The 57671-nt window shown below is 60.6% G+C and carries 51 protein-coding genes and 1 tRNA gene (2 of these 52 cut by a window edge); 31 read left to right on the top strand and 21 right to left on the bottom strand.

Features of this window, described 5'->3' with window-relative positions; genetic code table 11:
* Both FFS64_RS09285 and FFS64_RS09290 read left to right on the top strand, forming a co-directional pair.
* On the top strand, positions 1-30 hold the 3' portion of the coding sequence (locus tag FFS64_RS09285) for an amidohydrolase (protein WP_137805115.1). It extends 1713 nt beyond the left edge of the window; 30 of the gene's 1743 nt are visible here — the last part of the coding sequence; the start codon falls outside the window, past its left edge; the stop codon is at positions 28-30.
* Positions 31-149: 119 nt separating this feature from the next.
* On the top strand, positions 150-887 hold the full coding sequence (locus tag FFS64_RS09290) for a TorF family putative porin (protein ID WP_137805116.1): 738 nt from the start codon (positions 150-152) through the stop codon (positions 885-887).
* Between the two features lie 45 nt (positions 888-932).
* Here FFS64_RS09290 and FFS64_RS09295 read toward each other — a convergent pair whose 3' ends face one another.
* Both FFS64_RS09295 and FFS64_RS09300 read right to left on the bottom strand, forming a co-directional pair.
* Positions 933-1901: a Gfo/Idh/MocA family protein gene (locus FFS64_RS09295; RefSeq protein WP_137805117.1), complete on the bottom strand. Its 969-nt coding sequence runs from the start codon at positions 1899-1901 to the stop codon at positions 933-935.
* Positions 1902-1909: 8 nt separating this feature from the next.
* A complete protein-coding gene (locus tag FFS64_RS09300) occupies positions 1910-2797 on the bottom strand; it encodes a Dyp-type peroxidase (protein WP_137805118.1) in 888 nt (295 codons plus the stop codon).
* Between the two features lie 333 nt (positions 2798-3130).
* Here FFS64_RS09300 and FFS64_RS09305 point away from each other — a divergent pair, with 333 nt between their 5' ends.
* Positions 3131-4756 carry an NADP-dependent glyceraldehyde-3-phosphate dehydrogenase gene (locus FFS64_RS09305; protein WP_137805119.1) on the top strand — a complete coding sequence of 542 codons (1626 nt, stop codon included), beginning with the start codon at positions 3131-3133 and terminating at the stop codon, positions 4754-4756.
* A gap of 115 nt (positions 4757-4871) precedes the next feature.
* Here FFS64_RS09305 and FFS64_RS09310 read toward each other — a convergent pair whose 3' ends face one another.
* Positions 4872-5765, bottom strand: a complete 894-nt coding sequence (locus FFS64_RS09310) for a DMT family transporter (protein WP_137805120.1) — start codon at positions 5763-5765, stop codon at positions 4872-4874.
* Positions 5766-5901: 136 nt separating this feature from the next.
* Between FFS64_RS09310 and FFS64_RS09315 the strand changes: the two genes are divergently transcribed.
* Complete coding sequence (locus FFS64_RS09315; protein WP_095195338.1) at positions 5902-6339, top strand: Lrp/AsnC family transcriptional regulator; 438 nt, start codon at positions 5902-5904, stop codon at positions 6337-6339.
* A 65-nt stretch (positions 6340-6404) separates the two neighbouring features.
* On the opposite strand, the gene FFS64_RS09320 is transcribed toward FFS64_RS09315, so the two are convergent.
* Complete coding sequence (locus FFS64_RS09320; RefSeq protein ID WP_137805121.1) at positions 6405-7076, bottom strand: Bax inhibitor-1/YccA family protein; 672 nt, start codon at positions 7074-7076, stop codon at positions 6405-6407.
* Between the two features lie 123 nt (positions 7077-7199).
* Between FFS64_RS09320 and FFS64_RS09325 the strand changes: the two genes are divergently transcribed.
* Positions 7200-7287 (top strand) — tRNA-Ser (locus FFS64_RS09325).
* Between the two features lie 429 nt (positions 7288-7716).
* On the opposite strand, the gene FFS64_RS09330 is transcribed toward FFS64_RS09325, so the two are convergent.
* Both FFS64_RS09330 and FFS64_RS09335 read right to left on the bottom strand, forming a co-directional pair.
* Positions 7717-8451 (bottom strand): SDR family oxidoreductase, encoded by a 735-nt coding sequence (locus FFS64_RS09330; protein WP_137805122.1) that lies wholly within the window; start codon positions 8449-8451, stop codon positions 7717-7719.
* Between the two features lie 181 nt (positions 8452-8632).
* Entirely contained in the window at positions 8633-9577 is a 945-nt protein-coding gene (locus tag FFS64_RS09335; RefSeq protein WP_137805123.1) for an AraC family transcriptional regulator, read from the bottom strand.
* A 287-nt stretch (positions 9578-9864) separates the two neighbouring features.
* Between FFS64_RS09335 and FFS64_RS09340 the strand changes: the two genes are divergently transcribed.
* From FFS64_RS09340 to FFS64_RS09360, 5 genes are all read left to right on the top strand, one after another.
* Positions 9865-10629, top strand: a complete 765-nt coding sequence (locus FFS64_RS09340) for an SDR family NAD(P)-dependent oxidoreductase (RefSeq protein WP_137805124.1) — start codon at positions 9865-9867, stop codon at positions 10627-10629.
* A 175-nt stretch (positions 10630-10804) separates the two neighbouring features.
* Complete coding sequence (locus FFS64_RS09345) at positions 10805-11017, top strand: hypothetical protein (RefSeq protein WP_137805125.1); 213 nt, start codon at positions 10805-10807, stop codon at positions 11015-11017.
* Positions 11018-11041: 24 nt separating this feature from the next.
* The gene (locus FFS64_RS09350) at positions 11042-11299 is read left to right on the top strand and encodes an Atu4866 domain-containing protein (RefSeq protein WP_137805126.1); all 258 of its coding nucleotides are present in this window, start codon (positions 11042-11044) and stop codon (positions 11297-11299) included.
* Between the two features lie 81 nt (positions 11300-11380).
* On the top strand, positions 11381-12298 hold the full coding sequence (locus tag FFS64_RS09355; RefSeq protein WP_137805291.1) for an AraC family transcriptional regulator: 918 nt from the start codon (positions 11381-11383) through the stop codon (positions 12296-12298).
* Positions 12299-12688: 390 nt separating this feature from the next.
* Positions 12689-13822, top strand: coding sequence for an aminotransferase class V-fold PLP-dependent enzyme (locus FFS64_RS09360; RefSeq protein WP_137805127.1), 1134 nt, complete (start codon positions 12689-12691; stop codon positions 13820-13822).
* Between the two features lie 197 nt (positions 13823-14019).
* Here the strand turns inward: FFS64_RS09360 and FFS64_RS09365 are convergent, their stop codons facing one another.
* Positions 14020-14256 (bottom strand): hypothetical protein, encoded by a 237-nt coding sequence (locus FFS64_RS09365; protein ID WP_137805128.1) that lies wholly within the window; start codon positions 14254-14256, stop codon positions 14020-14022.
* A 973-nt stretch (positions 14257-15229) separates the two neighbouring features.
* On the opposite strand from FFS64_RS09365, the gene FFS64_RS09375 reads away from it, so the two are divergent.
* A complete protein-coding gene (locus tag FFS64_RS09375; protein WP_137805130.1) occupies positions 15230-17356 on the top strand; it encodes a TonB-dependent receptor domain-containing protein in 2127 nt (708 codons plus the stop codon).
* 22 nt (positions 17357-17378) lie between these two features.
* On the opposite strand, the gene FFS64_RS09380 is transcribed toward FFS64_RS09375, so the two are convergent.
* Positions 17379-18335, bottom strand: coding sequence for a threonine dehydratase (locus FFS64_RS09380; protein WP_137805131.1), 957 nt, complete (start codon positions 18333-18335; stop codon positions 17379-17381).
* 96 nt (positions 18336-18431) lie between these two features.
* On the opposite strand from FFS64_RS09380, the gene FFS64_RS09385 reads away from it, so the two are divergent.
* On the top strand, positions 18432-19241 hold the full coding sequence (locus FFS64_RS09385) for a helix-turn-helix transcriptional regulator (protein ID WP_137805292.1): 810 nt from the start codon (positions 18432-18434) through the stop codon (positions 19239-19241).
* Positions 19242-19255: 14 nt separating this feature from the next.
* On the opposite strand, the gene FFS64_RS09390 is transcribed toward FFS64_RS09385, so the two are convergent.
* Positions 19256-21277, bottom strand: a complete 2022-nt coding sequence (locus FFS64_RS09390; RefSeq protein WP_137805132.1) for an alkyl/aryl-sulfatase — start codon at positions 21275-21277, stop codon at positions 19256-19258.
* A 146-nt stretch (positions 21278-21423) separates the two neighbouring features.
* On the opposite strand from FFS64_RS09390, the gene FFS64_RS09395 reads away from it, so the two are divergent.
* Positions 21424-22395, top strand: a complete 972-nt coding sequence (locus tag FFS64_RS09395) for a LysR family transcriptional regulator (RefSeq protein ID WP_137805133.1) — start codon at positions 21424-21426, stop codon at positions 22393-22395.
* Positions 22396-22499: 104 nt separating this feature from the next.
* On the opposite strand, the gene FFS64_RS09400 is transcribed toward FFS64_RS09395, so the two are convergent.
* The 5 genes from FFS64_RS09400 to FFS64_RS09420 all read right to left on the bottom strand — a co-directional run bounded on the left by FFS64_RS09400 (position 22500) and on the right by FFS64_RS09420 (position 28452).
* On the bottom strand, positions 22500-23753 hold the full coding sequence (locus tag FFS64_RS09400; protein ID WP_137805134.1) for a dihydrolipoyllysine-residue acetyltransferase: 1254 nt from the start codon (positions 23751-23753) through the stop codon (positions 22500-22502).
* 40 nt (positions 23754-23793) lie between these two features.
* Positions 23794-26493, bottom strand: a complete 2700-nt coding sequence (gene mdeB, locus FFS64_RS09405; RefSeq protein ID WP_137805135.1) for an alpha-ketoglutarate dehydrogenase — start codon at positions 26491-26493, stop codon at positions 23794-23796.
* Positions 26490-26786 carry a hypothetical protein gene (locus FFS64_RS09410; protein WP_137805136.1) on the bottom strand — a complete coding sequence of 99 codons (297 nt, stop codon included), beginning with the start codon at positions 26784-26786 and terminating at the stop codon, positions 26490-26492. The genes mdeB and FFS64_RS09410 overlap by 4 nt, the downstream gene beginning before the upstream one ends.
* Before the next feature lie 59 nt (positions 26787-26845).
* A complete protein-coding gene (locus FFS64_RS09415) occupies positions 26846-27310 on the bottom strand; it encodes a transketolase (RefSeq protein ID WP_137805137.1) in 465 nt (154 codons plus the stop codon).
* A 125-nt stretch (positions 27311-27435) separates the two neighbouring features.
* Positions 27436-28452, bottom strand: a complete 1017-nt coding sequence (locus FFS64_RS09420; protein ID WP_095195256.1) for a 1-aminocyclopropane-1-carboxylate deaminase — start codon at positions 28450-28452, stop codon at positions 27436-27438.
* 165 nt (positions 28453-28617) lie between these two features.
* Here FFS64_RS09420 and FFS64_RS09425 point away from each other — a divergent pair, with 165 nt between their 5' ends.
* A complete protein-coding gene (locus FFS64_RS09425; RefSeq protein WP_137805138.1) occupies positions 28618-29127 on the top strand; it encodes an Lrp/AsnC family transcriptional regulator in 510 nt (169 codons plus the stop codon).
* 3 nt (positions 29128-29130) lie between these two features.
* On the opposite strand, the gene FFS64_RS09430 is transcribed toward FFS64_RS09425, so the two are convergent.
* On the bottom strand, positions 29131-30570 hold the full coding sequence (locus FFS64_RS09430) for an HD domain-containing phosphohydrolase (RefSeq protein WP_137805139.1): 1440 nt from the start codon (positions 30568-30570) through the stop codon (positions 29131-29133).
* A 113-nt stretch (positions 30571-30683) separates the two neighbouring features.
* On the opposite strand from FFS64_RS09430, the gene FFS64_RS09435 reads away from it, so the two are divergent.
* From FFS64_RS09435 to FFS64_RS09470, 8 genes are all read left to right on the top strand, one after another.
* Entirely contained in the window at positions 30684-31445 is a 762-nt protein-coding gene (locus FFS64_RS09435; protein ID WP_137805140.1) for an alpha/beta hydrolase, read from the top strand.
* A gap of 253 nt (positions 31446-31698) precedes the next feature.
* Complete coding sequence (locus tag FFS64_RS09440) at positions 31699-32118, top strand: organic hydroperoxide resistance protein (protein WP_137805141.1); 420 nt, start codon at positions 31699-31701, stop codon at positions 32116-32118.
* A gap of 650 nt (positions 32119-32768) precedes the next feature.
* Positions 32769-33899, top strand: a complete 1131-nt coding sequence (locus tag FFS64_RS09445) for a PAS domain-containing protein (protein WP_137805142.1) — start codon at positions 32769-32771, stop codon at positions 33897-33899.
* Entirely contained in the window at positions 33896-35323 is a 1428-nt protein-coding gene (locus tag FFS64_RS09450; RefSeq protein WP_137805143.1) for a sigma-54-dependent Fis family transcriptional regulator, read from the top strand. Before FFS64_RS09445 ends, FFS64_RS09450 begins: the two co-directional genes overlap by 4 nt.
* Positions 35324-35644: 321 nt before the next feature.
* A complete protein-coding gene (locus tag FFS64_RS09455) occupies positions 35645-36250 on the top strand; it encodes a dimethylamine monooxygenase subunit DmmA family protein (protein ID WP_137805144.1) in 606 nt (201 codons plus the stop codon).
* On the top strand, positions 36247-37215 hold the full coding sequence (locus tag FFS64_RS09460) for a PDR/VanB family oxidoreductase (protein WP_137805145.1): 969 nt from the start codon (positions 36247-36249) through the stop codon (positions 37213-37215). The genes FFS64_RS09455 and FFS64_RS09460 overlap by 4 nt, the downstream gene beginning before the upstream one ends.
* A 19-nt stretch (positions 37216-37234) precedes the next feature.
* Positions 37235-38275 (top strand): DUF3445 domain-containing protein, encoded by a 1041-nt coding sequence (locus FFS64_RS09465; protein ID WP_137805146.1) that lies wholly within the window; start codon positions 37235-37237, stop codon positions 38273-38275.
* 86 nt (positions 38276-38361) lie between these two features.
* Positions 38362-39900: an APC family permease gene (locus tag FFS64_RS09470; RefSeq protein ID WP_137805147.1), complete on the top strand. Its 1539-nt coding sequence runs from the start codon at positions 38362-38364 to the stop codon at positions 39898-39900.
* Between the two features lie 75 nt (positions 39901-39975).
* Here the strand turns inward: FFS64_RS09470 and FFS64_RS09475 are convergent, their stop codons facing one another.
* Positions 39976-40212: a hypothetical protein gene (locus FFS64_RS09475; protein WP_095195250.1), complete on the bottom strand. Its 237-nt coding sequence runs from the start codon at positions 40210-40212 to the stop codon at positions 39976-39978.
* A 177-nt stretch (positions 40213-40389) separates the two neighbouring features.
* On the opposite strand from FFS64_RS09475, the gene FFS64_RS09480 reads away from it, so the two are divergent.
* From FFS64_RS09480 to yghX, 6 genes are all read left to right on the top strand, one after another.
* The gene (locus FFS64_RS09480) at positions 40390-42153 is read left to right on the top strand and encodes an L-lactate permease (RefSeq protein WP_137805148.1); all 1764 of its coding nucleotides are present in this window, start codon (positions 40390-40392) and stop codon (positions 42151-42153) included.
* 299 nt (positions 42154-42452) lie between these two features.
* Positions 42453-43952 carry a glycolate oxidase subunit GlcD gene (gene glcD / locus FFS64_RS09485; protein ID WP_137805149.1) on the top strand — a complete coding sequence of 500 codons (1500 nt, stop codon included), beginning with the start codon at positions 42453-42455 and terminating at the stop codon, positions 43950-43952.
* On the top strand, positions 43952-45016 hold the full coding sequence (gene glcE, locus FFS64_RS09490; RefSeq protein WP_137805150.1) for a glycolate oxidase subunit GlcE: 1065 nt from the start codon (positions 43952-43954) through the stop codon (positions 45014-45016). The genes glcD and glcE overlap by 1 nt, the downstream gene beginning before the upstream one ends.
* 3 nt (positions 45017-45019) lie before the next feature.
* A complete protein-coding gene (gene glcF / locus FFS64_RS09495; protein WP_137805151.1) occupies positions 45020-46240 on the top strand; it encodes a glycolate oxidase subunit GlcF in 1221 nt (406 codons plus the stop codon).
* 19 nt (positions 46241-46259) lie between these two features.
* Complete coding sequence (locus FFS64_RS09500; RefSeq protein ID WP_137805152.1) at positions 46260-46661, top strand: heme-binding protein; 402 nt, start codon at positions 46260-46262, stop codon at positions 46659-46661.
* Positions 46662-46707: 46 nt separating this feature from the next.
* Positions 46708-47595: a YghX family hydrolase gene (gene yghX / locus FFS64_RS09505; protein ID WP_137805153.1), complete on the top strand. Its 888-nt coding sequence runs from the start codon at positions 46708-46710 to the stop codon at positions 47593-47595.
* 124 nt (positions 47596-47719) lie between these two features.
* Here the strand turns inward: yghX and FFS64_RS09510 are convergent, their stop codons facing one another.
* The 3 genes from FFS64_RS09510 to FFS64_RS09520 form a co-directional block, all read right to left on the bottom strand.
* Positions 47720-48373: a peroxiredoxin gene (locus FFS64_RS09510; RefSeq protein WP_137805154.1), complete on the bottom strand. Its 654-nt coding sequence runs from the start codon at positions 48371-48373 to the stop codon at positions 47720-47722.
* A gap of 155 nt (positions 48374-48528) precedes the next feature.
* Positions 48529-49473 (bottom strand): aldo/keto reductase, encoded by a 945-nt coding sequence (locus FFS64_RS09515; RefSeq protein WP_137805155.1) that lies wholly within the window; start codon positions 49471-49473, stop codon positions 48529-48531.
* Positions 49470-50747, bottom strand: coding sequence for an NTP/NDP exchange transporter (locus tag FFS64_RS09520; protein WP_137805156.1), 1278 nt, complete (start codon positions 50745-50747; stop codon positions 49470-49472). Before FFS64_RS09520 ends, FFS64_RS09515 begins: the two co-directional genes overlap by 4 nt.
* Positions 50748-50799: 52 nt before the next feature.
* On the opposite strand from FFS64_RS09520, the gene FFS64_RS09525 reads away from it, so the two are divergent.
* A complete protein-coding gene (locus FFS64_RS09525) occupies positions 50800-51588 on the top strand; it encodes an alpha/beta hydrolase (protein WP_137805157.1) in 789 nt (262 codons plus the stop codon).
* 214 nt (positions 51589-51802) lie between these two features.
* On the opposite strand, the gene FFS64_RS09530 is transcribed toward FFS64_RS09525, so the two are convergent.
* Together FFS64_RS09530 and FFS64_RS09535 are read right to left on the bottom strand one after the other, a co-directional pair.
* The gene (locus FFS64_RS09530) at positions 51803-53077 is read right to left on the bottom strand and encodes a glucarate dehydratase family protein (protein WP_137805158.1); all 1275 of its coding nucleotides are present in this window, start codon (positions 53075-53077) and stop codon (positions 51803-51805) included.
* Entirely contained in the window at positions 53074-54459 is a 1386-nt protein-coding gene (locus FFS64_RS09535; RefSeq protein ID WP_137805159.1) for an MFS transporter, read from the bottom strand. Before FFS64_RS09535 ends, FFS64_RS09530 begins: the two co-directional genes overlap by 4 nt.
* Positions 54460-54593: 134 nt before the next feature.
* On the opposite strand from FFS64_RS09535, the gene FFS64_RS09540 reads away from it, so the two are divergent.
* A complete protein-coding gene (locus FFS64_RS09540) occupies positions 54594-55496 on the top strand; it encodes a LysR substrate-binding domain-containing protein (protein ID WP_137805160.1) in 903 nt (300 codons plus the stop codon).
* A gap of 297 nt (positions 55497-55793) precedes the next feature.
* A protein-coding gene (locus FFS64_RS09545; protein ID WP_137805161.1) for a bifunctional nitrate reductase/sulfite reductase flavoprotein subunit alpha crosses the window boundary here: on the top strand, positions 55794-57671 show its 5' end (the start). It continues 2220 nt past the right edge of the window; only the first 1878 of its 4098 coding nucleotides appear in the window; its start codon is at positions 55794-55796; the stop codon falls past the right edge of the window.

Raw genomic sequence — 57671 nt, forward strand, 5'->3', positions numbered from 1 at the left:
GGTCGCCAGGTCTACGCCGCTACCCTCTAAGAAAAATCCACCCATCCGCAGCCCTGCCTCGCGTTTCGACACGAGGCCCGGCGCAGCTTTGCCTGCCGTACATCCACAACAGCCTTGCCCATAACAATCACAATAACGGGAAACACCCCATGAAAGCTTCCACCCTGCTCGCCCTCGGGACCTTGAGTTTGCTGCCCTTGAGCAGCCAGGCCGTGCCCTTGAACGATGACTTCGCCCTGCTGCTCGACGTGACCCTGGCCAGCGACTATCGCACCCGCGGTATCTCCCAGACCCAGAACGACCCGGCCCTGCAAGGCGCCATGACCCTCGCCCATACCAGCGGCCTGTACCTGGGCGCCTGGAGTTCCAACGTCGACTATGGCGGCGGCCTGAAAACCCGCCAGGAAATCGACTACTACGCCGGTTGGCTGTGGCAGGCCACCGACGCGGTCAGCCTTGATGTCGGCTATCTCAAATACACTTACCCGAGGGAGAGCCAGTTCAACCAGAGTGAGGTCTACGGCATTCTCAGCGTCCATGGCGTAAAACTCGCGGCCTACTACTCCGCCGATGCACCGGGCATCGACAGCAAGCAGAATTCGCTCTACAGCTATGTCGGTTACGAGACCGAATTGCCCCACGACGTTGGCTTGAAACTGCGCTACGGCATGATGGATTTCAAGGACCCGCACCTGTATTCGCGTTCGGGCAAGGCCGAGGATTCGTACCGCGAATGGGAAGTCAAGCTGACCCATGAACTGGCCGGCGTGATGCTGGGGCTGAGTTACATCGACACAGATCTGTCGAAGAGCCAGTGCACCAGCAACTGGGGGTTTGATGATGTGTGCAGTGCGACTGTGGTGGCGAGTGCCAGCAAGTCTTTCTGACCACCACTAACACCCTGTGGAACGAGCCTGCTCGCTCCCACAGGTTTAGTGGCGCTTGAGGATTTGGTCCATGACCCAATCTGTCTTCAGCGCCTCTGCGGCCAGCGCTGGATGCCGGGCTTCACCACGAATATGAGCATTCATGCTCAACACGTGATGCCACTGGATATGCTCATGATGCTCGATGGTCAGGCTGAGTCGCTCATCGGTCTCAAGCTCTACCGGCTGTTCGTCGAACACCGAAAAGCTGATCCGGCCTTTGCTGCCAATCACCTCGACCCGATCCTCACGCCGATCCGCCACGAAGTTCCAGCAGCCCATGCCCAGCGCTCCCCCGGCAAACCGCCAGCTGGCGCTGACGGCATCCTCGGCGGCATACAAACCCGCCTGCCGCGCGGTGAACCCGGCGACTTCGACGATATCGCCCAGCAGGTACTGGAACAGGTCGAAGCCATGGCTGGCGAGGTCAGCGAAATAACCGCCGCCGGCAATCGAAGGATCAGTGCGCCAGTTATCCGTACCGCCAAGATCGGCCGGCGACGGGGCTTTGGTCAACGTCCAGCTCAGGTGCCGAACCTCGCCGATCCGCCCGTCCTCCAGCCACTGCCGCACCTGCTGGAAGCGCGGCAACGAACGCCGGTAGTAAGAAACAAACAGGTGCAGCCCGGCATCGGCAAAAACCTTTTGCATCTCACGGCTTTGCCCGGCGTGCAGCGCCATCGGTTTTTCGACACAGCAATGCTTGCCTGCGGCGGCCACCTTCAGGGCGTAAGCGTGATGGCTGTCGGGGGGCGTGGCAATGTACACCGCGTCGACTTCGGGATCGTTGATCAACCCATCAACGTCGGTGTAGATCCGGGCGATGCCGTGACGCGCGGCGTAATCGCTGACCGCTTCCAGACGCCGCCCCATCACCGCCACTAGCGCCGAACCGGGTGCCTTGTAAAAGGCCGGCCCGCTCTTGCGCTCGGCAACGCTGCCGCAACCGATCATGCCCCAACGCACCACGTTCATCGTCATGCTCAGCCGATGCGCAAGGCGCGCAGATCCAGGCGACCGTCTTTCAGCGGCGGGCACCAGTAGTAGCCACCGGTGATCGGCCGGCTGATACGGTACAGACCGTCGGTGATGCCATCTTCCAGACCGCTCATGCGTCGCAGCTGGACTTCGAAGGCGTCGAGGGAGAATCCGAATGCCAGGAACATCAGGCCGGCGCGATCGTCTTCGATCCATGGCATCGAACGGCGGACCACGAATGCCTCAGGGGCGAAGCTTTCCTGGGCGGTACGTTTGACGTGGGCAGAGATCGGCGCGTCATCGAGTTCCTCGTTGTCGCTCAAGCGCCGGCCCATGATGTCGTCCGTTTCGTGGGACGGCATTGCGTGGAAACGCTTGAGATCATGCTGCCACTGCTGGATCGCGGCAAAGCTGCCGCCAACCGTGCCTTCAGCGCCCTCGCCCACCAACGCCGCAGCCGCGGCCGCTTCGTCGCGAGGGTTCTCGGTGCCATCTTCGTAGCCGGTCAGGTCATGGCCGTCGCGGTGGCGGAAACCTTCGGTCACCTGCACCAGGCGCAGGGCCGGTGCCAATGCAGCGGCAAAAACGTGGCTGCGATTGAGCAATTCGCCACGGTCGGTACCGTGCAACCAGCACCACAGCGCGTGTTGGGTCGACGGGTTATCCACGCCCACGCCGCTCATCGCCGGGAACGTCCGCAGCCCTTCGATATTGCCATCCAGGGCCTTGACCAGGGACTCACCAAAACCGACCACAGCCGACGTGCCGTCCACCAGTTGCACCAACTTGTCGAGCGCGGCCGGCAGATCGGCAGCGGATTCGAGGGCGAAGAACATATGGCGGGCGTGAGGCGGAACAGGGGTGGCGAGGATGCCCGGCTGGTAGTGACTCATGTGAACTCCTTTAGAAAGAACGCGAAGTTTAACCGCAGCACTGGCCGTTGTGTGGACTGAGGTCAAAAGTAGCGTTTCAAGAATCGCGCAAAGCAGTCTACGCTTGTGACACAAGATCCAGACCCTCAACCCCTCTATTCTGCCCATCGCCGCTCGATTGACTGAAAAAATCGGGTGATCCGTCATGGAAATTAACTGTAGGCGCGAGCTCGCTCGCAAAAAATCCAGAGGCGCCGCAGGGCATCTGATTTTTAAGCGTTATCGTTCACGACCTTCGCGAGCAGGCTCGCTCCCACAGAGGGCCTGGCTCGCCAACTCACACGGGGTAGCGACATGAGCACAGCAGATCTCCTTGGCAACCTGTTTCCCGAGGCCGGCAGCATCCCGGAAAAATACCGTCTGGACGGCCAGATCGAGCAGCGTGAATACCTGGTCGACGGCACCCTGAAAACCTGGCCGGGCGCCCTCGCCACAGTGCGCAGCCCGGTGTACCTGAGCACCGCATCAGGTGACGAACAAGTCATCCTCGGCAGCACGCCGCTGCTGGACGCCGACACCGCACTGACCGCCCTCGACGCTGCCGTCCGCGCCTACGATCGCGGCCAGGGTCTGTGGCCGACCATGCGCGTGGCCGAGCGCATCCAGCATGTCGAAACCTTCCTGGGGCGCATGCGCGAACAGCGCGAGGCCGTCGTCAAGCTGCTGATGTGGGAAATCGGCAAGAACCTCAAGGATTCGGAAAAAGAGTTCGACCGCACCTGCGATTACATCGTCGACACCATCAACGCCCTGAAAGAACTCGACCGCCGCTCCAGCCGCTTCGAACTGGAACAGGACACCCTCGGCCAGATCCGCCGCGTACCGATGGGCGTGGCGTTGTGCATGGGGCCTTACAACTATCCGTTGAACGAAACCTTCACCACGTTGATTCCGGCGCTGATCATGGGCAACACCGTGGTATTCAAACCGGCCAAGCTCGGCGTGCTGCTGATTCGCCCGCTGCTGGAAGCGTTCCGCGACAGCTTCCCGGCCGGGGTGATCAACGTGATCTACGGCAGTGGTCGCGAGACCGTGAGCGCGCTGATGGCCAGCGGCAAGATCGATATCTTTGCGTTCATCGGCACCAACAAGGCCGCCAGTGACTTGAAGAAACTGCATCCGCGCCCTCACCGCCTGCGCGCGGCGCTGGGGCTGGACGCGAAGAATCCCGGCATCGTCCTGCCGGAAGTGGATCTGGATAACGCCGTGAACGAAGCGGTCACCGGCTCCCTGTCGTTCAACGGCCAGCGCTGCACCGCGCTGAAAATCCTTTTCGTCCACGAAGACGTGGTCGATGCTTTTATCGAGAAATTCAACGCCAAACTGGCCTCGCTCAAACCCGGCATGCCGTGGGACAGCGGCGTGGCCCTGACGCCCCTGCCGGAGTCGAGCAAGGTCGATTACCTGCACGCGCTGGTGGCCGATGCCGTCGGCAAAGGCGCGAAAGTGGTGAACCCCCATGGCGGCGAGGCCCGCGCGTCGTTCTTCTACCCGGCGGTGCTGTACCCGGTGACGCCACAGATGCGCGTCTACCAGGAAGAACAGTTCGGCCCGGTGGTGCCGATCGTGCCGTACCGTCATCTGGACACGGTGATCGATTACGTTCTGGAGTCGGACTTCGGCCAGCAGTTGAGCATCTTCGGCACCAACCCGGTCGCTGTCGGCCGACTGGTGGACACCTTCGCCAACCAGGTCGGGCGCATCAACCTCAATGCCCAGTGCCAGCGCGGCCCGGACACCTACCCATTCAATGGACGCAAAAATTCCGCCGAGGGTACGTTGTCGGTGCATGACGCGTTGCGGGTGTTTTCGATCCGTACGTTGGTGGCGACCAAGTTTCAGGAGACTAACAAGGATCTGATCAGCGAGATCATCAGCGGGCGCAGTTCGAGCTTTTTGACCACTGATTACATTTTCTGAGGAGCGCGAATCTGAGTACCACCCTGCCACCGCTGCTGCGCCGGTACTGCGTCCGTTGCTGGACTCGTATCGGCGCTATCGTATGCACTGCGTCGCGCTGGAACATCCGAGCGGTTTACGGGGTAACCGTCCGCCGAAACTTCAAGCTCCAGCCCTGCTGCATGCCGGCGGCGGCCAGCAGAATCGCAGCTACCCCGATCCATTGCAGCGGTTCCAGGCGATGGCCGAAGGCAAACCAGTCGACGAAGATCGCCGCGATCGGATAGATGAACGACAGTGCGCCGGTCAATGCCGTCGGCAGTTTCTGGATCGCGCCGTATAGCAGCACGTACATCACGCCGGTGTGCACGATGCCCAGGGTGACCAGGCTGCCCCAGGCGCTTGCCTCCTGTGGCAGGGCCGAAAAGTGCGCGAATGGCGCGAGCAGCAACACGCCGGTGCTGACCTGAACCAACGCAATCAAGTGTGGCGGCGTGCCGGTCAGGCGCTTGATGATCAACGCGGCGATCGCGTAGAGGAACGCAGCACCCAAGGCCAGAACGATACCTATCAGATACTCGTTACCGCTCTCGCCCTCCCCGCCATGTGCACTGACGATCGCCAGCATTCCGAGAAACGAAACACCCAGCCATGCCAGCTTCTGCAGCGTAACTTTCTCGTTGAGGAAGACCGCGGCCAGGCCCACCAGCATGAACGGTTGCACGTTGTAGACTGCGGTGCCGATGGCAATCGAAGCGCGGGAATAGGAAGCGAACAACAATACCCAGTTGCCGACGATCGCCACACCACTGAATACGGCCAACAGGAACGTGGTGCGAGTCAGGATGCCGGGGCGCAGGAAGCCGAATGCCGCGCAAATCAACAGCAGCGCACCGGCCCCGAACAGGCAGCGCCAGAACACCACGTCCAGCACCGGTTGTCCCGACACCAGCACAAACCAGCCGATGGTCCCGGAGATCAGCATGGCGGCGGTCATTTCGAACGAGCCGCGACGTATTGTTTTGTCCATTTCCAGACTCCTCTGTTAGTGGGCAAAGTATGCCAATCAGCCGAGGCGCTTCTCCAGCGCAAAAATCAGGCTAAACTCGTAATCTGCCTTTTTTATAAAGGCAATTCTGAAAAAATGCCTAATAGAGGTTTTCGCCATGACCGATGACATCGACCAAGTGCTGATCACGGCATTGATGGAAGACTCGCGACGCTCGCTCAAGGCCCTGGCACACCTCAGCGGCCTGTCCTCACCCAGCGTTGCCGAACGCCTGCGCCGCCTCGAGGAACGTGGCGTACTCAAGGGCTACACCGTTGAAATCGACCCGAAATGCTTTGGCTATCAACTCCAGGCCATCGTGCGCGTTCGCCCGCTGCCGGGTCAGTTGCAGGAAGTGGAACGGCAGATCATGGCCATTCCCGAGTTCACCGAGTGCGACAAGGTGACCGGTGACGATTGCTTCATCGCGCGCCTGCACGTTCGCTCGATGGAACAACTGGATACCCTGCTCGATCGTCTCAACACCCACGCCGAAACCAACACCGCGATCGTCAAGAAAACCCCGGTCAAACGCCGGCTACCGCCAATGGCATAGTTCTCTCATCAAATTGCAGACAAGAAAAAACCCGCCGAAGCGGGTTTTTTGCTTAACGCTGACAATCAGTCATCACGGCTCATGATGCCGAACAACTGCAACAGGCTGACGAACAGGTTGTAGATCGATACATACAGGCTGATGGTCGCCATGATGTAGTTACGCTCGCCGCCGTGAATGATGGCGCTGGTCTGGAACAGAATGCAGACCGAGGAGAACAGCACGAAACCTGCGCTGATCGCCAGTTGCAGACCGCTGATCTGGAAGAAGAAGCTGGCAACCACTGCACCCAGCAACACGAAGAAACCCGCAGTGATGAAGCCACTGAGGAAACTCATGTCCTTGCGGGAGATCAGCACGTAGGCCGACAGACCACCGAACACCAGTGCCGTCATGGCAAAGGCCGAGCTGACCACTTCAGCGCCGCCCTGCATGCCCAGGTAACGGTTGAGGATCGGGCCGAGCAGGAAACCCATGAAACCGGTCAGGGCAAATGCCGACACCAGGCCCCAGGCGGAATCACGGAGTTTGTTGGTGAGGAAGAAAAGGCCATAAAAGCCGATCAGCACCACGAAAATGTTCGGGTAGCCGACACGCATCTGCTGGGCAACGTAGGCCATCACACCGCTGAAGGCGAGCGTCAGTGCCAGCAAGCCATATGTGTTGCGCAGGACGCGGCTAACCTCTAGCTGCTCAGCCTGCAAGCTGTTATTAACTGCGTAATCCTGTTCGCGCATGGCGACACTCCTGTTGGTTTGTAACGTTCAGTCGCAAAGATCATAACAGACGCTCTGTAACAAGCTATGCAGAGAGTTTGACAGTGTGTTTCATTCAGGTATTATGGCGCCCGCAACGCAAACGGAGGTGTGGCCGAGTGGTTTAAGGCAACGGTCTTGAAAACCGTCGACTGTAACAGGTCCATGAGTTCGAATCCCATCGCCTCCGCCATCTTCATACGACAGAGCCCTGATTATTCAGGGCTTTGTCGTTTCTGCAGCATGCAATTTCTGCTGCACCCTCTCTGGATCGTTTCCGCTTCTTTTGGGTCATTTCCCCAACCCTACCTCTGCGCGCCCTTTTCCCACCCAAATCAAATAGCTTGACCAAAAAGTGAAGCATACGTTTGATGGTGTGCAATAGGCAGCTTGCGGCCGAGGCTGTGTAAAAACGTTTTTGAGCGCGACAGGTACTCAAAATCGGACTGGAAATCGCGTTTCTACGCGAAATCCACATCTGCTGACGTGCCGATAAATTTCAGATTTAACGTAGATGCGCATACTTCAATTTTGGTGAAGCGTTTTTACACACTCTGGGCCGAGAGCAGCCGCTCATGAACGACTGCCTCCGAACCAGGGTGCGCCTTGCTCCCAAAACTGCTCAGTGTGGGCTGGCGGTCGGACGAACCACAATCTCACTCACATCAACATCGTCGGGCTGCTCGATGGCATAGGCGAGCGCTCGCGCAATGGCGTCTGCGTTGAGCGCCACACGCCGGAAGGCTTTCATTTCCTCGCGGGCCAAATCATCCGAAATCGTATCCGCCAGTTCGGACTCAACGACCCCCGGGCACACCACGGTGACCCGGATCTTGTCCGTTTCCTGCCGCAGACCATCCGAGATAGCCCTGACTGCGAATTTGGTCGCGCAGTACACCGCGGCTGTCGGAGAAACCGCGAGGCCACCAATCGACGAGATATTAATGACCTGACCGAAACCTTGCGCCTGCATGTCCGGCAAGACGGCGGCAATACCGTGCAGTACTCCGCGAACGTTGACATCGAGCATCTGGTTCCATTCGTTGACCTTCAACGAGGCCAGGGGAGACAGAGGCATCACGCCCGCGTTGTTGATGATCACATCGACCTTGCCATGTTGCGTTTTGGCGAATGCCACGAATGCGTGCATGGATTGCAGATCCGTAACGTCCAGTGCGCAGGCACTTGCCGAGCCACCTTCGGCCTGGATCTCGCGCACTAGTTTTTCCAGACGCTCGGTACGGCGGGCGCCGAGTACCACATGGGCACCTTTGGCGGCGATCAACCTCGCCGCCGCTTCGCCAATACCACTGCTTGCACCGGTAATCAGGACGACTTTGTTGTGAATGTTCGACATATCCGTAGCTCCTGCTGTATGCATTGAAGTTCAGCGCCGACCGCTGAAGGCGCGGGCGTTGCTGCGGGGTACGTCGGAAAGATTAAGGGCACGGGCCTCGTCGACGCGTGCCAAAACCTGCGCAACTTTTGCCTATTCGTGTCTGTGTGCATCGTCTGCAAAACATGTAACGCAGCGACGCTCAAGCCCCACGGAACTCGCTGGGCGTTACGCCCACCTCACGACGAAATACCTGGGAGAAGTGACTGGGGCTTGAGTAGCCGACCTCCAGCCCAACGTCGATGACGCTGCGCCGGGTCTCCAGCAACAGGTGCCGTGCGCGAACCATGCGCAAGCGGATGAAGTACTGTGAAGGCGACAGTCCCGTCGCACGCTTGAACATTCGGCTGAAGTGGTATTCACTCAGTTCGGCCAACCTGGCCAGCTTTTCCAGGCTGAACTCAGCGCCCAGATCCGCGCTCATGGCGTCAGTGACTTTGCGCAGTTTGTAGGCTTGCAAGGCATTGACCCGACGCCCGGGCCGGGTATCTGCGAGATAGCTGCGCACCAGATGTACGACCAGCGCCTGCGCCAGAGAGCGGGCGAAAAGCGAGCTGGGCGAGCGTTCCAGGACCAGTTCGTTGCGCAACTGCTCCATGACAAACGCGACGCGCCCGTCCCGTCCCCCTGAAACATCGCGCAAACGCACAGGCCCGGCGTGCTCACCCAACAGTTCTCGAGACGCTTGCTCGATCAGCGGCAGCCCCAGATAAAGATGCATGACTTCGAAGGTATCGCCTCCGTGAGTCCGCCAGCGCATTTCATAAGGCTCATCGGAACTGGTGAGGAAAAAATCGCCAGCGCTGACCTCTGCCGCTTCCCACTCCCCACCCAGCACGCGCTCCTCCACCCTCGCCGCCCCCGCCAGAACCAGGACGAGCAGCGGTTCCACCACCGCAGGCACGAGAATGGGCTCAATGACGCTGCGATGGGTAAACAGCTGAATCACGATGTCCTTGATTTCCCGGCACGGTGGTAACGCCTGCGGTTCGCCTGGCAGGTATTCACGCATCGACTCCCCTGTGATGCGCAAGTCTTGGGAGGAAGTCGACATCTGTGCCAGGGACGTTCGCCTGGTGTTTGTCATGAACACGTCCTTTTCATACTCGGTTGTGCAAAGCCAGACAGCCTTCACCAGGCACTTGCCCGAAATCTGCGCGTTGAGTCCGGATCAATGATATCGGGCTTTCCCCGTTGGTTGAATCGAGCACCGAACCTCCCTCACTGACATTCGGCGCAAAACCCCGACAGCGTGGGCAATCTCACGAAAGCCGACCTCGCCTCGCTGCGAGACAGTAGGCCCGTCGCCGATGACAGCGCCTTGCGGGCGCCGACCCGGCTTATCCCCTGCTCGATCAAACGCTGGAGTACATCATGACCGATATCAAGAACAGCAAGCCAAACGAAGTGGCCGGTAAAGTCGCTCTGGTCACTGGCGCGGCCAGTGGAATCGGCAAGGCCATCGCACTGCTGCTGCATGCCCGCGGCGCCAAGGTCATCGCCGAAGATATAAACCCTGAGGTGGAGGCGCTGGTTCGCCCTGGTCTGGTACCGCTGGTGGCCGACATCACTCAGGACGGGGCAGCCGAGCGCGCGGTCGCATTGGCCGTCGAGCAGTTCGGTCGACTGGACATCCTGGTCAATAACGCCGGCATCATCATCAACAAGCTGGTCATCGACATGACTCGCGAAGACTGGGAGCGCATTCAGGCGGTCAATGCCACGGCAGCATTTCTGCATAGCCGCGAAGCGGTCAAAGCGATGATGCCTAATAAATCCGGTTCGATCGTCAACATCGCGTCCTACGCCTCCTACTTCGCCTTCCCCACCATTGCCGCCTACACCGCCTCCAAAGGCGCGCTTGCCCAACTGACGCGCACCCTGGCGCTTGAGGTCATTGGCCACGGCATCCGCGTCAATGCCGTCGGTGTGGGGGATGTGGTGACCAACATCCTCAACGATGTGGTCGACGATGGCCCTGCATTTCTCGCCCAACATGGCGAGGCCGCGCCGATCGGCCGCGCTGCACAACCGGAAGAAATCGCCGAAGTGGTCGCGTTCATCGCCTCGGACCGTGCCAGCTTCATGGTCGGTTCGGTGGTCATGGCAGACGGCGGCATGACCGTCACGGCCGGGTGAGCCACCGCAGGAAGGAGCTGGCAGGCACTTCGGCAAGCCAAGAGGATCAGGCAAATCTGCGGCAGTTTCGTCCTAACGCCGCTCCGCTCGGCTACGTAATCTGAAAATACGCAACGGACGCAGACACAGGCCACGGCAGGCCACTCAGCTGAACTACGTCAACGAGGACTGAACAATGAAAAACGCAAAACGGCTTTCCCTTTCACTGGCGATCAGCGCGATCGTTGCTTGCGCGGTCAGCCTCTCCCCTACCAGCCTGTACCTGGCCGCAGACGGTGCTGATCGAACTCCCGGCATGCGGGTGTCTGAAGGCGGCAGTGACCGCACTCCGGGTTTTCGCGTTGCCGAAGACGGCTCAAACCAGACTGCGCTGGGTCATATCGGCTAAGCCTGCCATCGAGGAGAAAAACTGATGAAAAATGCAAAACAAGCCACGCCTGATCATAGTTACGCAGGCATGTGGGTCACCGCTGATGGATTCATCCGTCACGAGCTACTGGCGACTGGGCGTTACGACGAGGCTCGTGGTAAAAATAAGAGCGCCTACCAGGGCCGCTACGAAATGGTGGGGGACTACATCCAGTACTGGGACGATAGCGGCTTTACCGCTGATGGCCACTTTCATGACGATGTGCTGTATCACGCCGGCATGATTCTTTATCGGCAATGAGCAATTTGATGATGTCGGGTGAATATCGTCTGCCTGGAAAGTTTCAGGCAGACGCTCATGAACACTTGTGAGAGCCTTGAAATGGAACAGAGCGATGCTTTCATCCTTCAGAACACGGCCATCTACCGTGACGAACTGGTTCGCTTGCTGACGCAACGGTTTACCGCACCCGGGATCTATGAGACCGCCATAGCGCCCCTGCATGTCATCCGTTTTGACGCGCCTTCGGAGCTTATCCATACCGTGCACAAGCCGGCACTTTGCCTGATCGTGCAAGGACAAAAAGAAATCGGCCTGGGCGACGACCATTACCTGTACGACCCGCTCAGTTACCTGGTGGTATCGGTGACGCTTCCGGTTTCCGGTCGCGTGCTGATGGCCCGCCCGGAGGCGCCCTACCTGTGTATCCGTTTTGATTTCGAGGCCACGGAAATCGCTCAGGTCATCGCCGATGCTCCCCCGACGGGCGTCCCGGACGAGCCGGAACTTGGCCTTTTCCTTGAAAAGGTCGATGTGCCCCTGCTGGAAACAATGCTTCGGCTGGTCCGGCTGCTGGAAACACCGAAAGACATCGGCATGCTCGCGCCCCTCGCCCTTCGCGAGCTGTATTACCGCCTCCTGCGAGGCGTGCACGGACGTCGTCTGTATGAGCTTGCCCTCGGTGACTCGCAAACGCGTCGGGTAACGCGGGCAATCGATTGGTTGAACAACCACTACACCCAACCCTTACGCATCGAAGAACTCGCCCGGGTCTCCAATTTGGGCAGCTCCACATTGCATCATCGCTTCAAGGCAGTGACGGCCATGAGTCCGCTGCAGTATCAAAAACAACTCCGCCTGCAGGAAGCCCGCCGCCTGTTGCTCGGCGAAGGGCTGGATGTGGCGAGTGCCTGCTATCGAGTGGGCTACGAAAGCCCGTCGCAATTCAGCCGGGAATACAGTCGCCAGTTTGGGTGTCCGCCATCAAGAGATACCAACCGAGTTCGCCGCCCTGCGTGAAAGTCTAACCGGCTGCCTACGGCTGATGAGGTTCTACTCGTTTAATAAGGTTAGAGTAGCTGTTGCCTCGGAACCTGATTCACCGAATAGCCCGCTTTCACTAAAGGTAGTTTTCGCCTATTGCTGCCGTTTGAATCCACAGCCGACTGCAGTCCATCGCGAGCGTGAGCAATGGGTCGGCTGCTGCCCTTCGTAACTGGTCGTTATCGACCGAACGTAAGGAGGCAGGCACCTTTAAGGCCCGCCCCCCCACAACTCAGCAGCCACCTGCGAGCATTGATGATGCCGGCCGCTCGACAGAAGTCGTAATTCAATCCCGAGCAATCTTGTCATTTGCCAAGGCTTAGGGCAGGGTCGATACCACTGAGATCTCTGCCAAAGGAGTCACCTATGTCAAAGCTATATCCCAGTATCGATCCCGAGGGGCTGGTCGAGTACTCAGTGGTCTACACCGACCGCTCGCTCAACCACATGTCGCAGTCATTTCAAGGCGTGATGAAGAACATTTCCAGCACCCTGAAACAGGTCTACAACGCCCAGGCTGTTGCGGTGGTCCCGGGCAGCGGCACATTCGGCATGGAAGCGGTGGCGCGACAGTTTGCCACCGACCAGCAATGCCTGGTGATACGCAACGGCTGGTTCAGTTATCGCTGGAGCCAGATCCTTGAGATGGGCAACATCCCGGCAGCCACCACGGTGCTGAAAGCCCGACCGGTCGACACGGGTCGCCAGGCTGCCTACGCCCCACCCCCTCTGGACGAAGTGCTGGCAGCCATTGCGGCGCACAAGCCGCAAATTGTCTTCGCCCCCCACGTTGAAACCTCATCAGGAATTATCCTGCCCGACGAGTACCTGCGGGCCGTCGGCGACGCCGTGCATGCGGTGGGTGGCCTGTTCGTGCTGGACTGCATCGCCTCAGGCGCGCTTTGGGTTGATATGCAGAAATGCGCAGTCGACCTGCTGATCAGCGCACCACAGAAAGGCTGGAGCGCCTCCCCTTGCTGCGCCCTGGTGATGCTCAGTTCTTTGGCCCTCGGGCGCATCGAACAGACGCAGAGCAGCAGCTTCGCCTGCGACCTGAAAAAGTGGCTTCAGATCATGCAGGCCTACGAACAGGGCGGACATGCCTACCATGCGACCATGCCCTGCGATTCCCTCGCGCGATTTAACGACGTGATGAAAGAGACGCAAGCCTACGGGTTCGACAAGGTCCGCAGCGAACAACAGACTCTGGGCGATCGGGTGCGCGCAATGTTGACCGGCAAAGGCATCAAAAGCGTGGCCGCAGCCGGCTTTCAGGCCCCTGGCGTAGTGGTGAGCTACACCGATGATGCCGGCATCAAGAGCGGCAAGAAATTTGCCGACCACGGCCTACAGATCGCCGCCGGAGTGCCGTTGCAATGCGACGAGCCGGCCGACTTCCAGACCTTCCGCATCGGTCTGTTCGGACTCGAAAAGCTGCACAATATCGAGCGCACGGTCAGCACCCTCGAGCAGGCACTGGACGAGGTGATGGTTGACTAAGCCCTCATCTTGCCCGCAGCACATACCGAACTAGTGAATTCCAGGACGGCATCCTGCCCTGGGCACTGCTGGCCCAGGGCGCTGATCTTCTACGAATATGACGCTGGTCGCCCGGACGTCATGTTAGAACAACAAAGCCCCGATTATTCAGGGCTTTGTCGTTTCTGGGGTTCGCGATCGAAAGACGCCGGATTGCATCAGTCGTCTCTGTCGTCACGATCACGATCACGATAACGACGGTGATCGCGATCATAGTCGCGACGATCGTATCGACGGTCATAACCCTGATCATCGTCATCCCTTTGGTCATACCCGCGGCGATGATCATGATCGTGGTATCGGCCGTACCTTTCTCCGTCATCCCAGTGATGGCCACAGCCTCCCAGCAAGAGAGAGCTTGAAATGGCCAGGATCATCATGACTGCGCGATTCATTTGAGTGTCCTAAAGGTCAGGGGGCATGAAACGGTGTGGCTGCTCGGAAATGTCTTTCGAACAGCGTTTAACCGTGGGTATGACCATTTAGTAACTCAATGATTCCTTTGGGAAATAAAGAGAAGCGGGTGATCAAGCCGACTGGAACTGTGCCTTCTGCGCTGGATAAAAAGTCCAGGCCCTGTTCTCCAGCGTTTTGGCTACTGTCCAGTCCTGAAATAGGGTTACACCTGTTTCACCCTGACGCCTGATGCACCGCCTTTCCAATCTGATGGGGCCAATCGCTCTTGACTTGAAAGCACCACTGGCTGGTCAGCCGTTTGCATATCACCTCTACGTAAAAACCCGGCACGATGGCCGGGTTTCATATTTTCGTCTTGCGATTTCAAGTTGATCTTGCAAACGAATTCCACTCCTCGATAGCCTCGTCTGCCGCAGACTTATGCTTTCGGATCGCATCCTGTTGTTCGTCAACGAAATCGCTTATGCAGCGCTTGTACTCTTCAGTATCAGACTCAAATTGATCTCGCTGATACTGGTCGTCAAACTCGTATGGAGTATCTGGCTGGTTACAGTCGTGAGATGGCGGATAAGCGTCCGCGAATGCGAGTGGAGTAAGCATCATTCCAACAAAAAGGAGCGTTCGCATCTTCCTTGCCTCACATAAAAAGGCCCGGCTTCGTGCCAGGCTTTGCTGTACAACCCCAACGCGTAAAATCGACAAGGTGGGCAAATACTCTCCCACTTCCTCAGTCAGTACAATGGCTATTTGCTATGCCGCAATCGCCGAATGACACAGGCTGTTTTTTCAGAACCCCTGCAGCAATTCGCAGGCAATCAGCCCTTGGCACCTCAACCGCCCCACCTATAACCGTTTACCTGGCCAAAAAAACAAAATCCCCATGTGTTTCCTTCGTTCCTCCATACGTCGCAGTTCTTCACTGCCCGTTCCTGTACGTCTGGAGTTCTCTCAATGCCCTCGCCCAATTCCCTGCCCGCTGCTTTGCTGGGCCTGGCCCTTGTCTGTCCGGCCATGGCCGAGGCCCAGGGCCTGGAGCTTGGACAAGTACTGATTGGGGCTGAGGACGGCAGTGGCGAAGACGTGTCGGTCGAGGACGCCAAGGCCCGGCTGGCCCAGGTGCCCGGTGGCACCAATGTGGTGGACATGCGCCGTACCCTGCAGGGTCGGGTAGCGAGTAACCAGGATGTGCTGGCTTATCAGCCGGGGATTTATGCCCAGTCTGCAGGCAACGAAGGGGTGAAGATTTCGATCCGTGGATCGGGGATCAACCGTGCCCCGGGCGCCCACGCTTCGGGGCTGTACACGATGCTTGATGGCCTGCCACTCACCGGACCTGGCGGTACACCCTATGAATTGCTGGAACCATTGTGGCTCGACCACGTGGAAGTGCTGCGCGGCGCCAACGGTTTCGACCGTGGCGCACTGGCCCTGGGCGGGGCCATCGATTACGTCAGTCACACCGGCTACGACGCACCCAAGTTGCAAGTGCGCTACGCGATGGGCAGCCATGGTTATCAGCAGCGCCAGGTCAGTTCCGGGCAGGTGCTGGGCGACTTCGATTACTACGTGGCCACGACCGACGCACGTTCCGATGGCTACCAGGACCACACGGCCAGTGAGAGTCAGGGCGTCATCGCCAATTTCGGCTATCGCTTCAACCCGAACCTGGAAACACGCTTCTACCTGCGCCACCGCCAGACTGACAACGACCTCGCCGGACGGGTGACCAAGCACTCCATCGAGCACGACCCACGGGCGGCCAACCCCACCTATGTCGCGCGCGATGACAGCCGTGACCAACCGGGCAGCACCTTTATCGGCAACAAGACAACGTTCTATCTCGATGACGATTCGAGCATCCAGACCGGCCTTGTCTACCACGACTATCCGATGGATTTGCGCGAGGGTCCCAACCGCCTGAAGGTGGCGTACACCGATGTCAGCGGCACCTTCGACTACAAGCGCCGCGACACCCTCTGGGGCCTGGAAAGCCAAAGCACCCTGGGTTTGCGCGTGACCAAGCACCTGCCCAATGCCGGCGCCAGCGAACGGGTGCGAATCCCCAGCGGCAACACTGCCGGTTACGCGCCGGGCACGCCCATGCGCAACTTCACCTACCAGGGTTCAGACACGGTCCTGCATGCGGGCAATGACCTGGAGATCGCCGAGGACCTGTGGCTGACCACCGGCCTGGCCGCCATTTACACCCGCCGTGAAAGCGCTGTGACTTACCCCGAGGGCGGTGGCAAGACCAGCCTCAACGACTGGGACTACGCGCCACGCCTGGGCCTGCGCTATCAGGTGACGCCTGATCTGCAACTGTTCGGCAATCTCAGCCGTTCGGTCGAAGGGCCACACCCGTGGTCGCTGATCTATAGCGCCAATCAGCGGTTCCCGGCCGGCAGCGGTCCTGCCACCGGTACGCAGCGTGATCCGATCGAACTGCAAAACCAGACAGCAACCACACTGGAACTGGGTGGACGCGGCGATAGCGTGGTGGGCCAGTGGAGCCTTTCCTGGTACTACGCCCAAGTGCGCCACGAACTGCTGTCGGTACTGCCGGATGCCAACACCACCACCCCCTATGAACTCAACGCCAGCCCTACCGTGCACCAGGGCGTGGAAGCCAGCCTGCAGAGCAACCTCTGGTCGCGGGACGATGGCGGCCAATTGAGCCTGCGCCAGAGCTATACCTTCAGTGACTTCCACTACCGCGACGACGACCGTTTCGGCGACAACCGCCTGCCGGGCCTGCCGATGCACTACTACCAGGGCGAACTGCGTTACGACTGGCCCCAGGGCTTTTTCGCCGCGCTCAACACGCAGTTAGTGTCCAAGGTGGCTGTGGATTACGCCAACAGCTATTACGCCGATCCCTACGCGCTGTTCGGTGCAACCCTGGGCTACAACGCGCCCAAGGGCGACTGGCAGACCTGGCTGGACATGCGCAACCTGACGAACAAGCACTACGCCGCCACCGTCACGCCGGGCTACGACGACAAAGGGCTGGATGCGGCACGCTCCACGCCGGGCGAGGGTCTTGGGGTGTATGTCGGGGTGTCGTGGAGCCTGCTCTGAGGGCTTGTACAGCCTCAAACATTCACGCAATCACTGTCGCATACACTGATCGGTCGATATTCCCGCCGGACAGGATCACACCCACCGTTCGACCGGCCATGGTTTCACGCTCCTGAATCAGCGCTGCCAGGGCCGCCGCGCCGGCGCCTTCAGCGAGGTTGTGGGTATCGGTGTAATAGACGCGCATGGCCTCGGCAATTTGCTCTTCGCTGACCGATACAATCCGCGCCGCAGCCGCCCCGTAGATGGCAAACGCTTCGGGAATCGGCTTGCGCACGGCCAGGCCGTCGGCAAAGGTATTCGCCGAGGCGGTTTCGCATAGGGCTCCAGCCTCAAATGACAGCTTCGCCGCCTCGGCTTCAGTGGAAACCACCCCCACTACCTCGGTATTCAGACCCAAGGCATCGCGGGCAGCGATCACTGCGCAAATCCCCGAACCACAACCAATGGGCACGTAGACGGTGTGCAGATCCGGTGCCGCCGTGAACAACTCGAGCGCATAGGTGGCCACACCCTTGACCAGCTCGGTGTGGAACGGCGGCACCAGATAGAGCCCATGTACTTGCGCCAGTCGCGCGGCCTCTTCGCGGGCCTCATCGAAATCGCGGCCATATTCCACCACCTCGCCGCCAAAGCCGCGCATGGCATTGTTCTTTTCTACCGAATTTCCCTGCGGCACCACTATCAACGCTCGCAACCCCAGCGCGCTGGCGGCCAGTGCCAGGCTCTGGCCATGATTGCCACGGGTAGCGGTGACTATGCCCTTCGCCTCTGGATGCGAGCGTTTGAGCCAGTGCATGAAGGTAATGCCGCCGCGCACCTTGAAAGCACCTGTAGGCGTGTGATTTTCGTGCTTGACCCACACCGTGCAACCCAGCCGCTCGGCCAGCAAGGGCCAAGGGTATTGGGCGGTGGCAGGCATCACCTGATAAACGTGGCGGGCAGCTTGTTCGATATCGTCGCGGGTCAGTGTGTGCATGGGTCATCCCCCTGAGGTTTTGCCCAGTCTAGACAGGAGCGCATCACCCCGGCTTTCAAAAAACTGACCTGACTTTTGTGTACTCTCTTCACTACTATGGTGTGCATGAGCCATCGAAACCGCCTGCTGCCCCCACTCCCCTCTGAACCGGTCCGTCGCATCGAGGCAGGCCCCTGGGCGATCGAATTGCTGCCCGGCGCCGCCTACGCTACCCGCTATGTCGCGAGCCAGGCGGCGATCGGCTTTGCCTTCGACAGCCAGCGAGGCCTGCACGCCATCGGCAGCGATCGAGTGCAGCCTTTCGACGCCCTGCCCAACGGCCTGGCATTCGTTCCCGCTGGCTGCGACGTGCTATCCGAATCAGCCAAGGGTGGTGAATACCTGCGGGTCGTGCGCACCGACGGCGCGCCGTTGACAGGGGATCGCGCCTTCAACAATCGCATTGATCCACAGGCCGTTGCCCTCGCGTTGCGCATGCGCGCCGCGCTGTTGCAGGCCTCGGTGGAGGACGATTGGGAGGCCTGGGCACTGGCATTGGCTGAACGGGCGACGGGCAATGAAAGCCGGCCGGTGGTGCCCCAGGGCTCGATCACCGGTAGCCGGATGCGCCTGCTCGACGAGTTCATCGACGCGGGCCTCGACGGCCCGCTGGGTATACCGGCAATGGCAGGATTGCTGGGATTGTCCGAAGGCTATTTCATGCGCGCGTTCAAACACGCAACGGGCAAAAGCCCGCACAGTTACCTGATCGACCGCCGCCTCGCCAAGGCCCGTGCCCTGATGCGCGATTCGACAGCCACCCTGGCACAAATCGCCCACGCCTGCGGCTTCAACTCCCAGGCGCACATGGCGACCACCTTCCGGCAGCGCCTGGGAATCAGTCCGATGCAGTTGCGCCAGAATTAACCGCGCAATCGAAGTTACTGCTTCGTACCCGGCAGTAATTCAAAGTCCGGGGTAAACGGGGTCATGGCGGCCATCAGCCGGGCGAACGGTTTGCGATCGCCTTCAAAGGTCGCCTTGCCTTGCGCGACGAGCTGGTCGAGGCTGGTCTGCTTCGCCATCACGCCTTCAAGCGCCGAGCGATCAAGGGTGAGGGTCAGATCGGCATTTTTTGCCTGCTGGCCCTTGAGGCTGGTCAGTGTTGAATTGCTCAGCTCCACCACGAATTGTTCACCATTGTCCGGCGTCTTGAGGTTCAGGACGAAATGCAAGTCCGCAACCTTGCTGCCGTCCAGGGAGATGCCGAGATACTCAAGCCACAACTCTGTGCTCATGGCGCGGACAATGTCGGGCCCGCCGGATTTGGGCGGCATCCCCTTAGGCATGCCGTGGCGCAATTCATAGGCCGCGGCAAGGAAGCTGTTGCGTACGCCGGCACTTTCCTTCTGATAGCCCACCTGCTCATAGACATCCGCCAGCAGGTCCTTGGCCTGGCTGTTTTGCGGTTCGGCATACACCAGCTTATTGAGAATTTCATAAGCTTCGCGGTATTTGCCCTGATCGAACAAGGCTTTGCCCTTGGCCATGATCTTTGCCGCGCCGCCCATCATTTCGACGTACAGCGGTGCCGAATCCTTCGGTGACAGCGGCATCAGCGTGGCCGGGTTGGCATCCCAATAACCCAGGTATCGGTTGATCACCGCGCGGCTGTTGTGTTCTTCCGAGCCGTGATAGCTATGCGTCGCCCAGTTGTTCTTCAGGCTCTCGGGCAACTTGTAGACATTCTGGATCTCGTTGATCGTGACGCCCTGGTTCGCCGCATGCAGGACGGCATTGTTCAGGTTGGCATAGGCATCACGTTGCGCGCGCATCACTTGTTGAATCCGCTCATTGCCCCAGCGCGGCCAATTGTGCGCGGCGAGCATCACATCAGCCTGCTGGCCGTAGCGATACAGGGCGTTGTTGATGTTCTTTGACCACACCAGCGGATCACGAACCAAAGCACCGCGCAGGGTGTAGATGTTGTGAATGGTGCCGGTGATGTTCTCGGCAGCCCAGAACGCCTTGAATTGCGGGAACCAGGTATTCATTTCCGACGGTGCTTCGGTGCCAGGCGTGTTCTGGAACTCCATTTGCACCCCGTCGATGGTCAGGCTTTCGAAATCCTTTTCGATGTATCGATTAGGTGCAATCAGGCCCATGTTGCCGGCGGCGGCGTTTTTTCCGATTGCCATGTCGACATGACCGTAGGGACTGCGCGGCAACAGCAGGCCGTATTGAAAGAACGCGCGTCGGGTCATGGCATTGCCGGCGTAAACGTTTTCAGCCACCGCATGTTCCATGAAGCCCACGGGGGCGATCAGCGCGACCTTGCCGCTGCGCACGTCCGCTTCCTCGATGACGCCACGGACACCGCCAAAGTGGTCCGCGTGGGAGTGAGAAATCACCACGGCCACCACCGGGCGCTTGCCCAGCTTTTCATTGATGAATTCCAGCGCCGCCCTGGCGGTTTCCTTTGAGGTGAGGGTGTCGAAAACTATCCAGCCGGTATCGCCCTTGATGAACGTGATATTGGCCAGGTCAAAGCCGCGTATCTGATAAATCCTGTCCGGCACCACCTCGTACAAACCATAGGCCATGTTGAGCAAAGCCTGGCGCTGCAACGAAGGATTGACCGTGTCGAAGTCTTTGCCGTCCAGCAGGAAGTTGTAGCTGCCCATATTCCAGGCGACGTTCCCCGCTTCGGCCATGATCTTGTTGTAGGGCGGTGCTGCGATGAAGCCTTTTTTGGCTTCTTCAAAATCGCGCTTGTCTGCAAAAGGAAGCGTTTCGCGCACACCTTTCTGAAATTCAATGGTGTACGTCGACGGCGATTTTCCTTTGTTATCGAAATGCTCGATCGCGGCCGGCACGGCAGTTGTCTGAGTAGCAAAAAGGGTGGGGCTGAAGCCCGTAGACAGTGCGATGGCCAGAGCGCAACCGAGGGTCTTGTTATTCATGAAGTGTTCCTTCGCCAGGAGTGTCGATGCCGTTGATGGCACGGGCTTGTTCTTGCTCGTCTTGACCCGCCCGGCAAGGAATAGCATATTCATTTGATTACGAAAAATTCCGTTTTATTCGATTTCGATAACATAAAGGTTATGGCATGACCCCACGCCGCTTACGCCAGTTTCTGGCACTGATTGAACATGCACATTTTGGTCAGGCAGCCAAAGCGTTGGGCGTTTCGCAACCGGCGCTAAGTAAAAGTATTCAGCTACTTGAGCAGGAGCTCGGCGTTACTCTGTTCGACCGACGCACCGACGGCGTGTCCCTGACGGCGTTTGGTCAAGTGCTGCAGGGAAAAAGCCAGCGTTTATTGATGGCCGAAGAAGACCTTCGGCGGGACATCGCCCTGCTGGCCGTTGGCGACATCGGCACACTCAAAGTGGCATTGGGGCCGTACCCCAGTGTCATCAGCGGCTATCGCGCCATTGCCCGGTTGCATGCCCGATATCCGCGCCTCAAGGTGACGGCCCATGTCGCCGGGTGGCGGGATGTTGCGCACCAGGTCGCCAGCGGTGCAGTTGATTTGGGGATCGCTGAAATCAGCGCCTTGCAAGGCGGTGAAGAATTCAATTGCGAGCTACTGGGTGAACATCAGGGGCGACTTTTTTGCCGACCCGACCATCCGCTGCTTTCGCAACGCTCTCTGAAGCGGTCGCAAACACTCGATTATCCTTGGGTGGCGTCGCGTATTCCTTCCCGCCTGGCCGGCCTTCCGCTGCCCGCAACGCCAGGCTGCGCCGGCGCCTATGACACGGTGACTGGCGATTTCGTGCCTGCGATTGAAATTGACGTCCCCATGCAGATCGTTCAATTCGTGGCGAACAGCAATGCACTGGCAGTCGGCACTTTGTCAGCCTTTGAACGAGAGTTGCTGGCGGGTGAAATCGTACTGCTGCCGCTCCACGATCAGGCGTCGTACAGCCGTTACGGTTTTATCTCTCTCAAAGAGCGCTCGCTGCCTCCTGCCGTGGAGGCTTACATGCGCGAAGTGCGAGCGGTGGAAGAGGAAGTTACCCGGCGCGAACGTGAGCTGGCCGACTTGATGATGATGGAGCGGAATGGGGGTTAGTCATCGAGGTCAGACCACGATATTGATATTGCCGAGCGTCAGCTTTTGGGCCGGTCTCAACCTTTCCGACCGGCCGCTTCCGGCTGAACGCAATCCGCCCCCTACTACAAAACCAACCGCCGATAATCCCCCAGAACCCCCGTCAAGTAGGCATTGAACCGCCCCGCCGCCGCACCATCGATGACGCGGTGATCCCAGCTCAGGCTCAAGGGCAGGATGTTACGCGCAACCACTTCGCCCCTATCCAGTGCCAGTCTTTCGACACTTTTACCGACGCCCAGTATGGCCACTTCCGGTGCATTGATGATCGGTGTGAAGTACGTCCCGCCGATACCGCCCAGCGATGAAATCGAAAAGCACCCGCCACTCATCTCGGCAACGCTCAACTTGTCCGCCCGGGCCTTGGCCGCCAGTTCCGACATTTCCCGGGCAATCGCCAGGACGCCTTTTTGATCGACATCCCGGATCACTGGAACCACCAGCCCGTGGGGCGTGTCGGCGGCGAAGCCGATGTGGACGTAACCTTTGAGGATCAGGTCGTCGCCGTCGAGGCTGGCATTGAACTCGGGAAACTGCTTGAGCGCCGCCGCGCAGGCTTTCATCAGCAACGCCAGCAACGTCACTTTCACCCCGAGATGGGCGTTGTCCTTGTTCACTTGCTGGCGGAATTGTTCGAGCTGCGTGATATCGGCGTCGTCGTGGTTGGTGACGTGAGGAATCATCACCCAATTGCGATGCAGGTTGGCTCCGCTGATTTTCCTGATGCGCGACAGCGGCCTGCTTTCCACCGGCCCGTACTTGGTAAAATCCACCGCCGGCCACGGCAGCCAATCACCCAGGGGTGAAACCGTGGGAGGCACCGCCTTCAGCGCACCTTTGACATGAGCCGCGACGTCATCCTTGGTGATGCGCTGACGCCGCCCTGTCCCTTGAACGCTTTGCAGCGAAACCCCCAGCTCTCGAGAAAACTTGCGCACCGAAGGCGACGCCAGGGGCAAGTCTGGCCTTGAGGCAATGGGTTGCACTGAAGCGACAGGCGCAGGCTGCGCGTGAATCACAACAGGTTGGGCAACTGACGGTGGTTGAACCGACGCTTGCACCGGCGGCGACGCAGGCTGATCAACTTCGATATTGGCAATCGGCGAGCCCTCGCTGACTTTGTCGTCCAGTTTGACCGCCAATGACTGCAACACCCCCCCGTGGGTCGAAGGAATTTCCATCGACGCCTTGTCGGTCTCGACGATGATCAGGGGCTGCCCTTCGACCACCGCATCGCCGGCCCTGACCAGGATTTCTATGACACCCACATCCCTGGCATCGCCGATGTCGGGCAGACGAACTTCATGCACATTCTTCATAAACATTCTCTGAAAATTCGATTCGGTCCGAAGCCCGGCGTCAGGCTTCCCAGGGCGCCACGCCGTCAACCTCGATGGCGTACCTGGCAATGGCCTCGGCACAGGCACCGGCATCGAGTCGGCCCTCGTGAACCAGGGCCGTCAGCGCGCTCAAGACGATCTGATGGCGATCCACTTCAAAGAACGTGCGCAGCCGGTTGCGGGTATCGCTGCGGCCGAAACCGTCAGTGCCGAGTACCGTGTAACGGGCATCGAGATAACTGGCGATCAACTGGGGCAAGGCGCGCACGTAGTCGGTGCAGGCAATGATCGGCGCCGGATCGTTGAACGACGCCTGAAGATGGCTGCGGCGTGCCGGTTGGCCTGGATGAAGGCGGTTCCAGCGCTCGACTTCCCGGGCATCGCGCGCCAGCTCGGTGAAGCTGGTGACACTCCACACCTGGCTGTCGATGTTCCAGTCGCTGGCCAGCAATTCGGCGGCGGCGATGACTTCGCGCAGGATGGCGCCCGAACCCAGCAACTGCACGCGGCCACGGGCATCCTCGAATTCATGCCGGGCAAACAGGTACATGCCCTTGATGATCGCCTGTTCGACACCTTCAGGCAGGTTGGGCTGCGGGTAGTTTTCGTTCATCAGGGTGACGTAGTAGAACTCGTCCTCCTGACGTTCCAGCATCTGGCGCATGCCGTGGTCCAGAATCACCGCGAATTCGCCGGCGAATGCAGGGTCGTAGGCGCGGCAATTGGGGACCATCGACGCCATCAGGTGGCTGTTGCCGTCCTGATGTTGCAGGCCTTCTCCGCCCAGCGTCGTGCGCCCTGCGGTGGCGCCGAGCAGGAAGCCGCGGGCCCGTTGATCCGCCGCCGCCCAAATCAGGTCGCCGATGCGCTGGAAGCCGAACATCGAGTAGTAGATGTAGAACGGCAACATCGGCAGGCCATGCACCGAGTAACTGGTCGCGGCGGCCACCCAGGAACTGATCGCCCCCGCCTCGCTGATGCCCTCCTCCAGAATCTGCCCGTCCAGGGCTTCCCGATAGCTCAGGATCGAGCCGATGTCTTCCGGCTCATAGCGCTGGCCGACGCTGGAGTAGATGCCGATCTGCTTGAACAGGCTGGCCATGCCGAAAGTGCGCGCTTCGTCCGCCACGATCGGCACGATGCGCGGCCCCAGCTGTTTGTCCCGCAGCAAGCCGCTGAGCATCCGCACGAAGGCCATGGTGGTGGACATTTCCTTGCCTTCAGCGTTAATGGCAAAGGCGCCGTAGCTGTCGATGCCGGGTACGGCCAACGGTTCGCAAGCGGTGGGCCGTGCAGGCATGTACCCACCCAATGCCCGGCGACGCTCATGCAGATAGCGCATTTCGGCACTGTCTGCGTCGGGTTTGAAGAAACTCAAGTCGGCGGCCTGCTCATCGGTCAATGGCAGGTTGAATCGGTTGCGGAACGCGATCAACGCATCCTTGTCGAGTTTCTTTTGCTGGTGCACGGTCATCCGGCCCTGCCCCGCATCCCCCATGCCGAAGCCCTTCTTCGTCTGCGCCAGGATCACCGTGGGTTTGCGGCCTTCGAGCAGTGCGCTCTGATAAGCGGCGAAGATCTTCACCACGTCGTGACCACCGCGCTTGAGGCGGTCGATCTGCTCGTCGGTCAGGCCTTGGGCCAGGTGCGCCAATGCCTCGTTCTGGCCGAAGAACTGTTCGCGGTTGAAGCGTCCGTCTTTCGCCGCGAACGTCTGGAACTGACCATCGACGGTGCTGGACAGCGCCTTGACCAGCGCGCCATCCGCATCCCGCGCAAACAAGCCGTCCCAATCGGAACCCCAGACCAGTTTGATCACGTTCCAGCCGGCTCCGCCGAACAGTGCCTCCAACTCGTCGATGATCCGGCCGTTGCCGCGCACCGGCCCGTCCAATCGTTGCAGGTTGCAGTTGACCACCCACACCAGATTGTCCAGGCCTTCCCGCGCGGCCAGGGTCAGCGCCGACATGCTTTCCGGCTCGTCCATTTCACCGTCGCCGAACACGCCCCATACGGTCCTGCCCGTGGTGTCCTGCAGGCCCCGGTGCTCCAGATAACGCATGAAGCGCGCCTGGTAGATCGAGCTGATCGGACCGATGCCCATGGACCCGGTCGGAAACTGCCAGAAGTCCGGCATCAACCAAGGGTGCGGGTAACTCGACAAACCCCGTGCGCCGTTCGTGCGTGCACCGATTTCCTGGCGGTAGTGCTGCAGGTCCTGCTCGTCGAGGCGTCCTTCGAGGAACGCCCGGGCATACACGCCCGGCGCCGAGTGCGGCTGATAGAACACCAGGTCACCGCCGCTGTTTTCGGTGCGAGCCTTGAAGAAGTGGTTGAAGCCCACTTCGAACAAATCCGCGGCGCTGGCATAGCTGGCGATGTGTCCGCCCAATTCGCCATAGGCATGATTGGCCCTGGCCACCATGGCCAAGGCATTCCAGCGCATGATCGAGGCCAGTCGTTCTTCGATGGCCAGGTCCCCTGGAAACACGGGCTGGTGCTCGACACTGATGGTGTTGACGTAAGGCGTGCCGTGGCTTGGCCGCCAGCCGATGTCTGAACGGCTGGCCACCGCCACCAGCATGTCGAGGATCTGCCTGGCCTGGGCCGTGCCGCCATGGGCGATGACAGACAACAAGGCATCGCGCCATTCGGCGATTTCCAGGAGATCTTCGGCTGACTGACCCGGCAATTGGGCATGAATATCGGACGGGTTCATGGGCAACTCCTGCACAGGTCGGGAAGCGCTTCAAGAGGGGGCGGCGGGCTCGTACGGGCCAGGCTTTTGACTTGATCTACCGCATCGATGAGCCCTTCAACACGCTTGTCAGGCCCGGCGTTCGCCGTATCGACGTGCATCAGCGCGATGTTGTCGAAACAGCTGAAACCATGATGCATCAAGTCAATATGATCGCTATCGAGTCCGGACACGATGACCACGATACGCGTACCACTGGAAGGCTCGCGCATCCACTTCAGGGTTTGATGGCGACAGTCGGCCGTTTGGCTCATAGGCGTTGCCTTTGTTGTTTGAATGATTGATTCAGCCATTGAACGGGCGTTGACTTTCGTTAAGTGAAGCAGCGCTCCTGCAATACGCTTTTAGCCAGCGTCCGGGTGACCGATAAAATGGCCTCCACTTGTTGATCCATAGCCGCGCTGGAGGTTGCGGCTTTTCCCGGTTCGAAGACACGCAGCTTGTGGCCGCAGACCGATCCCAGCCAGGTAAGGCCAGGTAGCGGGCTGACTTCGACATCCAGCAAAAAACTCTCCTTGGAGACGCAACGCAGCAGTTGGCTGGCATCGCACTTGGCGTTCGGGTTCGACTCCGTGGCGCCGGACCCGGCGTGCAGCCAGTCGAGCATCAATTCCCCGGGGTGCTTGATGACCAGATAGGCCACCTGGTCCCAGTCATCGATTGCCACATGCAGCTTGTCGATCATGTATTTGGGCAACGCGGCGCTGGTCACGATGACGACGCCGGCATCCACCGAAGGTTCTTTGACCCAGACTGCGGACTGCGAAATTGCGTGCATGGTGGTGCTCCCCTTGTAGGAGCGAGCTCGCTCGCGATGGACGTGAACGATGACGCGTGCTGTCTGAATGCCCGTGTTGTCCGGGCGTTTTTCGCGAGCAAGCTCGCTCCTACAGGGTTCCATGCTCAACCGTTACGAAACAGGAAGCTGTAGGCGTTCAGCGCCGGTACCCCGCCCAGGTGGGCGTAAAGCACTTTGGAGCCGTCCGGGAATTCGCCACGACGCACCATCTCAATCATCCCGTGCATCGACTTGCCCTCGTACACCGGATCCGTCAGCACCCCTTCAAGGCGTCCGCACAGTCGAATCGCTTCCAATGTCCCTTCGTTGGGCAAGCCATATTCGGGATAGGCAAAGCGCGTATCGAGCACCACGTCCTCTTCGGTGATTTCACGCCCCAGCTCCACCAGCTCGGCGGTATGCCGGGCGATGCGCAGGATTTGTGCCTTGGTCTGCTCCGGCTTGGCCGACGCGTCGACACCAATCACGTTTTTCGAGCGACCGTCCGCCGCGAAACCGACGACCATCCCGGCCTGGGTACTGCCGGTCACCGAGCAGACGACGATGTAGTCGAATTTGAAGCCCAGCTCCTTTTCCTGTTGCCGCACTTCCTCGGCGAAACCGACGAACCCTAGACCGCCATAGGGATGCTCGGAACAGCCCGCCGGAATCGGAAACGGTTTGCCGCCCCGCTCCCGCACATCGCTCATGGCCTTCTCCCAGCTGGGCCGAATGCCGATGTCAAAGCCTGCCGCGTCAAGCCGCACGTCCGCGCCCATGATCCGCGACATCTCGATGTTGCCGACGCGGTCGTACACGGCGTCGGAATAATTCACCCAGTTTTCCTGCACCAGCACACACTTCATGCCCAGGTGGGCGGCGACCGCAGCCACCTGACGGGTCTGGTTCGACTGGATGCCGCCGATGGACACCAGGGTGTCGCAGCCTTGATCGATGGCTTCGGGAATCAGGTATTCGAGCTTGCGCGTTTTGTTCCCGCCAAAGGCCAGGCCACTGTTGCAGTCTTCACGCTTGGCATACAGCTGCACCTTGCCGCCCAGGTGTTCGCTGAGGCGTTTCAAGGGGGTGATGGGGGATGGACCGAAGGTCAACGGATAACGTTTAAAACGATTCAGGTTCATGGCGCCAATCCTTAAAGAGTGAGATATCCAAGCGCTTTCACGGCGGCTTCGATGAATCAATCTTAAGAAAAAACCTGAAAATATGTGTTGCAAGTTCAGGCCATTAATAGAAGCATTATTTTCACAGAACAAATTCAAATAACTCTTTATTGCGTGTAAACAATCATGAACGCAACAAATAACCATAAGAAATCAAACGACAAAGCCGTGGAGCCTGCACAGCTTGACCGCATCGACCGCGCCATCCTCAAGGCGCTGCAACGCGACGCGTCGATCTCCAATGTGGCACTGGCGGAAAAGGTGAAGTTGAGTCCACCGGCTTGTCTGCGGCGCGTCGAGCGGCTCAAGCAGGCAGGTCTGATCAGGGGCATTGTCGCCCTGCTCGACCCCGAAGCACTGGATGCGGGAATGGTGGTGTTGATCGGCGTGGTGCTGGACCGCTCCACGCCGGAATCGTTTGCCGCCTTCGAGGCCGCCGCGCAAAAAGTCTCCGGCTGCATGGAGTGCCATGTGGTGACCGGCGAATTCGACTACTTCATGTTGCTGCGGACCAAGGACAGCCAGAGTTTCAACCGGCTGCATGCGGAGCAGTTGCTGTACCTGCCGGGCGTCCGGCAGATCCGCTCATTCATGGGGCTGCGCCAGGTGCTGTCGACGCCGCAAATCCCCCTCTGAAACTCAGATCAGCCCTAGCGTCAGCGCCTTGAGCGTTGCCGCCGCGCGAGTGGTGCATTGCAGTTTGCGGAACACGCTCTCGACATGGGTGCGCACCGTGCTCGGGCTGATGCCAAGCTGGCGCGCCACCTCTTTGTTGCTGCCGCCCAGGCTGATGCGCCGCAGGATTTCCGTCTCGCGCTCGGACAGCGGGCCACCGTTCGCTTTGCCGGGCGCAACGCTCGTCTCGCCACGGGCGGCGGCGATGACCGCCTGACACGCGCGCGTATCGAAACGCCCCTGCGTCGCCTCGTCGAGCAACAGCTGCTGCGCCGCTTGCGCACTGAAGGCTGGTCGCCACGGTCGATCGGAGCACAGCGCCTGCCAGGCCAAGGCTGCCGCCAGCAGACAATGTTCGGTTTGCAGGGCATCACCGCTCAGGCTGCGAAAATAGCCGCTGCCGTCGAGGCGTTCGTAAGCATGGGCAGCCAGTTGCCCCGGCGCCACCAGTTCGGCCACCTGGCTGCTGGCGCGCAACGTCCAATAAGGCACGAGCCGCACTTGCTCAAGATCGCCTTCAAGCAGCGTGCCTGGCGTGTTCCAGATCCGGTTGGGCACCGCGGCCCGGCCGATACCGTGGATCAACGCCGCCTGGCCCAACGCATCGACCGATGACTGCGCCAGCCCCAACAACCGGGCGGCCTCCCGCGCCAGCTCCGACGATCGCCGCGAGTAACCCGCCAGCCATGGCAACTTGAGATCGATGACATCGCCGACCAGGGTCAGCGACACCGTCCCGCCTGACTCCGGCGAAATAGATGAAGGCACTTGTGGCGTGCGAAGCTGCTGCAGCCAGTCTTCGGCATGACGCGAAAGCTCGCTGGCCAGGGAGGCCGGATAGCGACGACCACCCTGGGCCGCGATCCACTCCAACGCAGCCTCCAGACCGTGGACCCGGGACAGGATTTCCAGATCACCGGCCAGCAGCACCTGATACACCACCTCCGGCACCTCGGGGTGTCGCAGGCCAAGGGGCTTGCCTTCGCCATCGTATTGTTCGAATACATGGCGCAACCCGTGTTCGGCCGCGGCATTCAAGCCCAGCGTGCGGGCGATGTCGCCAGACACTTCGCAATGGATTTGCGCCAGGGGCGTGGACTTGCGCATCGCCCGTTGGCCGGCAGCGTTGAGGGTCTGGCTGAGCATCGCGTTGCGCCCGCCCACATCATCGCCCAGCAGACGCGTGAAGCCCTCGGCGTTGGCGGTACACCCCGACCAGCGCAGCAGCGCCACCTGCCGCGCCACCTCCTGATGATCGCCGGCACCATTGCACGTTTGCGCCAACCACCCGGCCAGGCGCGCCGTGCGACGTGACTGGTCGAAAGGCTGCCCCATGCTCAAGTCGCCCACCATGGACAACGCGAGAATGGCGCCTTCGAGCTCGATACAGTCACGGTCCGACATGGTGCTCTCCCTACCATCGCTGAAAATTTATCGCTCGCCTCGGATAAACGACCGATACCTGAACATCCGGGTATTGCTGAAACTGGACCTCACCAACCACAGGAGTTCCGATCATGTTCAAACCCAAGACGCTTGCCCTCGCCCTCGCCATGACCGCTTCGCTGTTTACCGTCGCCAGCCATGCCACCACCACGCAACCCTCGGTGGTCATCGTCCACGGCGCCTTCGCCGATGGATCCGACTGGGCCAAGGTCGTTCCGTTGCTGCAGGCCGAAGGCATCAAGGTCACCGTGGTGCAGAACCCGTTGACCTCGCTGGCCGACGACGTGGCGGCAACCCAGCGCGTCTTGAACAATCAGGACAACAACGTGGTGCTGGTCGGGCACTCCTGGGGCGGTACGGTAATCAGTCAGGCGGGAACCGACAAGAAGGTTCGTGGCCTGGTGTACGTCGCCGCGTTTGCGCCGGATGCGGGCCAGGCCAGCAAGGACCTGGGCAAGGACTACCCGGCCCCGTCGGGGGTGAAGGACATTGCCGCTGACAAGAACGGCTTTCTCTACATGACGCCACAGGGCATGGCGACAGGGTTTGCCCAGGATCTCCCTACCGAGCAGACCGCCATCATGGCCGCCACCCAGGGACCGATCCGCGCGTCGGCCTTTGACGACAAAACCAGCGTCGCGGCCTGGAAAGGCAAACCGTCGTGGTACGTCGTAGCGCGGGAAGATCACATGATCCAACCCGACCTGCAGCGTGCATTCGCGAAGAAAATCGGCGCGCAAGTGACCGAACTGGAAACCAGTCACGTGCCCCAGCAATCGCGCCCCTCGGACGTGGCCAAGGTCATCATCCAGGCGGTGCACAAGGCGCAATAACGCCACGATCGAAAAGACGCACGGCGAGCGCGCCGGCCAAAAGCCACGCGTTTGTTGTGTGTCGCTACGGAGTCAGGTGATTTGTATCGCTGTGTATGTCGGACCGGCAAAGCTACACAGCGATACACAACCGCCGGTTCAAGACACACACGGCGTACATGAAGGTGAAAGAGTGCGCGGGTCGCCCTTCAGGTGTTCTTCGATCAATCGAGCGACATCAAGGCCTATACGCCGAAATCCTTCAGGAGCCCCCATGATCAATCAAATCGAAACGGTGCTGTACACCGGCAAGACCGTCACCACCGGCGGCCGCCAAGGTGAGTCCCGCAGTGACGATGGCCGTCTGCACGTCAAGCTTTCCCCGATAGGCTCTTCCGACAGCGGCACCAACCCGGAACAACTGCTCGGTGCCGGCTGGTCGGCATGTTTCATCGGTGCCATGGGCAAGGCCGCGGCGGCGTTGAAGGTGAGCTTGCCGGCTGACGTCAGCGTCGCCACCGAAATCGACCTGGGCAGGAGCGACACCGCGTTTTTCCTCCAGGCGCGCCTAAATGTCAGCCTGCCGGGCGTGGACCCTGTGCTGGCCCGCACCCTGGTGGACACCGCGCACCAGACCTGCCCGTACTCCAAAGCAACCCGTGGCAACATCGATGTGACGATCAACCTGATCTGACCACCAAACCTGGAGCGAGCTCTGCTCGCTCCCGCAAAAAGCCGCATCCAATGTTCAACAGGCATTAAAAAGCCCGCACAAGGCGGGCTCTGGGAGGTTTTAGTAGGTGGCCAGTGCTGGTCTCTGGCTTACGAGGTTTATCAGGACTCTCACAGGTACAGCAATGCGCTGTCCTGCTTCACACGGCATAAGGGCTGGATCTCAGCGCGGAGATCTTTCTAACCGTGTACCCTTCGGAGCGCGCCCCACGCGTCCTCGCTATCCGCTTGCGCATCAGTCTGCGTTTTCACCTACATGTTCAAGAGTAGCAAAGCCCCCGACGTGAGCAACGGCATTTTTAGACCGTTTTCATTCTGTGGCAAATGCCTCAGGAAGGAAAAAGTGCTATCGCCACATCAGGCCAGTCAAGGCGGGTATTACCGGTGGCGAACTCCCTCGCCGCAGACCGTGTCACTCATCGGATTGCTGCCTGGCGGTGACGCAAGCGCATTAATCTCGACTCAAGCGCTGTAAAAATGCACATTTCGCTGCAGTATCGCAGCAGCGACCGTTAGCCATCCCTGCATTGGCTGGCTGTTCGCAGGCTTTTGAGTTGGCATGCGATATGCCGTGTCCAGATTACCCATTAGTAGAATCGAGCCGCCCCTTCGATGGATATCCTGAATCTGCTGGCCACCAAAGCCCAGCCCCTTGCCAGTACCCTGAGTGCCGGCGGGCAACTGCTCAGCCTGTCCGCCAGCCTGAGCGATCAATTGGGTTACGCACCCGAAGAACTGCTGAATCAGCCGATCGAGCGCGTCTTCAGCGTCGACTCTGTACGTATCCTGCGGTCGCTGTTCGCCAATCCACCTGCCGACGAACAGGTCCATAGCCTGGAATTGACCCTGATACGCCACAATGGCGGTCTGTTGCAGGTGGTCGCCAGCGGATTGCTGGAATGGCGCGCGGTGCAACCGGCGCGTCTGCACCTGCTGAAAATCCCTCTTGGGGCGCTGGGCCATCGGCTGCGGGAAATGCACAACGCCAACGAAGTGATGAGCCAGATGTTACAGAGCGCCAAGGTCGCCTACTGGTGCATAGAGTTTGTCGAGGCGGTGGACATCAACAACTCCCCGGATGAAATCGTCCGCCAGGTGTTCGAAAACGACTCCCACTGGCGCCTGTGCAACCGCGCCATGGCCGAGGTCTACGAGATGCCGTCGGATGTCGACTTCAATCAGCAACCGGTGCGCCTGTACTGGCCACGCAGCCCGGCCAACGAAGAGTTTGTGCGGCGTTTGATCGAGGCCGGTTTCAGCGTCGATTGCGCCCTCTCGGTGGATCGCCGGCATGACGGCTCGCCGGCCTACGTGGAAAACGACGTGCGGGCAACCATCGTCAGCGGCCAGTTGCTGCGGATGTGGGGCAGTATTCGCGATGTCAGCCAGGAGTTGCGCATGCAGCACGACGCCGAGCAGCGCATCGATGCCCTGCGCCGCGTGTTCGACGCAGTGCCCGACGCGGTGCTGGTGATCGATGAACAGTTGCAACCGCAATGGCGTAACGCCGCGTTCGAAGAAACCTTCGGCATCACCCGCGGTGCCGGCATCGCCCGCCTGCTGCTGGACAATGCCCTTCCCGAACGCACCTGGCACAGCCTGCCGCTGCCCGACCTGGGTGGACGCGAACGCCACTTCAATGTGCATTGCTCACGGATCCTGATTCGTGAAGGCGTGGCCTGGCGAGTTGCGGTGTTCCGTCAAAGCCAGGGCGTACGCCGCGCCCAAGAGTTGCACCCATGAAAGACAGCACCCTGCCACCTGCGTTGCAGATGGGCATGCGTTCTTCGGTGAACGTCAGTAGCGAAGTGCTGGGCGCCCTGCTGGAAACTCCGGCGCTGCACGCCTTGCTCGACAGTTTCAGCGAAGCGTTGATCGTGACGGACGGCGAAGGCCGGATATGCTTTGTCAATCTGGCCGCCGAGCGCGTCAACCGCCTGTCCAAGCAACAGGCCGTGGGCTTGTCCGAAAGTGATTTTTTCCAGCGCTCGGCCTTGAACTATGACGACTTGCTGGCCGCATTGAACCGTGGCGGCAACAGCGCGCTGACCCGCTCGCGGGAAGGTCGGGTCCTGCTGAGCAACACCCACGCCATCCCCACCGGCCCCTACGAAAAACCGTTTCGCATGTTGACCCAGAAGGACTTCGACGGCAGCCAGCCACAGCGTCGAGCCTCGCTCGGTAGTCGGCCGGCGGAACCGCAAGGCCTGCGCGATCCCCAGGACAATGCGCTGCACCTGTCACCGCAGCTGTCGAGCATTGCCGATACTGGCGTGCGTGCCTTTCGTCGGCGCGCACGGTTGTTGCTTTTGGGCGAGCCCGGCGTCGGCAAGACCGCCATCGCGCGGCATATTCACCGGGCGGCCGGCTGGGGTGATCGGCCGTTCATTCACGTCAATTGCGGGAGCATTCCGGAGAGCCTGTTCGAATCGGAGATGTTCGGCTACGAACGCGGTGCGTTCACCGGTGCCTTGCAGGGCGGCAAGCAAGGCTATATCGAGGCGGCCTCCGGCGGGACGTTGTTCCTGGACGAAATCGGCGAGATCCCCCTGCATGTCCAGGCCAAACTTTTGAAGTTTCTCGAAGACAGCACCATCCAGTCGGTCGGCTCGCCCTTGAGCAAAACCGTGCAGGTGCAGGTGATCGCCGCCACCAATAAAGACCTGCGTCACCTTGTGAGTACCGGCGGCTTTCGTGCCGACCTTTACTACCGCCTCGCCGTGTTGCCGGTGGAAATCCCGCCGCTGCGCCAGCACCGGGACGACTTGCCGTTTCTCATCGACATTCTGCTGAGCCGCATCAACGGTGACCGCGAGCCGTCACTGAGCCTGTCGGCCGGCTGCCGCAAACGCCTGATGAGCTATGACTTTCCGGGGAACGTTCGCGAGTTGGTGAATATCTTCGAGCGCCTGGCGGTCCTCGCCGATGATGAAGCCCAGGAACACCATTTGCCGGCCGAACTGCTGAAGCCGATGCGCTCTCAGGAACCCTTGAATGCGGCGGTTGCGGAGAATGGCGATCCGCAACAGAACCTCAAGCTCCAGGTTCAACAATTCGAACGCCAGGTCATTCTCCAGGCCGTGGAGCTGTGTGGCAGCAAGCGCAAGGCGGCGCAGCATTTGGGTATTGATATCGGGACGTTGATTCGCAAACTGCAAAGGGACTGAAGCCCTCCCCCCCCTCTTCAACCAGGCATGTTTCTGTGGGAGCGAGCCTGCCCGCGAAGAGTCCATCACATCCAATATCCATGCTGACTGACCCACCGCTCTCGTCGGAACGCCGCCCGGAGTCGGCTCGCGCCCACAGGGGTAACTGTGGCTTCAACCGCTGCGAAAACGCATACACATCTAGTTACTTTCGCCTGCAATGCACCGCAGAGATAACAATAAAACCTTTTAATTCAATAATTTATAAACTTGGCACGCCCTATGCTCTTGCTATCGGCAACCCACCATCGTGGGACTCGCTAGCCAGGAGAAATAATAAAAATGTTGATCACCGGGATCAAAAGCCGGCCGGTCTATGACCGGTTGCAACCGCTGCCGGGCGGCAGACAACACATCGTTGCCGGGCAAGGCAGTGGCGGTCGTGCAATGTTGCGCCTATTGAGTGAGCTGGCAGGACTGGATCGGCCCATCACCTTGCTGTACTCCCAAGAGTCCTTTTCCGGCCAGGACTTCCACGCGCAATTGCAACAGGAACACCCGGGCCTGCCATTGCAGGTATTGCAGACCAATCAGGCGTTGATTGACGCGCTCAAGAGGCGGCTGGCCGATGCCCGCATGGGCACCCGCCTCTACCTCGCCGGTTCCGAAAGCTTCCTCGGCACCGCCATGCAAGTGGCCACGCATTTCGACCTCAACCGCGACGAAGTCCTGCGCGAACACTCCGGCACCCTGGTGCGCCGGGTGTGGTGCGTGCACTGCGACACCTACACCGAAAACGTCACCCAACGCGTCTACGACTGCCCCGGCTGCGGCCTGACGCTGGTGGTACGCGACCACTATTCCCGGCGCCTGGCGGCGTTTCAGGCGGTCAAGGCCGACGCCGAAGTACCGGGCGAATTGCCCCCAGCCGAGGAGCTCGACACATGAGCCAGAACAATGGGACGTTGAATCTGCGGGTGGCCCGCATCGAAGCGGTGACCCCGGAAATCAAGCGCTTCACCCTGGTCTCGCCGACCGGTGCGCACCTGCCTGCCTTCTCCGGTGGCAGTCACGTGGTGGTGCTGATCGCCAACGCCAGCAACACATTGCGCAACCCTTACTCCCTGTTGAGTTCGCCCTACGACACCAGCAGTTACCAGATTGCCGTACGCCGGGTGGACAGCGGTCGCGGCGGCTCGATGGCGCTGCATGACACCGTCAACGAGGGCGACCTGATTGAAGTCACGCCACCAGTGAACCTGTTCCCGCTGATCAAACAGGCGCGCCTGCATCTGTTCATCGCCGGCGGCGTCGGCATCACCCCGGTGATTTCGCAACTGGAAGAATTGCGCCTGAGCAAAGTGCCTTTCGAACTGCATTACGCGGTGCGCGGCGAAGAACATGCGCAATTGGGTAAAGAATTGCAGGCCACCTACGGCGAGCAGGTTCACCTGTACCGCAAGGGCATCGAAGCCCGGATGGACATTGGTCGAGTCCTCGCTGATCGCCCACTGGGCAGCCACGTCTATGCCTGCGGCCCGGACAGCATGATCGACGCCACCCTGGCCTGTGCCCGCGACCTGGGCTGGACCGACAGCCACGTGCACTTCGAGCGTTTCCTGGAGCAAAGCAACGGCGGTGAAGCCTTCAGTTTCACCCTCGGCCGCAGCGGCGCGACTATCGAGGTTTCACCCGACCAAACCATGCTCGAAGCCGTGGAAGCAGCTGGCTACAGCATGCCTTACCTGTGCCGCGGCGGCGCCTGTGGTCACTGCGAAACCGAGGTGCTGGAACTCGACGGTGAACTGCTGCACAGCGATGACTGGCTGTCCGACGAGGACAAAATCGCCCGCAAGAAAATCATGCCCTGCGTATCCCGCGCCAAGTGCAATCGCCTGGTCATCGACCTCTGATCGACGGAAAACAAAAACCATGAATATCAAATTCAACCCCGACGAAACCTACCGCGACGACTACACCTTCACCAATAGCCCGGAAACCATCGCCCGCGCGCCCTTCCCGTTCCCTGATGACGACTACATGTACTCGATGAACCTCGAGCCCCATGTCTCGGTGGGTGACGGGGCGTTCCGAGCGGCATTCGATATCGATGAGCACTACATCAGCGAATGTCGCGACCGTGCCATCACCCTGGAGAAAGACCCGGGCATGCACTATGTCTCGGCGCCACACATGATGGAGGCGCAGTGGGACCTGCTGGAGCTGATCATGGAGTCCTATGCCCGGGACTATCCGCAGTATTTCAGCCTGGAGCGTGACGGGCGCCAATGGCACTGGACCAACCGCTTGCTGGACATCGACGATCGCTTCACCTTCGGCGACCCGGCGACGCTGCCCTATGAGCCAATGGAATACGTGACGCGCCAGGCCCAGGGCGACTGGGTTTTGCAGGAAGAACGCGACGGCACGCTGTACTGGGGCGCCGGCATTGCCACTCAGCGCGCCGACTATTCGCTGCGTTTCAACCTCGGCATGAGCTGGGAAGAGTTCCACGGCCCGGTGCCGCTGGTGAAGGAAATCGGCATGCTCGACCGCGCGCTGAAGTTCCTGCTGCGCCTGCGTACCGGCCATCCGGTACGTCGCCTGAACTGGTCACTGACGGTCAACCCGCGCCTGGAAGTCTCCGCCGAGAGCCTGCCGGAATGGGCACCGGACCGCACCATCGTCACCGCAGAGAACGCTGGCAAGCTGGTGTACCTGCGCATCGAGTTGCAGCCACTGCACCGCCTGCCGCGCAGCAACGCCATTGTCTTCCCGATCCGCACCTACCTGCTCAGCCTCGAAGACATCGCCACCAATCCGGCCTGGGCCCGGCGAATGCACCGCGTGCTGCGGGATTTGAATCAGCAACTGGTGGATTACAAAGGGTTCAGCCGCTATCGCGATGCAGCGGTGGAGTGGCTGTCGCAGTACGACGATGGGCGCGATAGCGACAGCAAAAAACAGGCTTGAATCCCGATAGTTCTTCTGTGGCGAGCTCGCTCGCCACACTAACCCGTCAGTACCAAACCACTGCCATTTGATAAAGAGGAAATAACATGAGTGGCTCATCCAACACGCGTGCAAGCGCTGGCGCCGATCAGGATGCGGAACAACTCCGCGCCCTGGGCTACAGCTCGGATTTCAATCGCAGCATGAGCCTGTGGGAGAACTTTTCCCTGGGCTTTACTTACCTCTCGCCGGTAGTCGGCGTCTACACCCTGTTCGGCCTGTGCCTGGCCGCCGGCGGCCCGCCGATGTTCTGGTCATACCTGCTGATCGGCGCCGGGCAGATGCTGGTGTGCCTGATTTTCGGTGAAGTGGTTTCGCAGTTCCCGATTTCCGGAGGTGTCTACCCCTGGGCCCGCCGACTGGTGGGCAAGCGTTGGGCGTGGATGGTCGGCTGGGTGTATGCCTGGGCCCTGTGCGCCACCATCGCCGGGGTCGCGGTGGGTGCCGGCCCGTACCTGGCGATCATGATGGGCTTCAACCCCGGCCCCGAAGCCAATATCTACATCGCCCTGGCGATCATCCTGCTGTCCACCGCGTTGAATCTGGTGGGCACCAAATTGCTGGCGCGGGTGGCGATGTTCGGCTTTCTGTGCGAGCTGGTCGGAGCGATTCTGGTCGGCGGCTACCTGCTGGTCTTTGAACGCCATCAGCCGATCAGCGTGCTGTTCGATACCTTCAACCTCGAGGTCAACGGCTCGTACCTGCCGGCGTTCCTCGCCGCGTCCCTGGCCGGTCTGTTCCAGTACTACGGTTTCGAGGCCTGCGGCGATGTCGCCGAAGAAACCCCGAACCCGGGCAAGCGCATTCCCAAAGCCATGCGCATGACCATTTACATCGGCGGTGCGGCGGCGATGTTCGCTTGCCTGGCATTGATCCTTTCGGTGCCGGACATGGCCAAGGTGTTGGCCGGCGAAGACACCGACCCGGTGGCCACCATTCTCGCCAACGCGTTCGGTCCGGTGGGTTCGCGCCTGGTGATGGCGGTGGTGATGGTCTCCTTCATTTCCTGCGTGCTGAGCCTGCAAGCGGCTGCCAGCCGATTGCTGTTCGCTTACGCCCGTGACGAAATGATCGTCGGCAGCTCGCTGTTCAAGCGCCTGTCGGCCAACCATGTGCCGTCGTTCGCACTGCTGGTGAGCGGTCTGGTACCGGCGGCGATTGTTTGCCTGGGCATGTTCATGGCCGATGCCGTGGCGACCATCGTCGGCTTCGCGGCGATTGGTATTTACGTGGCCTTCCAGTTGATCGTGGTCGCTGCGCTGATCGCCCGCGCCAAGGGCTGGCGCCCGAACGGCCAGTTTACCCTCGGTGCCTGGGGCCTGTGGGTCAACCTGGCTGCGCTGATCTATGGCGTGTGCGCCATCGTCAACATGGTCTGGCCGCGTTCGCCGGATGCACCCTGGTACGTCAACTACTCGATGATCCTGACCACCCTGGTGGTGATGGGCGCGGGTCTGGTCTACATGCTGCTGGGCAAGCCGTACGACAAGGGCACGGCGCCGGCGGGAGATGCGTGGAAGTTTTCCAAGCCTGTGGCCAAGCCTGCCGAGCGTTCCGGTGCTTCGGTAAACAGACCCGCTATCTGACAACTCACGTTCACTGTCGGAACAATATCTAATGTGGGAGCGGGCTTGCTCGCTCCCACATTTAACCGTGCCGGTTCACAAAGTCCGCTGGCTATTGCCAATCCCCTTGGCAATATCAATCCCCCAATCCATCGCCGCTTCCATGTCCAGCATATGGGGCTTGGGATCGTGGTTCTCATCGATGACCGAACCATCGGGCCAGTAGACACCGATGAACATGCCCAACGAACCGTCTTTCAATATTTCGGCTTTGACCCTGATGCTGCATCCGTTCGACAGTGTCTCCTTGTGTTCCAGATGTCGCTCAGTCATTGCGTTTTTCCTCCCCTTGCTGGATTCGGACCCTATAGGCAATGCTAGCTCAGCCCCTGAAATGCGCTGATTCAGGGTGCTGGCGCCTCAACCTGACAGCGGCGTAATGCCACCTATACTACAAGCCACCTCCCCCCAGGGGTCTGCATTTCCAACAATAAGAAGCAGAGGTGGAACATGGTCTGGCAGCAAATCTACGATCCGTTCAACAACCCGCTCATCTCAACCTTGATGGCCGCCATTCCCGTGGTGGTGATGCTCGCAGCCCTGGCGTTCTTCCATGTCAAGGCGCATCTGGCGGCATTGCTCGCCCTGGCCTCGGCGCTGGTGATCGCCATCTTCGCCTTCGGCATGCCCGCCAACATGGCCGGTTCCGCGGCGCTGTACGGCGCCGCCAACGGTCTGTTGCCGATCGGCTGGATTGTATTGAACATCATCTTTCTGCACCGGCTGACCACCGAGAACGGCTCGTTCAAAGTGCTGCAGGACTCCCTGGCACGAATCACCGATGATCGTCGCCTGCAACTGCTGTTGATCGCCTTCTGCTTCGGCGCCTTTTTCGAGGGCGCCGCCGGGTTCGGTACACCGGTGGCGGTGACCGGGGCGATCCTGATCGGGCTGGGCTTTTCACCACTGGCCGCCTCGGGCCTGGCGCTGATCGCCAATACCGCGCCGGTGGCGTTCGGCGCGCTGGGTACGCCGATCATCACCCTGGCCAAGGTCACCGGGCTGGATGAAATGGAACTGTCGATGATGGTCGGACGGCAACTGCCGTTCTTCTCTGTGATTGTGCCGTTCTGGTTGATCTGGGCTTTCGCCGGTTGGCGCAAGATGGTGGAAATCTGGCCCGCGATCATCGTCACCGGAGTCAGTTTCGCCATCCCGCAGTTCGTCGTTTCCAACTATCACGGGCCGATGCTGGTGGACGTGATCGCCGCGCTGATTTCCATGGCCTGCCTGACCGGTTTCCTCAAGGTCTGGAAACCGGCCACCGTGCACACCTCCGCCGCGTTGTCCGGGCGGGTGGACGATTCCAAGATTGCCGAAGAACATGATGAACAACCCATCGCCAGCGCAGCCTTTGCCAACGAGGCCAAACCTGCGGTCATGCGCGCCTGGATGCCCTGGATCATCCTCACCGTCTTCGTATTTGCCTGGGGCACCCAGAACTTCAAGAACATGTTCGACACCCGCCCGGCGATCGACCCGGCCACCAGCTCGGCCAAGCTTGATCCCCAAGGCAAACCGCTGCGCGAAGCCAACCCGATCTTCGCCCCGACCGTGACTTTCGCCAGCATTCACCAACAAATCGAGAAGGTTCCGCCGGTAGTGCCTACGGCTAAAACGGAGGAAGCGATCTACAAATTCACCTGGTTCACCAGCACCGGCACCGGCATCCTGCTGTCGGCCATCCTCGGCGGTTTGCTGATGGGCTATTCCATTCCGCAATTGATCCACCAATACCTGCGAACCATCTGGGTCGTGCGCTATTCATTGATCACCATTGTCGCCATGCTCGCCCTCGGCTTCCTCACACGCTATTCGGGGCTGGACGCGACCATGGGCCTGGCGTTTGCCGCGACGGGGATTTTCTACCCGATGTTCGGCACCCTGCTCGGCTGGCTCGGCGTGGCCCTGACCGGCTCGGACACGGCCTCCAACGTGTTGTTCGGCGGATTGCAGAAAGTCACCGCCGAGCAATTGGGACTCAGCCCGGTGTTGATGGCCGCCGCCAACAGCTCCGGCGGGGTCATGGGCAAGATGGTCGACGCCCAATCCATCGTGGTCGCCTCCACCGCCACCCGCTGGTACGGGCACGAAGGGGAAATCCTGCGTTATGTGTTCTTCCATTCGATCATTCTGGCGATCCTGGTCGGCGGACTGGTGACGTTGCAGGCTTATGTGACGCCGTTCAGCCTTATGGTGGTGGGTGGGCATTGAGTCGATAGGTACGCGACACTGTTCAACTGTGGGAGCGAGCCGGCTCGCGATGGTGGTGTGTCAGGCACTGGGATGCTTGATGTTCCACCGCATTCGTCGGAACGCCGCCCGGAGCCGGCTCGCCCCCACAGTGTTTTCCATACAACCTTGCGCATCCGCATTTCCAAGCAAGACTTATTGAATAAGAGTCTCTTCACGCAGACAAACAAGGCATGGACAGCCATACGCTGCAGGCCAATGCCAGGAATTGGTTTCCGGAAACAGACCTCACATGACGACAAAACGAGTGTCGATCGCCGATGAACATTCTTTACGATGAACGCGTTGACGGCGCCCTGCCTGACGTCGACAAAAACGCGCTATTGCAAGCCCTGCAAACGCGGATGCCCGAGCTGGAAATCCTGCATCAGCAGGAAGAACTCAAGCCGTACGAATGCGACGGACTCTCGGCCTACCGCACCACGCCGATGCTGGTGGTGTTGCCACGCGACATTGCGCAGGTTCAGGGCGTACTCAAGCTCTGCCATGAAATGCAGGTGCCGGTGGTTGCCCGGGGGGCGGGCACCGGTTTGTCCGGCGGCGCCTTGCCCCTGGAAAAAGGCGTGCTGCTGGTGATGGCGCGCTTCAACCAGATACTGCACATCGACCCCGCCGCCCGCACGGCGCGGGTCCAGCCGGGGGTGCGCAACCTGGCGATTTCCCAGGCCGCCGCGCAGTACGGTCTCTACTACGCGCCAGACCCATCGTCGCAGATCGCCTGCTCAATCGGCGGCAACGTCGCCGAAAATGCGGGCGGCGTGCATTGCCTGAAGTACGGGCTGACCGTACACAACGTACTCAAGGTCGACATCCTCACCGTCGACGGCGAATACCTGAGCCTGGGCTCGAACGCCCTCGATTCCCCGGGCCTGGACCTGCTCGCGCTGTTCACCGGTTCCGAGGGCATGCTCGGGGTGATCACCGAAGTGACGGTCAAACTGCTGCCCAAACCACAGTCCGCCAAGGTCCTGCTGGCAGCGTTCGATTCCGTGGAAAAAGCCGGACGCGCCGTCGGCGACATCATCGCCGCCGGCATCATCCCGGGAGGCCTTGAGATGATGGACAACCTGGCCATCCGCGCCGCCGAGGACTTTATCCACGCCGGTTATCCCGTCGACGCCGAGGCCATTCTGCTCTGTGAACTCGATGGCGTCGAAGCCGATGTCCGCGATGATTGCGAGCGTGTGCGCCAGGTACTCGAGCAGGCCGGCGCCACCGAAGTGCGCCTGGCCAAAGACGAGGCTGAACGCGTGCGTTTCTGGGCCGGGCGCAAGAACGCCTTTCCGGCGGTGGGCCGCTTGTCGCCGGACTATTACTGCATGGATGGCACCATCCCCCGGCGCGAGTTGCCTGGTGTTCTGAAAGCCATCGCCGAACTGTCGGCCGAATATGGCTTGCGGGTGGCCAACGTGTTCCACGCCGGTGATGGCAACATGCATCCGCTGATTCTGTTCGATGCCAATACGCAGGGGGAACTGGAGCGCGCCGAAAACCTGGGCGGCAAAATACTGGAGTTGTGTGTGAAGGTCGGCGGCAGCATCACCGGGGAACACGGCGTGGGCCGCGAGAAGATCAATCAGATGTGCGCGCAGTTCAACAGCGATGAGCTGACGCTGTTCCACGGGGTCAAGGCGGCCTTCGATCCGAGCGGCCTGCTCAACCCCGGCAAGAACATTCCGACCCTGCACCGCTGCGCCGAGTTCGGCGCGATGCACATTCATGCCGGGCAACTGCCCTTCCCTGACCTGGAGCGTTTCTGATGTACGGTACAGGTGGCAACGATGACAGCAAAGCACTGCTGGAGCAGATCAACCAGGCGCTGGAAAACGCCACGCCATTACGCATACAAGGCTCCAACAGCAAGGCATTCCTCGGACGCATCGGTGCCGGTGAAATACTCGACACCCGTTCCCACCGGGGCATTGTCAGCTATGACCCGACCGAGCTGGTGATTACCGTGCGCTGCGGCACGCCATTGGCGGAACTGATGCAAGTACTGGACGCCGCGCATCAGATGCTGCCCTGCGAACCGCCTTCTTTCGGTGACGGCGCCACTGTCGGCGGCATGATTGCCTGCGGCCTGTCAGGGCCGCGTCGCCCGTGGTCGGGTTCGGTCAGGGATTTCGTTCTGGGCACACGGGTGATCACAGGTCTCGGCAAGCATCTGCGTTTCGGCGGCGAGGTGATGAAGAACGTCGCCGGCTATGACCTGTCGCGGTTGATGGCCGGCAGTTACGGCACCCTGGGCCTGATCACGGAAGTCTCGCTCAAAGTCCTGCCCAAGCCCCGGCGAGCCTTGAGCATCAGCCTGGAAATAAACAGCGAGCGCGCCCTGTTGAATCTCGCGCAATGGGGCCAGCAACCCTTGCCGCTCAGTGCCGCGTGCCATGACGGTGAGCGCCTGCATCTGCGGCTCGAGGGTGGCGAAGGCTCGGTGGCGGCGGCCCATGACCGCTTGGGTGGCGAGTTGCTGGCGGATTCTTATTGGGCCGATCTCAACGAACAGCGCTTGAGCTTCTTCGATGAAGACCAGCCACTCTGGCGTCTATCGTTACCCAACAACACGCCAAAACTGTCTCTCCCCGGCCGACAACTGATCGACTGGGGTGGCGCCCAGCGATGGCTGAAATCCGACGCCCAAGCACCCTTCATTCGCAAAGTCGTCGAAGAAGTCGGCGGACATGTGACCTGCTACAGCCATGGCCTGATCGACAGCCCGTTCCAGCCGTTGCCCGCCGCCCTGATGCGCTACCACCAGAGCCTGAAGCAGCAACTCGATCCCCGGGGCATATTCAACCCCGGTCGCCTGTACGCGGAGCTTTGAATCATGCAGACCACCTTGAGCGAAAAAGCCCGCCGCCTACCCCGCGCCGAAGAGGCCGACAGCATCCTGCGCACCTGTGTGCATTGCGGTTTCTGCAACGCCACCTGCCCGACCTATCAATTGCTCGGCGATGAACTGGATGGCCCGCGCGGACGCATTTACCTGATCAAACAGGTGCTGGAAGGCAACGAGGTCACGCAAAAGACCCAGCAACACCTGGACCGTTGCCTGTCGTGCCGAAACTGCGAAACCACCTGTCCGTCGGGTGTCGACTACCACAACCTGCTGGACATCGGCCGCGCGGTTGTCGATGCGGCGGTGCCGCGTCCGATCGGCCAGCGCTTGTTGCGTGAGGGTTTGCGCAAGGTCGTGCCACATCCGGATCTGTTCAAAAGTCTGGTCAACAGCGGCCAGGTGTTCCGCGCGCTGCTGCCCGACGCCCTGCAAAGCAAACTGCCGCGCAGTGCGACGCTGAGTAAGCCACGCCCCACCACGCGCCATGCGCGGCAGGTATTGATGCTCGAAGGTTGCGTACAACCGGGCCTGTCGCCTAATACCAATGTGGCCGCGGCCAGGGTGCTGGATCGACTCGGCATCAGCGTCACCCCGAGCCGCGAGGCCGGCTGCTGCGGTGCCGTGGATTATCACCTGGACGCCCAGGAAGCCGGCCTTGACCGCGCCCGCCATAACATCAACGCCTGGTGGCCCATGATCGAAAAAGAAGGCGTCGAGGCCATCGTGCAGACCGCCAGCGGTTGCGGCGCCTTTATCAAGGACTATGGCCATTTACTCGAACGCGATCCGGCCTATGCCGACAAGGCCAAGAGGGTCAGCGCGCTGGCCAGGGACCTGGTCGAGGTGTTGCGTGATGAGCCGCTGGAGAAACTCGGCATACACAGTGCCCAACGCCTGGCCTTCCATTGCCCCTGCACCCTGCAGCACGCGCAAAAACTCGGTGGCGCCGTTGAAGCGGTACTCGAACGCCTGGGCTTCAACCTGACCTTCGTGCCCGACGGACACTTGTGCTGTGGCTCGGCGGGCACCTATTCGCTGACTCAGCCGGAACTGTCCCGACAACTGCGCGACAACAAGATGAATGCACTGGAAAGCGGCTACCCTGAGGTCATTGTCACCGCAAACATCGGCTGTCAGTCCCACCTCGACGGCGCGGGCCGCACGCCGGTGAGGCACTGGATCGAAGTGGTCGAGGCCGCCTTGCCGTAACCGAACCCTGGAGATGCTCATGAAAAGCAAAGCCGTGTTGAGCCAGACTGAAATCGGCCAGATCCTCGCTGCGGCGCGGACCGAAGCGCAAACCAACCAATGGCCGGTGACCATCGTGGTCGTCGATGACGGCGGCCATCCCCTGGCCCTCGAACGCCTCGACGGCGCCGCGCCCATCAGCGCCTACATCGCTACCGAAAAGGCACGGACTTCCGCCCTGGGCCGCCGCGAGTCCAAGGGCTATGAAGACATGGTCAATGGTGGACGCATGGCTTTCCTGTCGGCGCCATTGCTGACTTCGCTGGAAGGCGGCGTGCCGATCATCGTCGATGGCCAGGTGGTCGGCGCGGTCGGGGTGTCCGGGGTCAAGGCCGAGCAGGATGCGCAGGTGGCGAAAGCCGGGGCGCAGTGCCTGAAATAAACACAAGGGACTGCATTCAACCAGTCGAAGAAGAGGAAGCGCACAGATGCCCCGTCTCACTGCGAAAGACTTTGCCCCCGAATTGCTGGAACTCTACGACTACTACGCCCATGGCCTGATCAACCGGCGCGAGTTTCTTGACCGGGCGGCGCTCTTCACTTTTGGCGGCTTGACGGCCAGTGCGCTGCTGGCTTCCCTGAGCCCCAATTACGCCCTCGCCGAGCAGGTCGAGTTCACCGACCCGGACATCCTCGCCGAATACATCACCTTCCCCTCCCCCAAGGGTCACGGCCAGGTTCGCGGCTATCTGGTGCGCCCGGCCAAAGCCACTGGCAAGGTCGCGTCGGTGGTGGTCGTGCATGAAAACCGTGGACTCAACCCCTACATCGAGGACGTCGCCCGGCGTGTGGCCAAGGCCGGATTCATCGCCCTGGCCCCCGACGGATTAAGCTCGGTCGGCGGTTATCCCGGCAACGACGAAAAGGGCAAGGAATTGCAGGCCAAAATCGATCCGGAAAAACTCATGAACGACTTTTTCGCCGCCGTGGAATGGCTGATGAAACACGACGCCGGCAGCGGCAAGGTCGGCATTACCGGTTTCTGCTACGGCGGTGGCGTCACCAATGCGGCGGCGGTGGCCTATCCGGAGTTGGGTGCCGCGGTGTCGTTTTATGGCCGCCAGCCGGAGGCCAAGGATGTCCCGCGGATCAAGGCGCCGGTGATGCTGCATTACGGTGAACTGGATACGCGGATCAACGAAGGCTGGCCCGCTTATGAACAGGCGTTGAAGGCCGGGGGCAAGACGTACGAAGCGCATATCTACCCGGGCGCCAACCACGGCTTTCACAATGACTCCACGCCGCGTTATGATGAGGCGGCGGCGAAACTGGCGTGGGAACGGACGTTGGGGTGGTTTAGAAAATATCTGGTGTAACTGGAGGACCTCTTCGCGAGCAGGCTCGCTCCCACAGTGGATCTTCAGTGGACGCTGAATATATGTCCGATGAAGAACCGCTGTGGGAGCGAGCCTGCTCGCGAAGGCGATTTGAAGTTGACGGTTATTTCGGCTGTGCGACCGTCCGCAAGTAAGGCTTGAGGGTCTTGAAGCCATCCGGGTATTTCTTCTTCGCATCCTCGTCGGACACCGACGTCGGGATGATCACATCTTCCCCCGGACGCCAGTTCACCGGGGTCGCCACGGTGTGCTTGGCATTGAGTTGCAGCGAATCGAGCAACCGCAGCACTTCATCGAAATTACGCCCGGCGCTCATCGGGTAGATCAGCATCGCCTTGATCTTCTTGTCCGGCCCGACAAGGAACACCGAACGCACCGTGGCGTTGTCCACGGCCGTGCGCGAACCGCCGCTGGCATTGGGGTGAATCATGTCGTAGAGCTTGGCCACCACCAGGTTTTCATCGCCGATCAGCGGGTAGTTGACCGCATTGCCCTGGGTCTCCTCGATGTCACCGACCCACTTTTCGTGATCGCTGACCGGGTCGATGCTCAGGCCGAGGATCTTGGTGTTGCGCTTGTCGAACTCAGGCTTGAGCTTGGCCAGGTAACCCAGCTCGGTGGTGCAGACAGGGGTAAAGTCCTTCGGATGGGAAAACAGAATGGCCCACTTGTCGCCGATCCACTCGTGAAAGTTGATCTTGCCTTCAGTGGTTTCAGCGGTGAAATCCGGTGCTTCGTCGCCAATACGGATTGCCATGATTGATCTCCTTGCAGTAGTGGACAGGGGCGCCGTCGGAAGCTCTGACGCTGCTCCAGCGGCATGGGGAATCGGTTGACGCAAAACAGTATAGGAGAGGTTCCAAGGCACGCTGAAAACCACGGCACTCACTGTGTAACCCCTTGCCTCAACAGCTACTCCACCAGCGCAATCAACTGATGACGCTGCGCATCGGTGAGCATCGGACCGAAGCCCGCTCCGGCGTTTTCCGTCATGTAGCGCGGATTGCCGGTGCCGGGGATGACGCACGTCACCGCCGAATGCGACAGGATGAATTTGAGCGCCAGTTGCGGCCAGCTCTTTACCCCGACTTGTGCGGCCCAACCGGGTAGCGGTTTGCCTTGCAGGCGGCCGATCAGCCCGCCGCCACCGAACGGTCGGTTGCAGATCACCGCCACGCCGCGCTCGCGGCACAGCGGCAGGAGGCGCTTCTCGACGCCGCGATCGTCCAGGGCATAGTTGATTTGCAGGAAATCCAGTGGCTCGGCTCGGAGTACCGCTTCCACTTCCTCATACGCCGACGAGGTGTAATGGGTGATGCCGATGTAGCGGATGCGCCCTTGTTCCTTCCATTGCCGCAAGGTCGGCAGATGGGTTTGCCAGTCCAGCAGATTGTGGATCTGCATCAGGTCGATACGGTCGGTCTGCAACAGCTTGAACGACTGTTCCATCTGCGCGATGCCTTCCTCGCGGCCCCGGGTCCACACCTTGGTCGCCAGAAACGCCGGCGAGCGCGGCTCGTGGATCGACAGCAGTTCGCCCGTGTTCTCTTCGGCGCGACCGTACATCGGCGAGCTGTCGATCACCGTCCCGCCCTTCTCGAACAACGCACGCAGCACCCCGGGCAATTGCCTGTAGGCCTGATCCTGGGGCGAGACATCAAACCCGCGATAGGTGCCCAACCCGACGATGGGCAGTGGCTCGTTGCTGGAAGGAATGGCGCGGGTCTGCATGGTTTTGCCTCCTGTTCCCGTCGACAGCACGGTTTGCGCAACCGCCGGACCGAGCGTGAAGACCGCCGAAACACCGGCAGCCAGCGTGAGTAGTCTCCTGCGGGTGAAACCATCCGCATGGCTCATGACATGTCCCTCTCCCGTGGTGCAGGTTCGGCGCGTCGTGCCTGCTGCCTGGCCAGCCACAGGCACAACCAGCCCCACAACCCGGCAAATGGCACGATCACCACCGCCACCAGACCGAACCCCGTGCCCAGCGCCGTCAAACCGGCGGACAACCAGCCACTGGCGGCATCGCCACCGCGATAGACCAGGGTCTCGATCACATTCTTGGCCTTGTACTTCTCCTCGCGGCTCACCACCGTCCACAACACCTCCCGCGCCGGGCGCACGATGGCGAACTCCACCGCGCGGCGCAGGCCCTGGGCCAGCGCCACGGTGGCCGGCACCGGTGCCAGCGCCATGGCGGCGAACGCCACGATCGTCGCCATCGGCAAGGCAACCAACGCCCCGCCAATGCCCACCAGGCGGATCAACGGCGCCGTCAGCAGCAGCTGGAACGTCAAGGTCAACGCCGACACGATCAGATCCACTACGGCGAAGAATTGCGTCCTGCTGCCAGTATCAGCGTAGCTGCCAGCGACAATCCGTCCCTGCTCGAAATACAAGAAGGTCGCGGCACTGGTGTGCAGCAGCATGAACAGCACCAGCCCCAACAGGTAGGGAGAGCGCAGAATCAGGGTGATACCGGCGAGCATGCTGCCGCCCATGCGCCGTTCGTCGATTAGCCGATTACCGGACTGCGACTGCGTGCGCGACAGCAGTGCCCGATAGCAGCGCACGGCGATTTCCAGCAACAACGCCGCCGCGACGGTCAAAGCCATCGGCCCCAGACGAGTGGCCATGGTCGCCGCCAGCAACGGCCCGACAAACGTGCCGAGGGTGCCGCCCGCTGCGATGCAACCGAACAGCCGCCGCCCTTGCTCGCTGGAAAAGCGGTCGACCAGCACGCTCCAGAAAATCGAGACAATGAACAGGTTGTAGATGCTGATCCAGACAAAAAACACCCGCCCGACCGTCACCGACGCGACGCGGTTGGCGATCAACAGGCCAAACACCAGCATCGACACGGCGATCACCCGATAGATCAGCGGCACGAACCGCGTGGCCGGCAGACGCGACGCCAATGCGCCGAACACGGGCACCATCAGCAACATGACCACGAAAGTGGCGGTGAACAGCCACTGCAACTGGTCGGCGCCGCCTTCAAGCCCCAGCGCATCGCGCAATGGACGCACCAGGTAATAGCTGGCGAGTACGCAGAAATGGAAGGCGAACCCCAGCCACAGGGCCGATCGTTCGGATGGCCGTACGTTGAGCCATTGAGGAATATCGGGCATCGGTGCCCTCCTTTACCGCCAGCTACACTCTGACAGCACCCCGGAGCCGTCAATGCCGCCCACTAACGTTAGCCGAATGTCCCGGACCCTGATGTTACTCGTCGTCATCCTCGCAGCGTTGTACCTGGCGCTTTGCGCTGCGCTGTTCGTGTTTCAGCGCGCGCTCATCTACTACCCGCAACCCCGCGCCGTCGACTCAGCCGCGACGCTGCTCACATTGCCCGTCGACGACGCGCAGATACTGGTTTCGACCAGGCCGCATGTGGGTCCCAAAGCGCTGATTTACTTCGGTGGCAACGCCGAGGACGTTTCGCGCAGCCTGCCGGAATTCGCCCAGGCCTTTCCTGAGCATGCCCTGTATTTCATGCATTACCGGGGCTACGGCGGCAGCAGCGGCTCGCCCTCCGAAGAAACCATTGCCCGCGACGCCATGGCCTTGTTCGACAAGGTCTACGCCGACCACCCGCAGATTGCCGTGGTCGGGCGCAGCCTGGGTTCGGGCGTGGCCATTCGCCTGGCCGGTTCTCGCCCGGCGACGAAATTGCTGTTGATCACGCCTTACAACAGCCTGGAGGAGCTCGCTGTCCGCCAGTTCCGCTGGTTTCCGGTGCAGTGGCTGTTGCAGGATAAATTCGAGTCCTGGCGCTATGCCAAACACATCACGATACCGACACGGCTGATCGCTGCCGAGCATGACGAAGTGATTCCCGTTGCCAGTACCCGGCGGCTCTTCAGCCATTTTCCTGAGGGCATAGCGACGCTGCAGGTGATTACGGGGACGGGGCACAATTCCATCAGCGACAGCCCTGAATACCTCAAAGCCCTGAAAGATGGATTGTAAGGCGAAAGGAAAACACGGACCTGTGGGAGCTGGCTTGCCAGCGATAGCGATCTCGAGGCCGCCATCGCTGGCAAGCCAGCTCCCACAAGGTCGAGATAAGCCCGGCAAATCCTGGTCACCCACAAAAAGCAGTTCGCCAGGTAAAAAAAGTCCGGGCAAGCGCGACCACGCTTCCCGGACCAAAGGTTGCTACATGCCCATCAAAACCCTGCAATCAGAACCGTGGTTTCACCGCTTTCCAGTCCGGCTTGTAACGCTGCATCTGCTTCACATCATCGCGCTGACGAATCCCGCACGTCAGGTACTGGTCATGCAGCTTGCCCAATTGATCATGGTCCAGCTCCAGGCCCAGCCCCGGTGCCCGGGTGATTTTTACGCAGCCGTCGACGATCGGCAGCTTGCCGCCCTTGATCACCTCTTCATCCGGTTCCTGCCATGGATAGTGGGTGTCGCAGGCGTAATCGAGGTTCGGCACCGAGGCGGCGACATGGGCCATGGCCATCAGGCTGATGCCCAGGTGCGAGTTCGAATGCATGGACACGCCAAGCCCGAAGGTCTCGCACATTTTCGCCAGTGCCTGGGTGTCGCGCAGGCCGCCCCAGTAGTGGTGGTCGGCGAGGACGATCTGCACACTGTTCTGCGCCACGCTGCGGCGGAACTCATCGAAGTCGGTGACCACCATGTTGGTCGCCAGCGGCAGCCCGGTGCGTTTGTGCAGCTCGGCCATGCCGTCCAGGCCCGGCGTCGGGTCTTCGTAGTACTGCAGGTCATCGCCAAGCAGTTCGGCCATGCGAATCGATGTTTCCAGCGACCAGTTACCGTTCGGGTCGATGCGCAGCGGATAGCCGGGAAACGCCTTCTTCAAGGCCTTGATGCACGACACTTCATGCTCCGGCGGCAGCGTGCCGGCCTTGAGTTTGATGCTCTTGAAGCCGTAGGCCTCGATCATCCGACGCGCCTGGGCAACGATCTGCTCCTCGTTCAGCGCCTCGCCCCAACTGTCGGGCTTGTAGGGTGAATCGACGTGCTGCGCGTACTTGAAGAATAGATAAGCGCTGAATGGAATCTCGTCGCGGATCGCCCCGCCCAGCAAGTCCACCAAGGGCACGTTCAGGGAGTGCGCCTGCAGGTCCAGAAACGCCACTTCGAACGCCGAGTAGGCATTGCTCACCGCTTTGCTGGCGTGGGACCCGGGCGCCAGTTCCGCGCCGGCCAGGCTCGCCGGTTTGTTCGCCGCCACCGTGGCCTGGACAATCGCGCGCAGTTGATTGAGGTTGAACGGGTCCAGGCCGATCAGTTGGCTTTGCAGTTGCTGCTGGATCGCCAGTGCAGGAGCGTCGCCGTAGCTTTCACCCAGGCCGATGTAGCCATTGTCGCTTTCGATCTCGATGATCGAGCGCAGCGCGAAGGGTTCATGAATGCCGCTGGCGTTGAGCAACGGCGGATCACGGAAGGCGATGGGGGTGACGGTGACTCGTGTGATTTTCAAGAGGCTGCTCCCGTTGGATCAGATTTCAGGGCTTGATGACTGACCGGCTTTTTTGCGGTGGCGTCTTCGGCCGGCGAGTTCAGGATGTTGCCGCGCGGTGCGGTGCGGGCGAAGAAGATCACCACCGCCGCGACCAGTGATGTAGCGGCCAGACCATACAGGCCGCCCTCGATGGAACCGGTGGTCTGTTCCAGGATGCCGAACGCGGTCGGGGCGACGAAGCCGCCGAGGTTGCCGATGGAGTTGATCAGGGCGATCACCGCCGCGGCGATGCGAGCGTCCAGATAGCCTTGCGGGATCGGCCAGAACAATGCCGAGGCCGCCTTGAAGCCGATCGCGGCAAAACAGATGGCGACGAAAGCGAAGACCGGGCCACCGGTGGTGGACATGAACATGCCGAACGAGGCGATCACCAGCGTCACCGCGACCCAGGCCTGCTGATACTTCCATTTGCTGGCCATGGCGGCGAAGCCGTACATCGCGACGATGGAGATGATCCACGGAATCGAGTTGAACAGGCCGACCTGGAAGTCACCGAGGTTGCCCATCTTCTTGATCATGCTCGGCAACCAGAACGTGGCGCCGTAAATGGTCAGGGCGATGGAGAAGTAAATAAAGCAGAACAGCGCGATCTGTTTGTCGGCCAGCAACTTGAACATCGACGGCTTGACCGTATGCGTGGCATCGCGGGCCTGCTGCTCCAGATCAATGGCTGTGATCAGCGCGGTCTTTTCTTCCTCGCTGAGCCACTTGGCTTCCCGTGGATGGGATTGCAGCCAGAACCAGACAAAACCGCAGAGGGCGATGGAGGCAAAGCCCTCGATCAGGAACATCCACTGCCAGCCGTGCAGGCTCAAGCCGTCGATGTGCAGCAGCGCGCCGGACACCGGGCCGGAAATCACCGAAGCGATGGCCGAGCCACTGAGGAAAATCGCCATGGCCTTGCCGCGTTCGGTCGATGGCAGCCATTGGGTGAAGTAGTAAATGATGCCGGGAAAGAAGCCGGCTTCAGCGGCGCCGAGGATAAAGCGCAACACATAGAAGCTGGTTTCACCCTGCACGAAGGCCATCGCCATCGCGGCGGCGCCCCAGGTGAACATGATCCGCGTCAGCCAGGCGCGGGCGCCGTAGCGCTGCAGCAGCAGGTTGGACGGTACTTCGAAAATGGCGTAGCCAATGAAAAACAGCCCGGCACCCAGGCCATAGGCGGCAGCGCCAATGCCCAGGTCGGTTTCCATGTGGCTGCGCACGAAGCCGATGTTGACCCGGTCGATGTAGTTGACGATGAACATGATCACGAACAGCGGCAGGACGTGGCGCTTGACCTTGGCGGCCGCGCGGGCGAGTACGTTCGGGTCGGGTGGATTCTGGTGGGTTTTCAAGGGGCGACTCCCGTTCATTGTTCTTTTTGGGGGAAAGCTCTAGGGATGACTTTTTAGGCCTGGGCCGATGATGGACGCCCGCATTGATCCCGTCTAATCTAACTTGGCATTCGATTGATACCTGGATTAGATCAATGTTCGAACTGACGCAACTGCGCTGCTTTACCACCGTCGCCACCGAACTGAATTTTCGCCGCGCCGCCGAACGGCTGAACATGACCCAACCGCCGCTGAGCCGGCAGATTCAGTTGCTGGAGCATCACCTGGGAGTCGAGCTGTTCACCCGCAGTACCCGCAGCGTCGCCCTCACCGCTGCCGGCCGTGCGTTCTTCATCGAGGCACAGAACCTGCTGGAGCGCGCCCAGCAAGCCGCGGTGACCGCCCGGCGCTTTGCCGAGGGCGATATCGGCTCGGTCAATATCAGCTTCGTCGGCAGCGCGGTGTACGAGTTCCTGCCCAAGGTCATCGCCGAGGCGCGACTGACGCAGCCCCACGTCAAAATCGACCTGTCGGAAATGAACACCTACCAGCAACACGAAGCCCTGCGCGCCCGCCGCATTGACCTGGGCATCGCCCGCGCGCCGTTGCTGGAGCCTGGTTATTCCACCGAATGCCTGGTGCGCGAACCCTTTGTACTGGCGGTACCGAGTACTCATCCACTGGCCACGGCCGCCAGCGTGTCGGTCAAGGACCTCGACGGCCAGCCGTTCCTGATGTACTCCCACGCCGCCTACCCGCCGTTCAACGAGCTGCTGACCGGTATGCTGCGCTCGGCCCGCGTTGCGCCGGATTACGTTCAGTGGCTCGGATCGTCCCTGACCATCCTCGCCCTGGTCAACGCCGCCATGGGCCTGGCCCTGGTGCCCCGCTGTGCCACCAGCGTGGTGTTCAAGAACGTCGTGTTTCGCGATATCGACCTGGGCGAAGGGGTGCAAAGCGAGCTGCATCTGATCTGGCGCGAGAACAACGACAACCCGGCGTTCGCGATGCTGCTGGAAGGGATTCGGCGGGCGGTGCGCGAGGGGTGGGGATCGTAAATAGGTGATCTCTTAAGCAACACAGAACCCTGTGTTGCTCGCCATCCGCTGGTGCATCGGACCTGAACATCGCAATAAAAAAGTGCATCCAACGGTTGTTCCATCACTGCTGACAGCCTCGAAAGCCTTTACAGCTTGGCCTTGAGCGTTCTGGCCCGCCCTTTGCAAACACCCACTACGCAGTCAACGCAGATTGCACCTATACGACAAAGGCGCCGTGTAGCCCCCGTTCCGACGGAGGGCCGCATGGCGCCTTTTGCGTTTCTGAATTGATCAGGTGTTGGCAGGGTTTCGAGGATGGCAGACAAAACCGTACGCAGCGTATGTCCCTTCTGTGGTGTGGGTTGCGGCATCGTCATGCAGGTCGAAGGCAATCGGGTGGTCAAGGTCGCAGGCGACAAGACCCACCCGACCAACTTTGGTCGGCTCTGCACCAAGGGTACGACCTGCGGGCAGGCGATCGCCGAGTCGGGCCGGATGGAAAACGCCTACCTGCGCCAGGCGCGCAATCAGGAACCGGCGCGGGTCGCCATGGATCAGGCGATCAGCGAAACGGCCAGCAGGCTGCGCGGCATTCTCCAGAACCATGGGCCCGATGCCTTGGCCTTCTATGTCTCGGGGCAGATGTCGCTGGAAGCCCAGTACCTGATCAACAAACTGGCCAAGGGCTTTGTCCGTACCAACAACATCGAATCCAACTCGCGCCTGTGCATGGCCAGCGCGGGGAGCGGCTACAAGCTCTCGCTCGGCTCCGACGGGCCACCCGGCTCCTACGAGGACTTCGACAAGGCGGATCTGTTCTTTGTGATCGGCGCCAACATGGCCGACTGTCACCCGATTCTGTTCCTGCGCATGATGGACCGGGTCAAGGCCGGGGCCAAACTGATCGTGGTCGATCCGCGGCGCAGCGCCACGGCGGACAAGGCCGGCCTGTTTCTGCAAATCCGCCCCGGCACCGACCTGGCCTTGCTCAATGGCTTGCTGCATCTGCTGGTGAAAAACGGCTACACCGACCCAGACTTCATCGCCACGTTCACCGAAGGCTGGGAAGCCATGCCGCAATTCCTCGACGACTACACGCCGGACAAGGTCGCAGCGCTCACCGGCCTTGCCGAAGCGGAGATTCGTCAAGCGGCCGAGTGGATCGGCCAAGCGGCAGATTGGATGAGCTGCTGGACCATGGGCCTGAACCAAAGCACCCACGGCACCTGGAACACCAATGCCCTGTGCAACCTGCACCTGGCCACCGGCGCGATCTGCCGGCCCGGCAGCGGGCCGTTTTCCCTGACCGGCCAACCCAATGCGATGGGTGGCCGGGAAATGGGCTACATGGGGCCGGGTCTGCCGGGTCAGCGTTCGGTGCTGGTCGAGGCAGACCGGGCGTTCATCGAGGACTTGTGGAGCATTCCCCGCGACAGCCTGCCCCGCAACGTCGGTGGTGGCACCGTGGACATGTTCGAGCAAATGGCCGAGGGCCGGATCAAGGCCTGCTGGATCATCTGCACCAACCCGGTGGCATCGGTGCCCAACCGCCGCACAGTGATTGAAGGCCTGCAAGCCGCCGAACTGGTCATCACCCAGGACGCCTACCTCGACACCGAAACCAACCGTTACGCCGACATCCTCCTGCCCGGCGCGCTCTGGGCCGAGGCCGAAGGGGTGATGATCAACTCCGAACGCAACCTGACGCTGATGCAGCAAGCCGTGGAGCCGCCCGGCGAAGCATTGGCCGACTGGCAGATCATCGCTCGGGTAGCATGCGCAATGGGCTTCGCCGAGGCGTTTACCTACACTTCGGCCGCCGAGGTGTTTGAAGAGATCAAACGCGCCTGGAACCCCAAGACCGGCTATGACATTCGCGGGGCCAGTCATGCGCGTCTACGGGAAAAACCGCTGCAATGGCCCTGCGCGGAAAACGACAGCGAGGACCGCCATCCGATTCGCTACCTCAACAATGGCGTGAGCCAACAGCTCAAGGTCGAAGCCGATGGCAGCCGGCCGGCCATTGTCTTCGCCACCGAACGCGGCAAAGGGATCTTCCTGGCCCGTCCACACATGCCACCGGCGGAAATGCCCGATGAACACTTTCCCTTTGTCCTCAACACTGGACGCTTGCAGCACCAGTGGCACACCCTGACCAAGACCGGCAAGGTTGCGACCCTGAACAAGCTCAAT

Origin of the sequence: Pseudomonas sp. G(2018) (genome assembly GCF_005502415.1) — a bacterium.
Lineage (GTDB): Bacteria > Pseudomonadota > Gammaproteobacteria > Pseudomonadales > Pseudomonadaceae > Aquipseudomonas.

What these genes read in the sequence shown, in the direction of transcription:
- FFS64_RS09375 (WP_137805130.1), top strand. Translation starts at nt 15,230, where the DNA reads ATGCCCTCGCCCAATTCCCTGCCCGCTGCTTTGCTGGGCCTGGCCCTT.
- FFS64_RS09540 (WP_137805160.1), top strand. Translation starts at nt 54,594, where the DNA reads ATGTTCGAACTGACGCAACTGCGCTGCTTTACCACCGTCGCCACCGAA.
- FFS64_RS09330 (WP_137805122.1), bottom strand. Translation starts at nt 8,451, where the DNA reads ATGTCGAACATTCACAACAAAGTCGTCCTGATTACCGGTGCAAGCAGT.
- FFS64_RS09425 (WP_137805138.1), top strand. Translation starts at nt 28,618, where the DNA reads ATGAACGCAACAAATAACCATAAGAAATCAAACGACAAAGCCGTGGAG.
- FFS64_RS09395 (WP_137805133.1), top strand. Translation starts at nt 21,424, where the DNA reads ATGACCCCACGCCGCTTACGCCAGTTTCTGGCACTGATTGAACATGCA.
- FFS64_RS09445 (WP_137805142.1), top strand. Translation starts at nt 32,769, where the DNA reads ATGGATATCCTGAATCTGCTGGCCACCAAAGCCCAGCCCCTTGCCAGT.
- FFS64_RS09430 (WP_137805139.1), bottom strand. Translation starts at nt 30,570, where the DNA reads ATGTCGGACCGTGACTGTATCGAGCTCGAAGGCGCCATTCTCGCGTTG.
- FFS64_RS09350 (WP_137805126.1), top strand. Translation starts at nt 11,042, where the DNA reads ATGAAAAATGCAAAACAAGCCACGCCTGATCATAGTTACGCAGGCATG.
- glcE (WP_137805150.1), top strand. Translation starts at nt 43,952, where the DNA reads ATGTACGGTACAGGTGGCAACGATGACAGCAAAGCACTGCTGGAGCAG.
- FFS64_RS09515 (WP_137805155.1), bottom strand. Translation starts at nt 49,473, where the DNA reads ATGAGCCATGCGGATGGTTTCACCCGCAGGAGACTACTCACGCTGGCT.
- FFS64_RS09355 (WP_137805291.1), top strand. Translation starts at nt 11,381, where the DNA reads ATGGAACAGAGCGATGCTTTCATCCTTCAGAACACGGCCATCTACCGT.
- FFS64_RS09435 (WP_137805140.1), top strand. Translation starts at nt 30,684, where the DNA reads ATGTTCAAACCCAAGACGCTTGCCCTCGCCCTCGCCATGACCGCTTCG.
- FFS64_RS09400 (WP_137805134.1), bottom strand. Translation starts at nt 23,753, where the DNA reads ATGAAGAATGTGCATGAAGTTCGTCTGCCCGACATCGGCGATGCCAGG.
- FFS64_RS09290 (WP_137805116.1), top strand. Translation starts at nt 150, where the DNA reads ATGAAAGCTTCCACCCTGCTCGCCCTCGGGACCTTGAGTTTGCTGCCC.
- FFS64_RS09510 (WP_137805154.1), bottom strand. Translation starts at nt 48,373, where the DNA reads ATGGCAATCCGTATTGGCGACGAAGCACCGGATTTCACCGCTGAAACC.
- FFS64_RS09470 (WP_137805147.1), top strand. Translation starts at nt 38,362, where the DNA reads ATGAGTGGCTCATCCAACACGCGTGCAAGCGCTGGCGCCGATCAGGAT.
- FFS64_RS09500 (WP_137805152.1), top strand. Translation starts at nt 46,260, where the DNA reads ATGAAAAGCAAAGCCGTGTTGAGCCAGACTGAAATCGGCCAGATCCTC.
- FFS64_RS09450 (WP_137805143.1), top strand. Translation starts at nt 33,896, where the DNA reads ATGAAAGACAGCACCCTGCCACCTGCGTTGCAGATGGGCATGCGTTCT.
- FFS64_RS09465 (WP_137805146.1), top strand. Translation starts at nt 37,235, where the DNA reads ATGAATATCAAATTCAACCCCGACGAAACCTACCGCGACGACTACACC.
- FFS64_RS09345 (WP_137805125.1), top strand. Translation starts at nt 10,805, where the DNA reads ATGAAAAACGCAAAACGGCTTTCCCTTTCACTGGCGATCAGCGCGATC.
- mdeB (WP_137805135.1), bottom strand. Translation starts at nt 26,493, where the DNA reads ATGAACCCGTCCGATATTCATGCCCAATTGCCGGGTCAGTCAGCCGAA.
- FFS64_RS09305 (WP_137805119.1), top strand. Translation starts at nt 3,131, where the DNA reads ATGAGCACAGCAGATCTCCTTGGCAACCTGTTTCCCGAGGCCGGCAGC.
- FFS64_RS09410 (WP_137805136.1), bottom strand. Translation starts at nt 26,786, where the DNA reads ATGAGCCAAACGGCCGACTGTCGCCATCAAACCCTGAAGTGGATGCGC.
- FFS64_RS09315 (WP_095195338.1), top strand. Translation starts at nt 5,902, where the DNA reads ATGACCGATGACATCGACCAAGTGCTGATCACGGCATTGATGGAAGAC.
- FFS64_RS09420 (WP_095195256.1), bottom strand. Translation starts at nt 28,452, where the DNA reads ATGAACCTGAATCGTTTTAAACGTTATCCGTTGACCTTCGGTCCATCC.
- FFS64_RS09300 (WP_137805118.1), bottom strand. Translation starts at nt 2,797, where the DNA reads ATGAGTCACTACCAGCCGGGCATCCTCGCCACCCCTGTTCCGCCTCAC.
- FFS64_RS09520 (WP_137805156.1), bottom strand. Translation starts at nt 50,747, where the DNA reads ATGCCCGATATTCCTCAATGGCTCAACGTACGGCCATCCGAACGATCG.
- FFS64_RS09295 (WP_137805117.1), bottom strand. Translation starts at nt 1,901, where the DNA reads ATGAACGTGGTGCGTTGGGGCATGATCGGTTGCGGCAGCGTTGCCGAG.
- FFS64_RS09390 (WP_137805132.1), bottom strand. Translation starts at nt 21,277, where the DNA reads ATGAATAACAAGACCCTCGGTTGCGCTCTGGCCATCGCACTGTCTACG.
- FFS64_RS09365 (WP_137805128.1), bottom strand. Translation starts at nt 14,256, where the DNA reads ATGAATCGCGCAGTCATGATGATCCTGGCCATTTCAAGCTCTCTCTTG.
- glcD (WP_137805149.1), top strand. Translation starts at nt 42,453, where the DNA reads ATGAACATTCTTTACGATGAACGCGTTGACGGCGCCCTGCCTGACGTC.
- yghX (WP_137805153.1), top strand. Translation starts at nt 46,708, where the DNA reads ATGCCCCGTCTCACTGCGAAAGACTTTGCCCCCGAATTGCTGGAACTC.
- FFS64_RS09310 (WP_137805120.1), bottom strand. Translation starts at nt 5,765, where the DNA reads ATGGACAAAACAATACGTCGCGGCTCGTTCGAAATGACCGCCGCCATG.
- FFS64_RS09460 (WP_137805145.1), top strand. Translation starts at nt 36,247, where the DNA reads ATGAGCCAGAACAATGGGACGTTGAATCTGCGGGTGGCCCGCATCGAA.
- FFS64_RS09525 (WP_137805157.1), top strand. Translation starts at nt 50,800, where the DNA reads ATGCCGCCCACTAACGTTAGCCGAATGTCCCGGACCCTGATGTTACTC.
- FFS64_RS09385 (WP_137805292.1), top strand. Translation starts at nt 18,432, where the DNA reads ATGGTGTGCATGAGCCATCGAAACCGCCTGCTGCCCCCACTCCCCTCT.
- FFS64_RS09360 (WP_137805127.1), top strand. Translation starts at nt 12,689, where the DNA reads ATGTCAAAGCTATATCCCAGTATCGATCCCGAGGGGCTGGTCGAGTAC.
- FFS64_RS09440 (WP_137805141.1), top strand. Translation starts at nt 31,699, where the DNA reads ATGATCAATCAAATCGAAACGGTGCTGTACACCGGCAAGACCGTCACC.
- FFS64_RS09455 (WP_137805144.1), top strand. Translation starts at nt 35,645, where the DNA reads ATGTTGATCACCGGGATCAAAAGCCGGCCGGTCTATGACCGGTTGCAA.
- FFS64_RS09475 (WP_095195250.1), bottom strand. Translation starts at nt 40,212, where the DNA reads ATGACTGAGCGACATCTGGAACACAAGGAGACACTGTCGAACGGATGC.
- FFS64_RS09320 (WP_137805121.1), bottom strand. Translation starts at nt 7,076, where the DNA reads ATGCGCGAACAGGATTACGCAGTTAATAACAGCTTGCAGGCTGAGCAG.
- FFS64_RS09415 (WP_137805137.1), bottom strand. Translation starts at nt 27,310, where the DNA reads ATGCACGCAATTTCGCAGTCCGCAGTCTGGGTCAAAGAACCTTCGGTG.
- FFS64_RS09335 (WP_137805123.1), bottom strand. Translation starts at nt 9,577, where the DNA reads ATGACAAACACCAGGCGAACGTCCCTGGCACAGATGTCGACTTCCTCC.
- glcF (WP_137805151.1), top strand. Translation starts at nt 45,020, where the DNA reads ATGCAGACCACCTTGAGCGAAAAAGCCCGCCGCCTACCCCGCGCCGAA.
- FFS64_RS09380 (WP_137805131.1), bottom strand. Translation starts at nt 18,335, where the DNA reads ATGCACACACTGACCCGCGACGATATCGAACAAGCTGCCCGCCACGTT.
- FFS64_RS09340 (WP_137805124.1), top strand. Translation starts at nt 9,865, where the DNA reads ATGACCGATATCAAGAACAGCAAGCCAAACGAAGTGGCCGGTAAAGTC.
- FFS64_RS09480 (WP_137805148.1), top strand. Translation starts at nt 40,390, where the DNA reads ATGGTCTGGCAGCAAATCTACGATCCGTTCAACAACCCGCTCATCTCA.